Here is a 57,671-nt window from a genome sequence, read left to right as displayed (position 1 = left end):
GGTCATGGACGGCACCGTGGTCGTTTCCGACAACCTGGCCGCCACCATCGACGCCCGCGTCGCGGAACTGGACCGCATGATTTCGGCGCAGCTGTCGGCCGTGATGCACGCGCCGGAATTCCAGAAACTGGAAAGCAGCTGGACCGGCTTGAACTACCTGGTGCGCAACACCGCCACCGGCCAGAACCTGAAGATCAAGATGCTCAACGCGACCAAGAAGGAATTGGTCAAGGACTTCCAGTCCGCGCTGGAGTTCGACCAGAGCACCATGTTCAAGAAGGTCTACGAAGAAGAATTCGGCACCTTCGGCGGTGCGCCTTTCGGCGCGCTGCTGGGCGATTACGAGATCACCCGCCAGCCGGAAGACATGTACTTCATCGAGCAGATGTCGCACGTGGCCGCCGCCGCGCACGCGCCGTTCATTTCGGCCGCGTCGCCGGAACTGTTTGGCCTGGAGAGCTACAGCGACCTGGGTAAGCCGCGCGACCTGTCCAAGGTGTTCGACACCGTCGAATACGCGAAGTGGAAATCGTTCCGCGAATCGGAAGACTCGCGCTACGTCGGCCTGACGCTGCCGCGCTTCCTGGGCCGCCTGCCGTTCAACCCGGCCGATGGCGCCACCACCGAAGGCTTCAACTTCGTCGAAGATGTCGACGGCACCGATCACCAGAAATACCTGTGGTGTAATGCCGCCTACGCGTTCGGCACCAAGCTGACCGCGGCCTTTGAGGACTACGGCTGGTGCGCGGCGATCCGCGGCGTGGAAGGCGGCGGCCTGGTGGAAGACCTGCCGACCCACACCTTCAAGACCGACGAAGGCGAAGTGGCGCTCAAGTGCCCGACCGAAATCGCCATCACCGACCGCCGCGAAAAAGAACTGAGCGACCTCGGTTTCATCTCGCTGGTCCACTGCAAGAACACCGACTACGCCGCCTTCTTCGGCGCGCAATCGGCGCAGAAAGCCCGCAAATACAACAGCGAGGCCGCCAACGCCAACGCCGTGCTGTCGGCGCAGCTGCAATACATCTTCGCCGTCTCGCGCATCGCCCACTACATGAAGGCGATGATGCGCGACAAAATCGGCAGCTTCGCCGCCGCCTCGAACGTGGAAGACTTCCTGAACCGCTGGCTGACCCAGTACGTGCTGCTGGACGATAACGCCAGCCAGGAACAGAAAGCCCAGTTCCCGCTGCGCGAAGCGTCGGTACAAGTATCCGAAGTGCCAGGCCGTCCGGGCGTGTACCGCGCCGTGTCGTTCCTGCGTCCGCACTTCCAGCTCGACGAGCTGTCCGTTTCACTCCGTTTGGTCGCGGAGCTCCCTGCATCGACCAAGAACTAAGCAACCGTAGTACTTACTTTAACAACCGAAAGGAATAACAATGGCAATCGACGTCTATCTGCAAATCGATGGTATCAAAGGCGAATCCGCCGATGCTACCCACAAGGACTGGATCGAGGTATCGACCGTTCAATGGGAAGTGCTGCAGCCTAAGTCGGCTACCGCATCGACCGGCGGCGGCCACACCGCCGAACGCACCGAGCACAAAGACATCGTGGTCTCGAAGCTGGCCGACCTGGCTACTCCTCTGCTGCTGCAAACCTGCTCGTCGGGTAAAACCATTCCTAAAGCGAAGCTGGAATTCCTGCGCGCCGACGGCAATGGCGAGCGTATCAAGTACTTCGAAATCGAACTGGAAAATGTTCTGATCAGCAGCGTTGCACCAACCGTCAAGCAGGGCAACATCCTGACTGAAGACGTGGCGATCAAGTATTCGAAAGTGAAGTGGAAGTACACCCAACAGAAAGTTGGCGGCGGTTCGGGCGGTAACACCTCGGGTGGCTGGGATCTGTCGGCTAACAAGACCGCGTAATCGACTGACTGTTTGATGGGATACCGATGAAGGGTTTTACGCCGGGACTGTTTGACCGGCTGATGGATATGCCAGTCAACGGCGCCTCCAGCGGCACGGTATCGCGCTTGTCGATCGAGGACTTGAAGGACTCGGTCGCGCGCGATCTGGAAGCGCTCCTCAACACGCGCACCGTGATCCCGGAAGAGCTGCTGAAGCGGTATCCCGAATGCGGACGCTCGATCGTGACATACGGCTTGAACGACTTTGCCGGCCTGTCGCTGTCGAGCACCGATGATCGCGCTTTTATTTGCCGATGTCTTGAAAAAGCCATCGCGCGCCACGAGCCACGCCTGCGCAATGTGCAGGCTTCGCTAGAACTGCGCGCTGACTCGATCAACCGCCTCAACTTCGCCATCACGGCGTTGCTGGTGGTGAGTTCGGCCCATGAGCCGGTCAATTTTGATGCTGTGTTGCAGCCGTCCAGCCTGCACTACACCATAAGCAAGGCGCGCCGCGTGGCGCAATCGGGAGCCTGAGTTGGACCAATTATTACCATATTACGAAAGGGAGCTGGGATTCCTGCGCCGCTATTCGCGCGAATTCTCCGAACGCTACCCAAAAATCGCCGGCCGGCTGCTGATCGGCGGCGAGGTGTGCGAAGACCCGCACATCGAACGCATGATCGAATCGTTCGCGCTGCTCAATTCGCGCATCGCCAAACGGCTCGACGACGACTACCCGGAATTTACCGAAGCACTGTTCGAGGTGCTGTATCCGCACTACCTGCGGCCGTTCCCTTCGTGCTCGATCGCGCGCATGGACTTCAGCGGCGCCGCGGCGCAGCTGACCACCGCCAGCGAAATCCCGCGCGGCACCCAGCTGACCACGCGCCCGGTGCGCGGCGCCGTGTGCACCTTCCGCACCGCGTATCCGGTGACGGTCGCGCCGCTGGCGCTGACGCATGCGGCCTTCGCCGCCATCATCGATGCGCCGGAAGCGACGCGCACACCGCCCAACGCCACCTCCAGCATCAGCCTGACCATTTCCAGCACCTCGGCCCAGGTCGCGGTGCCGCAGCTCGGGCTGTCCAAGCTGCGCGTGTTCATCGACGGCGAGCCGTCCTTCTGCGCCGCGCTGCGCGATGCGCTGTTCATGCGCGGCGTATGCGCCTATGCGGAAGCGGACGGCAATGGCCGTTGGATACCGCTGCATAAGATCCCGGTGACCCCGGCCGGCTTCGACGAGGAAGAATCGCTGATCGATTTTTCGGCCCGTTCGCACGCCGCCTACCGCCTGCTGACCGAGTATTTCTGCTTCCCGGAGAAGTTCAACTTCTTCGACATCGACCTGCACGCGCTGGCCGGCGTACTGCCTGCCGGCTGTAAATCGGTGACGCTGCACCTGGCCTTGTCCGGCATGCGCACTGATTCGAACACCGCCCGCATGCTCGGCACGCTGAACATCAACAACGTGCTGCTGGGTTGCACGCCGGTGGTCAACCTGTTCCGCCAGCGTGGCGAGCCTATTCGACTGACGCACACCACCGCCAGCTATCCAGTGCTGGCCGATGCCCGACGCGCGTTCGCGTACGAGGTGCAATCCATTGATTCCGTGAAGCTGGTGCGCCAGACGCCGCAAGGCGAATCGGTGCTGGAGTTCCGCCCGTTCTACTCGCTGCGCCACGGCCAGACGCCGGAAAAAAATGGCCACTACTGGGTCATGCGGCGCGATGACATCATCGCCGAGAAGAGCCCCGGCTACGAGACGCAGATCTCCATCGTCGATATCGACTTCGATCCGGCCGAGGTGGAAACCGACACTCTGAGCCTGGAGCTGAGCTGCACCAACCGCGATTTGCCGGCCTCGCTGAGCTACGGCCAGCGCGGCGGCGACTTGTTCCTGGAAGGCGGTTCCAGCGTGCGCGCCATCAGCTTCCTGCGCAAGCCGACGTCCTCGCACCGCTTCGAACGTGGCCGCGGTGCGCACTGGCGCCTGATTTCACACCTGTCGCTGAACCATTTGTCGCTGGCCGACGGCGGCCTGGATGCCTTCCGCGAGATGCTGACGCTGTACGACCTGCCGCGTTCACCATCATCGCAGCGCCAGATCGGCGGCATCCTGGCGGTGGCGCACAAGGCGGCCAATACCTGGTTGCCGGGGAATCCGTTCGCCTGCCTGGTGCGCGGCATCGAGGTGCGCCTGACCATCGACGAGGAAGCCTTCGTCGGTAGCGGCATCCACGCTTTCGCCCACATCATCGAGCGCTTCCTCGGCCTGTACGTGCACGCCAACAGCTTCACCCAACTGGTGATCGTATCGAATAAAACTGGAGAGGAGCTGTTGCGATGTACGCCACGAAGCGGCGATTTGAGCCTGCTGTAATCGAGCGGCTGTTCGCGCAGCCGTACCGGTTCGAGTATTTCCAGGCAGTGCGCATGCTGGAGCTGTGGCTCAAGCGCCATGGCGCGCCGGGCGAGGGCGCGGTCGCCAATTACCTGCGCTTCCAGAATTCGACCTCGCTCAACTTCCCGGCCAGCCAGCTGGAAGCGATGCAGCCGGAACCGCGCGAAGTGCCGACCGACGCCCGCTCGCTGGCGGAGGCGCTGCAATCGACGCAGCTGAAGTACATCCGCATCACGCCAGCCTTCATGGGTTTCCTGGGCAGCAGCGGCACGCTGCCTGCGCACTACACGGAACGTATCGCCGCGCACGCGCTGTACGAAAAGGACGATGGCCCCCGCGCTTTCCTGGATACCTTCTCCAACCGCGCGCTGGCCCTGTTCTACGAGGCCTGGCGCAAGTACCGGCTGGAGCTGAAGTATCAGGTCGACGGCAAGGACACCTTCCTGCCGCTGCTGCTGTCCCTGGCCGGCATGGGCAACGAGTCGCTGCGCCGGCGCCTGTCGGACGACGGCAATGGCGTGCTCGATGAGTCGATAGGCTACTTCGCCACCGCCATGCGCCAGCGTCCTGCTTCGGCGGTGCAGATTGCGAAGGTGCTGTCGGAGTATTTCAACCAGAAGATCAAGGCCGAGCAGTTCATCGGCTGCTGGTACGACGTGCCGCAGGAGCAGCAGACAGCGCTCGGCCTGGGCAACGCCATGCTGGGCGCCGGCGCCATGGCCGGCTCGCGCGTGTGGCAGCGCGATTTGCGATTACGGTTGGTGATAGGCCCGCTGGACCTGGAAGGCTACGAATCCTTCCTGCCCGGCGGTAAAGCGGCGAAGGCGCTGGAAAGCATGTTGACCATGTTTACCGGCCTCTCGCTGGAGTACGAGGTGCAGCTGGTGCTGCGCGCGGCCGACGTGCAGGGTGCGCGGCTGGAAGATGATCGCGTCGGCGGACGACTGGGGTGGGACAGCTTCCTTGTCACGGACGTCCAGACCCAAGACCGCGCCGATGTGCGCTATGAGATTCATACAGTATAAAAAAATAAAGGAACCATCATGAGCATCAATCTGAAAACACTGATCGGAAAACTGAACGACACCAGCCGCACGGCGGCCACCCGCGCCGCCAGCCTGTGCGTCTCGCTGGGCCAGTATGAGGTCGACCTCGAACACCTGTTCCTGGCGCTGCTTGAACAGCCCAAGAGCGATTTCGTCGTCATCGCGCGGCAGAGCGGTATCAGCGTCAGCATGTTGGAAGCCGATTTGCAGGCGGAGATCGCGCGCCTGAAGACAGGCAATTCCCGCACGCCAGTGTTCTCGGAGCGTTTGCCCAAGCTGTTTGAGCATGCATGGCTGATCGCGTCACTGGACTTGCAAGCGGGCCAGCAGGCCAAGATCCGCAGCGGCCACTTGTTGCAAGCGCTGTTGACGGAGCCGGAGCTGGCGCAGCTGGCCTATCGCGGCTCCAAGCTGTTTGCAAAATTTGAAGTGGATCAGATCAAGCATAACCTGGACAAGCTGACCGCCGGCTCCGACGAAGCGGCGGCGGCCACGCAAGGCGGCGAGCATGAAGAACTGGATGGCGATCCGGTCGGCGATCTGTCGGCCAAGGCCGCGACCAAGACCCCGGCGCTGGACCAGTTCACCACCAACCTGACGCAGCGCGCGCGCGACGGCAAGGTCGATCCGGTGATTGGCCGTGACATGGAAATCCGCCAGGCCATCGACATCCTGATGCGCCGCCGCCAGAACAACCCGATCCTGACCGGCGAGGCCGGCGTCGGCAAGACCGCCGTGGTGGAAGGCCTGGCGCTGCGCATCGCGCTGAACGACGTGCCGGACGTGCTGAAGGGCGTGGAGATCCACACGCTGGATATGGGCCTGCTGCAAGCTGGCGCCAGCGTCAAGGGCGAGTTCGAGAACCGCTTGAAGAACGTCATCGACGAAGTGAAGAAAAGCCCGCACGCCATCATCCTGTTCATCGACGAAGCGCATACGATGATCGGCGCCGGCGGCCAGGCTGGCCAGAACGACGCGGCCAACCTGCTGAAGCCAGCGCTGGCGCGCGGCGAACTGCGCACCATCGCCGCCACCACCTGGGGCGAATACAAGAAGTATTTTGAGAAGGACGCCGCACTGGCGCGCCGCTTCCAGGTCGTCAAGGTCGAGGAGCCGAGCGAGGAACTGGCTTGCGCCATGTTGCGCGGCATGGCGCCGCTGATGGAAAAACACTTCGGTGTGCGCGTGTACGACGAGGCGATCACCGAGGCGGTGCGCCTGTCGCATCGCTACATCATGGGCCGCCAGCTGCCGGACAAGGCGATCAGCGTGCTCGATACCGCTTGCGCGAAAGTAGCGCTGGGCCAGAACGCCACGCCTGCGCTGATCGAAAACCTGGCGCGCAAGCTGGAACGCATCGCTGCGGAATCGGTATCGCTGCAACGCGAGCAAAACACCGGCGGCAGCGCGCATGTCGCCCGTCTGGCGGAGTTGGAAGCGGGCCGCGTGGCCGCCGCCGCGCAGCATGCCGAGTTGTCGGCGCGCTGGGAGAAAGAGAAGGCGCTGACGGAGCAGATCAAGGCCGGACGCGTGGTGCTGGAGGCCGGCGGTGAGGGCGGCGCGGGCCAGGGCAAGGATTTGCAGGCGCTGCAAACGGAGCTGAAGTCGCTGCAAGGCGAAACGCCGATGGTGCCGGTGCAGGTGGATGGTCATGTGGTGGCGGAGATTGTCGCCGGCTGGACCGGCATCCCGTTGGGAAAAATGGTCAAGGACGAGATCAAGACGGTGTTGAACCTGAAGCCGATGCTGGAACAGCGCGTGCTGGGACAGCCGCACGCTATCGAGGCGGTGGCGCAGCGCGTGCGCACGTCGCGCGCCAATCTGGACGATCCGAACAAGCCTAAGGGCGTGTTCCTGTTCGTCGGCCCGTCTGGCATCGGCAAGACCGAAACCGCGCTGGCGCTGGCCGATGTGCTGTACGGTGGCGAGCGCAAACTCATCACCATCAACATGAGCGAATACCAGGAAGCGCACAGCGTCTCCGGTCTGAAAGGTTCGCCACCGGGCTATGTGGGCTATGGCGAAGGCGGCGTCTTGACCGAGGCCGTGCGCCGCAATCCGTACAGTGTGGTGCTGCTGGATGAAGTGGAAAAAGCCCACCCGGACGTGATGGAGCTGTTCTTCCAGGTGTTCGACAAGGGCGTGATGGATGACGCGGAAGGTCGCGAGATCGACTTCAAGAACACCATCATCATCCTGACGTCCAACGTGGCGTCCGCCGCGATGATGCAGGCTTGCCTGAACAAGACCGGCGACGAGTTGCCCGATCCTGCGGCGCTGGAGGAACTGATTCGTCCGCACCTGATGAAGCAGTTCAAGCCGGCCTTCCTGGGCCGCCTGAAGGTAATTCCGTACTACCCGATTCCCGACGATGTGCTGGTGGAGATCATCAAGCTCAAACTGGGCAAGATCCAGCAGCGTATCAGCGTCAATCACAAAGCGGAGTTCAGCTACGACGAGGCATTGGTCGAAGCGGTGCTGGCGCGTTGCACGGAAGTCGATTCCGGCGCCCGCAATGTCGATAATATCCTCAACGGCACGCTGCTGCCGGAGGTGGCCGAATCCGTATTGACCAAGATGGCCGAAGGTGCCGCGATCAGCAAGATCAAGGTCAGCGCCAACAAGCAGGGCCAGTTCAAATACACCGTTAAATGAGGAGAATGATGACTATGAAACGCCAAGCCACAATTGCAATCTTGATGTCCACGTTGATCCTGACCGCTTGCCACAAGAAGGACAAGCAGGAAGAGGCGCCTGCCGCCGCTGCGCCAGCGCCGGCAGCTGCTCAAGCCGCGGCGGCGCCGGCAGCCGCGCAACCAACCGAGCAGCAGGAAGAGATGGCCAGGAAGCAGGCTTTGCTCGACTTCGGCACGATGGAAGACAAGTACCTGAATGATCCAAAGGGACAGTGGGCAGCGACCGCGAAGGCCAGTTCGACCTTCGGCGACGACAATGGCCGGGAACCGTCGGAGTCCAATTTGGCCAGGAACGCCGTCGGTCCGTCGGATGACCGCAGCTGGAGTAACAACAACCAGGACAAGGGATTCGACTGGCTGGAGGTGGGCTACGCCAAGCCGGTCAACGCGACCGAGCTGCGGGTGATCATGCCCGGCGGCGACGGTGTGGAGGCGGTGAACAAGGTGGAGTTGCAGGACACGGATGGCAAGTGGAACACCATCTGGTCCGGCATCAGCGAAGTAAAGCAGGACAGGCGCGGCAACCGCACCTGGTTCGTGCGCACCTTCGACAAGACTGCTTATAAAGTCAAAGGCGTCAAGATCACCATGGCCAACAATGTCCAACACGGCTACAAGCAGGTAGACGCCGTGCAGCTGGTTGGCGAATAAGGCTTAGTTGGGAGGTCGAACTCCCAACATCTCTTCGATGTGGGAGAGCGAACCTTCGTCCTTGATGACGGAGCGCAGCCAGGTGTGCAGGTCTTGTTCTCCAGCGGTGGCTGCTTTTTCGGCGAAGTAGGAGACCGGGCTATGCGGCTCGGTATCGCGGAAGAACTTCGCTACCGCCCGCAGTTGCGCGATCGCGTGGGTACGATTGCGGATCGGGCCAGAGGCGCCTTCGCGTTGTTGTGGCGCCGCTGCGCCGTTGTCGGCATGCGAAGGCTGCTCGTCGGCTTCGTCAACTTGCGCTTCGGCGCCATTGGATTTGGCCGCCGCCGGCATCACGTGCAGCATAGATTGCACGGCGTCACGCGCGGCCGAGAAGCCGGGGCTGTCCTGGCCCAGCTTTGCATCAGCCGCTTTCTCCAGTTGCAGCAAGGCGTCCATGCAGTACTGCGCATCCGCGACAAACTTGGCGCAGAACTGCGCGGAGTTGGAGCGTTTGGCCGCTTCCATGTCGGCCAGCTTCGGCGCGCCGGATTGATCGTCGCTGCCAGTGGCCCGCTTGCGGGCGTATTCGAAGTCGATGGTGGAGTAGGCCGTGTTGCGGCCTTCCGTCAGCGGCAGCTCGCGGATCAGCGATCGGGTACGTGCCAGTATCCAGCTTAAGTTGCCGATGCGCTGGTCGTTGTCGCCGCCGTCCGCTTCCGGGAATAAGCCCATGCCCCAATACTGCTCGCACAGGCCCGCCAACAGGCGATAACCTTCCGCCAGGCCGCGCAGGTGATGCTGCTTGGCGGCGGCTTCGGTCAGCCATACAGCCAGGCGCAGGTCCTTGCTCTTTTCCGTCAACAGCGCCGAGCAGCGCTTGACGACGAATTCCCAATCCGCTTCCTTCAACTCTGTCACCCACTCGCCTTGATCCAGTGATGGATCGTCGTACTTGCGCGCCTGGCCGATGGCGTCCAGGTCGGACGAGAAGGACAGGTCCTCGCCAGACGGGTGGCTGTCGCTGATGGGAATTAATAACTGCTCTGCTGAAAACATGATGTCCTCTGATTGATTATTGGGCCATGCGGAACTCGATGCGACGGTTGCGCGCGCGCCCGTCCGCACTGTCGTTGCTGGCGATAGGCCGGTCGGGACCCTGGCCGCTGGCGGTCAGCAGGTCGCCATTCAGGCCGTGGCCAGCGAAATAGGTCTTGACGGTCTCCGCGCGCGCCTGGCTCAGGCCCAGGTTGGTGGCGCGCAGGCCGGCGCTGTCGGTATGGCCGATGATCTCGACCTTGCGTCCTTTGAGCTTGAGCAGCGCCGCCAGCATCTCGTCGAGAATTGCTTTACCGGCGGGCGTCAACGTCGCCTTGCCGCTTTCGAATTCGACGGTGCGGTTGGCCAGCGTGGTGTCCAGGATGCTCTGGTCGGCCGCCGATACGCGCAGGCCGTTGTTGACGGTGTAGGTCGGATTGAGGCTGGTGGCGACCGTACTGGCGATGCGCTGGCGCACCGACTCGTTGGCCACTTCGCCGCGCAGGCTGACGTTGCTGCCATCGATTTTCAGCTGGCCGCGGCTGATCTGCTTGAGGTCTGGGGTGATCAGCTTTTGCACGTAGCCGTTCCAGTTGGCCGGCATGGCGACCGGGCCGATGGCGATCTGGTCGACCACCTTGTCGGCGCCGTAGACTTCGCGCAGCTTGGCCAGGACGGCGGCCTTGCTGCCTTCGTCCGGCACGGTGCCGCTGGCCAGCACCTGGCCCGGCTCAGGCGCGGCAGGCGCCAGGCCTGGATTCTGGGCGCTGGCGCCGGCGGCGCTGAGCGCGCACAGGGCGGCCAGCAGGGCGTTGGCGATGGTTTTGTTAGAGCGCATGGTCAGGTTCCGATAAACGCCGCGCCGACGGAATCCAGCGCGGACTTGAGTGACAGGTTGGCTTGCGCCAGGTAGGTGGACAGTTTCTTGACGCCGTAATCGGAGTCGATCTGCTCTTCCACCCAATCCAGTTGTTCGAAGTCGATGTGGTGCTCCAGCGCCGTTTGCGGATCCATGATCGCGCGCAGCGTTTGCGCCGAGGCGCCGCTGAAGCCCAGCACCAGCGATGGCCGCTGCTCGATGCGCGTGACAAACAGCGCCAGTTCGAAATCGGCGCGCGCCAGGAATGGCGTGATCAGGTGCATCCAGAAGGCGGCGACCAGGTTGCGGTACATCGGATCGGTCGGCAGCGGCAGCAGCAGGCTTTTTTCCAGCCGGCTGGAACTGCTGGCCATCACTGGTTGCAGCAGCATGCCCAGGGCCAGCAGGATCTGCCTCACCGTGCCTTTGAAGCCGGTCTGCGCCAGCATGGCGTCGAGCGCGCCCACGGTTTGCAGTTCAAGGAAGTCCTCGAAGGCGGCATCGTAGGCGGCCGAACGCAGATCAAGTTCGATCATGTGATTGGCGGCGCTTTGCAGTGGCAGCGTGGGGTCGCCGGCTTCCCGTACGCCGTTGGTCAGTGTTTCGAGGCGGTTCCACAGGCGCGTCAGCACCAGCGGGGAATTCTCCACGAAGGCGGTTGGTTCGGCCACTTCCATCGCGCCCATCATCAGGAAGGGGTAGCGGCGGCTGGACTGGTCGCTGCTGGCGACGATATGGCCGGCGATGGCGTGCCGGCGGCGCGGCCCGACAAAGGCGAAGTGCAGCGGCGCGACGGCGTCGTAGTTCAGCTTCCAGCGGGCGTCGGTGCTCATCAGGTCCATCGCCTGCGACAGCCAGTCGTCCAGTACCTTGATCAGTGCCGGGCTGTCGCTGCCTTTGACGAAATCGCCGCGGCTAGGAATCTTGCCGAAGTAGCCGACGCTGATTGGCGTGGCGCCGCGGCTCATTGAACGGCTCCCGAGTTGGCGGCTGCTGTGCGGGACGGCGCGGCCGGCGGCTTGGGCGCGGGCGTTGCAGCCGGTGTGGCCGGGGCGACCGGTGCAGCCGGTGCCGCTGGTGCGGGAGCTGGCGCCGGGAGCTGGCCGGCGGCGATGATCGACTCCGGCAGGCGCAGTCGCTTGAAGCCTTGCGCCGCTTGCACCGGCTGCGGCGCCGGAGCCTGCGTGGTGGTGACGATCTTCAGGTTGGCGGTGACGACCACGCCGGCGTTGTCCCAGCTCAGTTCAAACACGCCGTTGTCCTTGCGCTTGCGTTTGGCGGCGTCGATCATTTTCTTCAGACCGAAGTGGCCAGGCTCGCTCAACAGGCTGACGCTGCGGCCTTCCGGCGTGATCGCGGTAATCTTCGAACCGGGCACGCCCTGCGGATTCGGCCATGCCATGTGTACCCAAGGTTGCGGCTGGCCACGCCAGCGCAGCGACTGGCCGTCGATCTCGATGGTGAACTCGGTCGCGCCGACGGCGCTCAGCGCCTGCAAGTCGAACATGGTCTGCGCTTCGCCGCCGCTGGCTGCCGCGGTGTTGGCGACGCCGGCCGCCGACAGCGGAGCGATCCAGTTCGGGAAGGCCGCCACCACTGGCGGCGCCAGGTTGACGCCCATGTCGGCCCAGGTCTTGGCGCTCAGCGAATCGCCGCGGCGCACCACCAACGGTCCGATGGTGGTGTTGAAGAACTTGGCGATGGCGCCATCCGGTCCGAAGATTTCGCCGATTTCGGCGTTGGTGGCCTCCGCGCGCGATTCGGTCGCGAACGGATACTTCAATGCCAGGTTCTTGCTGAACGGTTGCAGCACCTGCGCGACCCACACCTTGTTGATTTCGGTCTCGGTCGGCTTGACGATGACGGCGAAGGTCTGCATCAGCGGACGCACGAGCAGTGGGCGGATCGCCAGTTTCTGCGCATCGGTCATCCCGGTCAGCATTTGTTCGTCGACGTATTTGAGCGCGTCGGCCAGTTCGGAGCCGGTGCCGTCCAACGTTTGCTGCATCAGCTGCTTGGCGCCAGGGCCTGGATCGCCCTGGTTCTTGATCTGGTTGAAGCGGGTGCGCAGCTTGGACATCTGCTCCATATAGCCGCGCATCAGCGATGCGTCCCTGTCCTTGGTAACCACCAGGCGGGCGACGCCGGAGAACTCGCGGCCGACAGGACCGAGCGGCAGCGCGGCGTTCTGCACGTTGCCGGAGCTGCTGACGTTGATGTTGAGCTGCGATGGTTTCTGGCGCAGGATGGTCTCGCGGAACCAGCCGGATACGCCGCGTTGTGCGCGTTGCAGGCCGGCGTCCAGCAGCGAAGGGTTATCCCACGAGGTTTGTTCGTAGACCGTGGTGACCAGCTTGTTGATCGGCGAGGTTTGCGGATCGCCCAGGCGGTTCATCGCGGATGCGGCGTTGTCGAAGCCTTCCAGGTCGCGGATGGTGACGCCTTGAATGAACTTCTCCCATTCCTTGGCGTAGTCGTTCTTGTACAGCTCCACCAACGATTTCTGGATTTGTTCCGGGCTGCCTTCCAGCGTCAGGTCGTCCTTGGAGGAGGTCTTGAGCACCCAGTCGGCGCTTTGCATTTCGCGGTTGGCCGCGTCGCGGAAGGCTTCCTGCACGAAGCCTTCCCACGCCTGGCGCGTGAAGCTGCCGGGAATGGCATAGCTGCCCAGTACCAGCTCCTTGTCCTGGTCGCCGACGATGCGGGCCACGGTCATCGATGGGAAGCGGGTTGCGGCGCGGGCCTTGACGTCGGCGTAGACGCGCTCGCGCGCCGGCATGCCGCGCACCACGCGACGCAGGTTGTCGCGGGTCTGGTCGACCAGCGCCAGTTTGCCGTCGATCTGCGGCCATGACGTGTCGTTGATCTGCGCCAGGTAGAAGGAGATCATGCGCTCGGCGCTGCGTATCATCTGCTCGCGCGGCATGGCGCCACGGTTCCCGTCCAGCCAGACGCGCCAGAAGCGGGTTAGCTGGTCGTTCAGGTGGCCGGCTTCGGCGCGCGACTTATCGCTCAGCATCAGGTAGGTTTTCAGCGCATTGTAGGCGTCTTCCGCGTTGGCGGGCGAGGCGTCCTTGAACTGAGTGGCGCCGTTGTTGACCGGGGCGGCGGATGCGTTGGTGTCGGCCGCTACGCCGCCGGCTGCGGCGGTGACCGCAGCCGTTACCGGCTTGGCCATCGGCTGCAGCTGCGCGGCGCCGCTGTTGACTTCCGCGAGGAAGGCTTCCAGCGACTGGCCTACTGGCTTGAGCATCACTTCACGCACGCCGGCGAAGTATTCTTCGCGCAGTTTGCGGTCCAGCAGGTCGCCCTGGTACAGGCCCAGGCCTAGTGACAGCGGCCGGTGGTCACGGTAGCTATCCAGCTGTTCGATACGGTCTTGCAGAATCTCCAGCGCCTGGAAGCGCGACTGCAGGTCCATGCGGTTTTGCTGCACCTTGATGGCCTGGTCCAGGTCCGCCTGGACGTTGGCCACCAGCTGGTGGTTGTTCATGTAGGACCAGCTCCAGCCGGCCAGCGCCAGGCCGACGAAGGCGGTGGCGGCGAAGAAGGCGGCGTAGCGCATGCGCGTCTTGGCCGGGCTGGCGTATTGCGCGACCAGGTCCTTGTCCGCGAAGATCACTTTGCGGAACAGGTTGAGCAGGAAGTAGCCTTGCTGCTGGTGGGCTTCTTCATGCTCTTGCGGTTGCAGCTTCAGGTCGAAGCGCTGCGCCACGCGGTGCGAGGAAGCGGAGACCGATTCGCCTTCCTGCAAGGCGCTGGTGAAGTAGAAGCCACGGAATACGGGCTTGAACTGGAATGGATTTTCTTCAAACAGCGTGGCGATGAAGGCGCGCAGCGACGGTTTGATCGAGCTGAATTCCAGCGGGAAGGTGAACACGCCGGACGGCATGCGCTCGCGCCACTGCAGCGCCATATTGGCCTGGCTCAGGTCTTTGAGGCCGTCGTACAGTTCATCGAAGCGGGCGTCGAACTGGTCGAGTATCTGTTCGCTGGTGGTGGACTGGCTGTAGGGCAGGGTGGCGCCCCAGATCTTATCGCGCTCGCCGCGCTCGGCGTCCTGGAAGAATTCGTTGAAGCCGGTGATCAGGTCGGCCTTGGTGAAGACCACATACACCGGCGCATACACTTCGAGGCGCTCGGTCAGTTCCTGCACGCGCTGGCGCAGGTTCTTGGCCAGGTTGATGGCGAATTCCGGACGGTTGCGCGTCAATTCGGCGATGCTGACGGCGATGATGACGCCGTTGATCGGCGCCTTCTTGCGGTATTTTTTCAGCAGGTCGAGGAAGCCGAACCATTCGCCGCGGTCTTCGTCGACGACCGAGTAGCGGCCGGCGGTGTCGAGCAGGATGCCGTCGGTGGTGAAGAACCAGTCGCAGTTACGGGTGCCGCCCACGCCTTGCACGATCTTGGTATCGGCGAACGGGAACTGCAGGCCGGAGCTGGCGATGGCCGTGCTCTTGCCCGCGGCCGGATTGCCGATCACCATATACCACGGCAGTTCGTACAGCGCGGCGTTGCCGGAGAACTGGCCGATCTTCGAGCCCTTGATGGTGGAGATGGCGTCCAGCAGGCGCTTGCGGATCACGTCCGTTTCCTGGCGCTGGGCCGGATCGGGCTTGGCGGACGACTTGTTGACCTGCTGTTCCAGCATATCGCCCAGTTGCGCGGCGGCGCGCTGGCGGCGTTGGCGGCGCCATAGCCACACGACGGCGCCGAACAGCAGCGCAATCGCCAGCACGGTCCAGGCGACGCTGGCCGGCCATTGGAAGATGGCGGCGGCGATCAGCAAACAGGCGGCGAAGGCCACCCAGCCGATCACGATCAGGCTGTTGCGGGTCGTCAGGAATTGCCAGGTTTTTTGCATCATGATTGGGGCTCTAGAAAAATTCGTCAAATTCAAACAGGTACGGCAACGGCGGGGCCGATCACGGCGACATAGCGCCGGAACGGGTCAAGATTACTGATGCACAGAATGGGGGCGTTGCGGTTTTCGGCTTCCTGCCGCGCCAGGACCAGCGCGGTCAACCAGGTGACGCCGCCGCAGCTGCCGCAGCTGGCGCCGACGCTGAGCACATCGACGCCAGGATCGAGTTGCGGCGTCGATGCCGACACCATGCCCATCAACTCCATGACGCGGCTGGTGCGGTGGTCGGTGTCGGCAGCGATCAGGGCGATGGAGGATGCTTCGCGGCCGGCGCCGAGTAGCGCCTTGGTGCTGAGCTCTTGCAGCAGCTCGGCGCTGGAACGCCTGGATGTATCGGCGGAATGTGGCAGTTGGCCGCTGCTCATGGCCAGCAACTGCGGCAGCTCGGCGCCGAACGCCAGCAGCTTGGCCTGGGCGGCGTCGGCCAGCAGCAGGCCGGCAGCGCCTTCGCCGGGGATGCGGCCTTGCGGGTGACTGGAGTTGAATAGCGCGGTGGCGTTGTCCATGCTTTCGACGCTGTCGGCGCCTATGTGGGAGCCGCAGGCCACCACCAACGCCAATGCCGGCGGCTCGTTCGACAGCAGCCTTGCCAGCACGGTGCCGGCTTCGGTGTCGGCCGCGCCGCGTTCCGGGGCGACGGTGATGCGGTCTTCCGGCCATCCGGCCTGGATCGCGAGGTGGCGGAACCACAGTACGGTGGCCTGGCGCTGCTCGGGTTTCCACTCGGGCGCCCATACAGGATGCAGTTGCAGCATCGGCAGCGGCGAAGGTTCGCGCTGCGCGATGTGGCCGGCGTGGGCTTCCAGCAAGGTGTGGCCGGCAAGGTGGCCGGACAACTCGTTCACCACTTCGCTGCCGGCGCTCAGGGCGCGCCACTGCTCGTCGCTGAAGCTTGGCGCGAGTGCGTTGGCGGTCAGCCAGTCCGACATTTCGGCGCGCAGCGCTTCGGCATCGAGGTCGGCGATGCGGGCGCTCATGATCGGGTAGCCATAGGCGTCGATCAGTTCCGGGTCCAGCTCGGGACGCGGGTTGTTGTCGGCCAGTGTGGCGCTCAGTTCAGCGGGCGACATGCCATGCGGTGCGCGCACGGCGGCGGCCACCAGCGACAGCGATGGTCCGCGCGCCGGTTCCGCTGGTGCTGCGCTTTGTGCGGCAGCGTCGCCGGTGGCCGCGGCAGCTGCGGGAGCGCTGATGGCGCGATAGATTTTTTGGCCCAGCCAGAACACCGCCAGCAGCGCCAGTGGCAGCACCAGCAGGTACAGCACCAGATCGTCGGTGGCCGGCACGCGGTTGTTCGCGCGCCAGTACCAGACGGCGCCCAGCCAACTGGCGCCGAACGCCAGGAGCGCCATCATCAAATTTTTAAGCCATGCCGCCATTTTTAGCTGTACCTTATCGTTTCATCACACCGGGCATACGCAGTTCCGTGTGCCCGAAGTCCATCATCTTCCAACGTCCGCCCCAGGTCAGGCCCAGCGACTCGGCCACTTCGCCGTAGAGCTGATAGCCGCGCATGGCCCACGGATCTTTTTCCGAGATCACCAGCTTGCCGTCGCGCAGAAACGCGCAGTCGGCGGCCAGGCCGTATTGGTGCCAGCTCTGGAAGGCCGCCGCGTTGGTGACGTTCGGTCCCATCGCTGCCAGTTTGTTCTGGCGTTCCGGGCTGCGGTAGCCTTCCAGGATCGCCATGTCGTAGCCGTGCTTCTCCTTCATGATCTTGAAGGCCATCAGCAGCCGCTGTGCGTAGGCGGCGTCCATCAAGGCCCAGTCGCGGCTTGCGGAAACCAGCATCGGCCGCTCCAGCGCCACTTCGGCCGAGGCAAACACCAGCGGCGGCAGTGCCTGCGGCGGCACCAGCTGCTCGCCTTGCAGCAGATCGGCGACCTGGGTGTTGATTTCCCGGGTCGAGGTGTCAAAGCCGCTCAGCGTGCTTTTGGAACTCATCAACAGTGCCAGCAGCGGCGGCACGCAGATCAGCGCCGCTCCGCCCAGGCACAACACATAGTGCTGGCGCAGGAAGGCGCCGACTTCGCCGGCCGAGGCGCGTCCGGTGCGGCCGAGCGCGCTGGCGTCCTGCTGGCGGCGCTGGGCGATCTGGCCCATGCGCTGTTGCAGCCGCTGGCCGGCGCCGGCCAGCGCGTTGAGCACGAATTCGCGTCCGGCCGGGAACAGGACCATCCAGCTGATCAAACAGGCAAGTACAAAATAGAGTGCGATTGCCAGTATCAGCACGACAGTTCCTCTCCAGCATAATGTTGCATCATTAGTGTCCTTAAAGCATTGCTTTCAGTATATCTTACAGTTATGACAATCCAGCGCACGATTGAAATCGCCCTATGACACGACGGAAATCCGGGGTGCGCACGGTTGACTTTGTAAGATGCGTCGCGTTTTCCTTGAATCGCGTAAAGTAATGCGAAATTAACAAGGAGTACATTTTGCAACGTCAAGACGATCGCCCTTCAAAGGGGGGCAGGCCCAGTCTGCTTTCCTCGGAACAGCAAGCGGAGGTGGACCGCCAGCGCATTCTGAGCACGTTGGACAACAAACCGCCTGCGCCCGTGGGCGCCGTGGCGCGCGGCCAAGGCAAGCGTCCTGGCGGTTTGATGGTTTGGGGCACGGTAGGCATCGGCGTGCTGGCGGCGCTGGGCGGCGCGCTGGCCTGGATGAGCAATACGCCTGACGAAGACAGTGTGCCGGTCGTTGTGGTCGCGGCGCCGGCCAAGCCGGTAACCGTTGCGGCTGCGCCGGCCGAGCCAGAAGTGTCGACCGCGGCGATCTTGGAGGAGGCGCCTGTCGTCGCCCCGGTGTCCGAGAAGTTGCCGTCGCTGAAGGAAATGCTGGCCGCGCCGGCCAAGCCCAAGGCCCCTCCCGACGAACTGATGCAGGCGTTGGAACGGCCGCAGCCGAAGGCGCCACAGTTGGCCAAGGTTGAGCGCAAGCCTGAACACAAGACTGAGCACAAGCCAGAACGCAAGGCCGAACACAAGCCAGAGCACAAATCCGACAACGTCAAACTGGCCCAGAAAACCGCGCCGGCCAAGGACAAGGACAAGCCGGCGCCCAAGCAACCGGACAACGACGTTACGCTGATCACCGCGCTGATGGCGCATTTGCAGACCCGTCCGCCGGTCAAGAAGACCAGCACGCCTGCCGAGCAGCTCAAGACCTGCAAGCAGTACAACGCCGCCGGCGAAGAGCAGTGCCGCGCGCGCCTGTGCGCAGCCGACGCGAAGAAAGAGCCGGAATGTAAGGCTGCTCCCGGCGCGAAAACCGCGTCGAACTCATGAGTGTCGCCCTACTAGAACAAATCACGACAGCCCTGGCGCAATTCTCCAGCGCCACGCGGCTGTACGCGCTGAAGCTGGGCGACGACGACGCCGACCTCGGTGCCGGCGGTCTGCTGGTGGAAGCTTTTTCCGCCGATGATATGGTGCAAGGCACGGGCGCGCGCGACATCATCGTGCTGTCGACCAACGCGCATGTCGAGCTGGCGCCGTTGCTGGGCAAGCCGGCCAGCCTCGAAGTGAGCCTGGTGGACGGCAGCCGCACCACCTTCAGCGGCGACATCACGCAGGCGGCCATGCTGGGCAGCGAAGGCGGCCTGGCGCGCTTCCGCTTGCGGTTGACGCCGTGGCTGTGGCGCCTGAGCCAGGTGCGCAACAGCCGCGTTTGGCAGGACAAGTCGGTGATCGAGATCGTTGAATCGGTCTTTGAAACCTATCAGCCGCTGGCGCAATGGCGCTGGAGCGAGGAGGTCGACGGCTTCCTGGCCGATGTGCCGGCGCGCAGTTATTGTTGTCAGTACCGCGAGTCGGACTACGATTTCGTGCTGCGCCTGTTGACCGAGGAAGGGCTGGCATGGCGCTTCGAGGAGACCGAGGACGGCCTGTGCCTGGTGCTATTCGCCGACAGCAGCCAGCTCAGCGCGGTGCCCGAGGACGCCAGTAGCGAGGCCGGTGGCGGTATCCGCTTCCACGGCGTGCGCGCTGGCGAGCAGCAAGACACCATTCAGGCTTTGCAGGCTCGGCGCAGCGTGTCGGCTACGCTGACCAGCTTGCTCAGCTACGATTACAGGTCCAAGAAGGCCGTCGGCGCCAGTGCGCCGGCCTTGCAGCAGTACGAGAAATTGCCGTCGCTGGAGAGCTTCGACGTTCCCGGCCAATACGCCTATGCAGACGGCGGGCTGGCGCAGCATTACGCCGAGTTGCAAATGCAGGGACGGGAAGCGCGCAGCCAGATGTGGCGGGGCCGGTCGACGGTGCGCACCCTGGCTGCAGGCCGGCGCGTGAATGTCACGCAAGGGCCGCTAGCGTCAGCCGAGGGCGCTGCTGTGCCGGCCTACACCGTGTTGCGTGTGACCAGTGTCGGCGTCAACAACCTGCCGTCGCCGGCGCAGCAGGGTTTGGCTGAGTTGTTTGGCCCCATTCCGGAATTGCTGGAAGAATTGTCGTCGCAACGCGATGCCGACTTTGCGCTGGTGATCGAACAGGCGCGCAGTACAGGTTACGCCAACAGTTTTGAAGCGGTTGCCGCCGATGTGATCTGGCGTCCGCAACTGCCGGACAGCGATGGCCGCAACCATCCAAAGCCAACCGCATCGGGCGCGCAAAGCGCGATCGTCATCGGGGCCGATGGCCTGGACCAGCCTGCCGGCGCCGACGAGCTCCATTGCGACGCGCTGGGCCGCGTGCGCATCCGCTATCACTGGCAGGACAGCGGGGACGCCACCTGCTGGGTGCGCGTCGCACAGCGTTCGGCTGGCGGCGGCATGGGCAGCCAGTTCCTGCCGCGCGTGGGGCAGGAAGTGTTGGTGCAGTTCATCGAGAATGATATCGACCGGCCCGTCATCCTCGGCGCCTTGTACAACGGGCGGGGCGAGGGCGGTGTAGCGCCAACCCCGGCGGGGCAGGCGGCGGGCGACAGCCAGGCAGCGGTGTTCAATCCGGCCAGCGATCATGCGCCTTCCGCGCAGGGCAATCTGGCGGCGGGCAATAGTCCCTTGTGGCACGGCGCTTCCGCCGATACTGCCGGCCACGGCAACGCGGCGGCGCAGTGGGGCGTGCGCAGCAAGGAGTTTGGCGCGTCCGGCTACAACCAGCTGCTGTTCGACGATACCGACGCGCAGGGGCGCGTGCAGCTGCGCTCGACGCATGCGGCCACTGAACTGACGTTGGGCCATCTGATCCACAGCGCCGACAACTATCGCGGCAGTCTGCGCGGACAGGGCGCCGAGCTGCGCACCGATGCGTATGGCGCGGTGCGCGCGGCAGGTGGCTTGCTGGTGTCGAGCTATGCGATCAGCCACAGTGCCAGAGAGCGAGAGCCCATGGGCGATAACACGGCAGGCATCGCGCTGTTGAAGCAGGCGGTGCAGTTGGGGCAAACGTTCAGCGATGCGGCCAAGACGCATGAGACGGTTGCGTTGGCCTCGCACATCGGCGCCACGAAGGCAGATCAGAGCGCGTTGGATGATAATTCGGCGCCGTTGAAGGCGATGCTGGCTGCAGTGTCGGGTATGGTGGGCAATGCCAGTCTGGACGCGGCCAAGGCTGATGCTGGCGAAAAGAAAACCGCACCCGGTGACGATCAACTGCCGCATGCTAGTTCGCCGATTATCGCCGTCAGTGGCAAGGGTGGCCTGAGCGTGACGGCCGGTCAGGCGATGCAACTGTCCAATGGCGAAACGATCGCTTTGATGAGCGGCGCCGATACACAGTTCGTCAGCGGCGGCCAATTGCGGGTGCAAACCCGCCAGGCGATTGGTGTGCTGGGTGGGGCGGTCAAAGCGGGCGAAGGCAATATCGGCGTGCAGTTGATCGCGGCCAAGGATGCCATCGACATTCAGGCGCAGGCCGACGAATTGAAGGTGCAGGCACGCGCCGAAATCGGCTTCATCAGCGCCAATGCCGGGTTGGACTGGGCTGCAGCCAAGAGTATCAGCTTGTCGACGGCGGGCGGGGCGAACATCACCATTGAAGGAGGAAATGTTACGGTGCAGTGCCCGGGAAAGCTTACCATCTACGCCGGCGCGAAGAGTTTCGCCGGTCCGCAACGCTTGGCCTATCCGATGCCGTCGCTACCGCGTGCGGAGTTCGTACCCAACAAAAAATTCCCTTTCTCGTCCTGATGTCCCATAAAGAAACCATTTAACGCATGATTATCAGCCCACCATTTTTGCCGACACGAGCCACGGGCGCGAGCGACGCGGACTACATCGCTGCGGCGATGCCTGCGGCGACCGTCAATTGTCCCGGCACCAGCGTGCCGGAGGGCAGCTTTCCGGTTAGCCTGAAACTTGGTTGGCATGGCGGTAGTCACGTACATGCGCCCAGTGTGGGATCGGGTGTTTTACCTGTTCGTGCCATCGCGGATGGAGAGATCGTTTATGCTCGCCGGCCCACTGCGCAGGTCAACGACCCTGCGCATCCCCTGAATTACAATCCTTACGGCAGCTCGCCATCGTGGACTGACGATGGCATGGTCGTCATCCGTCACCGCACGGATACGGGATCGGGGCCAAACGCGGAAGCGGTGGAGTTCTATTCCGTCTTCGTACACCTGTCTTCCTTGCGGGGCAATGCGCTGAAAGTGGCGCAGGGTACGGCTTCAGCTGCAGAGCACCGGCTGTATCGTAAGGATGAACTGGGCGCCGCAGGCCGCATCTATAGTGCCGCCGACCACCTTCATGTCGAAATTGTGTGTGACGATGACAACCTGAATAAGTTAGTCGGGCGCAGGAGCGGTGCGCTGGCGTTAAACGTAGACGGTCGGCACGATGTCGTGTTCGGTGAAGTCTATTTTCATGTTCCAGCCGGAGCTCGCCTGTACGCGGACAAGCCGGCAGGCAATGTCACTGTGCCGGCGTCAGTGGCGACCGAAACTACATCGGCCGATCTTATCATTGGCATACGCTACGCCAGCGGCGATGGTGCTGCCGCGCAACGAGGTAGCGCATGGCTGACAAGCTATAATCCGGACGGTACCGTCGTCGGCACACCTATCGAGGATAGGAACGCCGACTATGACCTGTATGTTCGAGCGAGCGACATCAGTCACGCCTATCCGGAGAGCGTTCGTCCGGCACCTAGCGCCGTGTATGAATTACTGCGTTTTGGCCGTGTTCTGAACGCCCCCAATGAGGTGCTGGCGCCCGCTGATTGCCCTCATTGGCGCAGAGTTCAAGGCAACACCCAGACTGGCTGGGTAAATCTCAACGCCGCTGGCGTGCATAAATTCAGCGATGCGGATTTTCCGGGCTGGAAGGGCTGGAAGTTAGTCGACGATGACACCGACGACGACAGCAGGGCGGAGTCGGCACTGTTGCAAGCCGTGATTGAAGACGTCAGCAATGCCGATGGCCGCCTGACTCGCGAGGAATTGGAGCAGCGTATGGGGTTGCCCGAAGTACGTACAGCGCTGTCGCGATGCATCTGCAAATTTCCAAGCGAGTGGAACCGCGATAGCATCGATGCGCGCTGGGCATGGTTGCAATCCGATCCGGATTATGGTGTCACCGGTGAGGACTGGGCCAAGTTGCGTGCCCATATTGCGGCGCTGACCGTGCCTGTGGCATCACTGCCCGCTGCGCTGGCCGGAGCACATTGGCACTTTCAGCCGCAGGCCTTTCTCAGCCACTTCCGAAAATGCCAGTGGCTGAGCGCCGATGAATTCAAACAACTTGTGCCGCGACACGCGATGCGCCGCCATGCAGGAACATATTTGTGGGAAGCGGTGCAAACCAATCTGGCCTCGCCGACGTCCGTAGCCGCTAGCCAACGGGTCGGTTTGAACCGGATGACGCGTAAATATGGCATCAATTCGCCATTGCGGCTTGCTTCCTTTTATGGTAATGCGATTCAGGAAACACAATGGTTGGGTGTGCTGTCGGAAGGCAGCGGTTCTACGCTGTGGTATGCCCCATGGTATGGGCGAGGCTTTTTGCAACTGACGAATCCGGAAAACTTCATTAACTATTGGCGTTTTAGAGGCAGGCAGGTTCCGGACACCTTGAAGAATGCTTTGTCGCAGGCCTACAGCGCCATTGCCGGCCAGCCGGTGGCACAACGTAGCAATGCGACGTTAAGCGACGCGCATTATCCACAATTGACGGCTCAAATGCGCGGGTGGCGGGACGAAGTCAAAGGCGTCGCCATGGCAAACTCCACGGATTCTGGCTATGCACCTTCTGATAGCGCCGGTTTTTATTGGGCAAAGTTGCGTATGGCGTCTTATGCCGATGTCGACCATGCACTGTCCCGGATGGCGGTAACAACGAACCAAGGGGCCAAGGTATATTATCGCAGCCCGAGTTTCTGGCGTGCTTCGGCTGCGGTCAACCTTCCAGGCGCCATCAATAATCAATATTCCACAGCCTTGAATGGCTTTGATGCGCGGTGCGTGGCCTATGCCTATTCGCTCGCAGTGTTGTCCGAGACGCTGTTTCCGGACCCTGCGGGTAATCTTACATTGATGTTCCCTGAGGGCTATTTGCCGAGAAGAGGTTAGCTATGAAAAGAAGTTATCTGCTGTCGTTGATCGTCGTGTGTGCCGGCGCGATAGGGTGCCCGCAAATTGGGGTGACCGCGCCGCAGGAATTTACGATACCCAATTTTGATGCGGATAGCCCTGCCTGCGTCGTGAAGGTACCTGATACGTCGACGCAATGCACGGCGGAGAGCTGCAGGCTGCCGCTGCCCAAAGGTTCGACGCTCGAATCGTTGCAGCTTAACTTCAGTTGCCTTCCCAAGTCGGCTCCTACCGGATTTGAGAATCCGGCGCCAGAGGCCAAGATACAGTCTATTCGTGCCAAAAATTCCAAGGGTCATGTATCCCTGATCGATGATGTGCAGTCCGCACCTGCAGAACGATTACGTGAGCTGAATTTTTGCTTGTATGGGAAATTGAACAATTTCTGTGGAAACGCGAAAGTGCTCCGATTGAAAGACGGCGCCAAGGCTGATGGTACCAGCACGGTTAGAGCGTTTATTCAAGGCATGGAACTGCAGAACGAGATATCACAGTAAGGTGACGTTGACGCATCGTAACGGCGACTACCTTTTTGTTAGTTTAGCTTTTGGAATTTTCCGATATTTTGAAGCTGAGACTGCGGCTTCCTATCCTCATCGGTGCAAATGTAGCCCTACAAAAGCAAACCTATATCCGGGCTATCGCTTCCCTCGTCCTGCTAATTAATTTGATCAGACGCCGTGCCGTTGCGGTGGCTGCAATGAACGAGCCATGCATGGCACAGACCATGCGATTTCTCAGGCCCGCTCGCATCAACAGCACATGCCCGCGTTGTACGGTGACGTTGCTGGATTGGTAGCTGTGGCCGGGCGTGCCGTAACCGAGATCGATGCAGACGAAGCGATGGCCGCACAAATCTTCGATAGCCATGTGCAGTATCGTAGTTCCCACCGACAGATGATCGAGCGCATTGTCGTGAAAGATGTTGAACAGGTGCAGCGTGTCGCTTGATCGCAAGCCGAGTATCAACGCGCAGGGTTGGCCGCCGCAATCGATTTGGTAGCACAGCAGCATTCCGTGTTGCGCCAGGCTCTGCATTTCCTCTGCGGTCCATAGCTGCGCACGATGCGCTGGCGTGATCAGCCTGGCCAACGCCTCCAGCATGGACGCCAGTTGCTCCGGCCGTTCAATCCGATGCAAATCCAGTTGCCCGCCACCGTGGTCGCGCAACTGCCGTTGCTGCCGCTTGAGGTTGTAGCGCCGTTTGGAACCGAACTGCGCCATGAAAGCTTCAAAGCTGGCTGGCAAGGGAATCTGATGGCAATCGCGCCAGTTGTTTAGCAGGTGCTTGCGATAGCCGCGTGGGTTGCCGATGTCGTCACTTATGCTGCGCCACAGTTTGCTGTCCGACGGCAGCGACGTCAGCGAGATCGCGTGACATTTTGGGAACTGCTCCAGCAGGAACTCAAACAGCAAATCCAGCAACCCCGGCCGCGCGGACATCAACGGCGCGCTGCCCAGCAGGGCCACGCTGAACGCCGGCAGCGAACCGAAGCGCCAGCGGCCGGCGCTAAATTCAAAACTATGTTGCCGCAGCACCAGCGGCACCACGCCGACCACGGTGCGGCTGGCGCGCTCCAACACCGTGAACAGCCGCGGCGGCGCGTGCCGTGTTGCCGTGCCGCGCAGATAGTCGAAGAACTCCGGGCTCTGATACACGCGATCGTGACTCTCGCTCTCGGCCAGCAGTTCGCGCCAGCGCTGCAGCAGGGCGCTGTCGCCGATGTGATCGGTGGCGTCTTCAATCAGGTAGATATCGTTGGACATGGTCGCAAGACGATCCCACATCCCGCGCCGCCGCTTCTTGATGCACATCGAAGCGACGCGATCAGCGACGCCGGCGCCACACTGTGTCCATCAAAGGCTTGACACTGAAGCCGTGCACCAGTATCGACAGCATGATGACAAACAGCGCAATGCGCGTCAGCTGCGCCGCCAGTTTCGGCGCCAGCCCCGCTTCGATGGCAAACATCAGGTAATAGATCGAGCCGATGCCGCGCACGCCGAACCAGCCCGTCATGGCGCGCATGCGCAGGCTGGTGTCACTGCCGATGAGGCCGGCGAAAACGCTCAGCGGACGGGCGATCATGAACAGGAACAAGGCCATCCACAAGGCATCCCACTGCATGCTCTTCAGCGACAACATACCGCCCAGCAGCAACACCAACGTCAGCTCGGACAGCCGCTCCAGATGCTCCTTGAACACCAACGATCCAGCGCTGACGATGAGTGGCGCTTCGTGGGTTTCGCTGGTCTTGGCGGCTTCGGACTTGGCCGGGTCCGGTTCCATCAGACCGTGGCGGTCCTTGGGCGCGCCGGCCAGCACCAGTTCCGTCTGCCGCAAGGCGAGCGCCGCGAAGAACACCGCCAGGAAGCCCGATGCCTTGCACAGACTCGCTACGGCATACACGACTGCGATCATGCCCAGCCCCACCAGGTCATCCATGATTTCATGCTTGGGATCGCAACCGCGCAGGCGCCAGCTCAGCCGCGCCACCAGTGCGCCGGCCGCCACGCCGATCAGTACCGCGCCCGCCGTGGCCCACAACACGTCGACCAGCAGCCAGCGCAAGTGGTGCTCGCCGGTATCGACCACGCCCAGCATGCCGAGGCCGAGGATAACGAAAGGGAAGGCGCTGCCATCGTTCATGCCGGCCTCGCAGGTGAGGGTGAAGCGCAGCTGGTCCTTGTCACCGGCATGGCGCACCTGGACATCGGTGGCCAGCACCGGGTCGGTTGGCGCCAGGATGCCGCCCAGCAGGACGGCGGCCCCGGCCGGCAGGTGCAGCACGTAGTAGCCGAACAGCGCCACCAGCCCCACCGTCAGCGACATCGACAGCCAGGCCAGCCGCAGCGGCGCGTCCCAACGCTGCCGCTTGAACGGCACCGGCATCTTGATCCCGGCGGAGAACAGCGAGATCAGCAGCGCGATCTCGGTCAGCACTTCCAGCAGGGCCGATTGCAGCTTGGGATCGAAGCCGAAGATGTTGAGAAAGGTCGGCCCCAGCAAGATGCCGGCGCCCAGGTAGACGATGGCGGAGGTAAACGGCGACTTCGAGATCGTGGAGGCCGCCAGTCCGCGCGCCAGCATCAGGCAGCCGACGAGCAAGAACCATAGGGTGGTGTTCACACGCTCTCCTTCGCAGTGACGAGTCAGATGCTAGGCGGGTTTCGTGTTGTGGTCTGTGGGGTAAAGCACCCTGCGCGGAGCGGCAGGATAGGGATGGGCGCCGGCGAGGCAACTGGCCTCGCCGGGCTAACAGCAGGATTAGTTCAGCAGCGAACGCTTGCGGGCATAGCCGAAGTAGATGGCCAGGCCGATCGCCAGCCAGATCACGAAGGCGACCCAGGTGAACCAGCTCAGGTAGGTCATCAGCATGACGCAGAAGATCACGGCCAGGCCAGGAATCACCGGCACGCCAGGGCAGCGGAAGGCGCGCTTGAGGTCGGGACGCGTCTTGCGCAGGATGACCACGGCGATCGATACCAGGCTGAAGGCGGCAAGCGTGCCGATGTTGATCAGCTCGGTCAGCACGTTCAACGGCACCACGGCGGCGATCAGGCCGAACACGATGCCGACCAGCCAGGTGGCGAGGAACGGCGTGTGGAAGCGCGGATGCACGGTCGACAGGCGCTTAGGCAGCAGGCCGTCGCGCGACATGGCGAAGATGATGCGGGTCTGGCCGTAGGCCATCACCAGGATCACGGTGGTCATGCCGAGGATGGCGCCAAGGTTGACGAAGCCGGCGAACCATTTTTCACCGGCCACTTCCAACGCCAGCGAGACCGGATGGTCGATGCCCAGGAATTGCTTGTATGGCACGATGCCGGTCATGATGGCCGAAACGATCACATACAGCACGGTGCAGACGGCCAGCGAGCCGATGATGCCGATCGGCAGATCGCGCGACGGACGCTTGACTTCCTCGGCAGCCGAGGTCACCGCATCGAAGCCGATGAAGGCGAAGAACACCAGCGCGGCGGCGCTCAGCATGCCGTTGTAGCCAAACGGCAAAAACGGTTTCCAGTTGGCGGGCTCGACGTGACGCGCGCCGACCACGATGAACAGCAGGACCACGCCGATCTTGATGGCGACCATGATGTTGTTCAGGCGGGCCGACTCGCGCACGCCCCAGCTCAGCATGGCGGTCAGGATCAGCATGATGCAGAAAGCAGGCAGGTTGATCAGCGTATGCACGCCGGGAAGCGCGCCGGGCGCGGCCGTGAGCTCGACCGGCAGGTTGATGCCGAAGCCGGCGATCAACGACTGGAAGTAGCCGGACCAGCCGACCGACACGGCCGAAGTGGCCAGGCCGTATTCCAGCAGCAAGTCCCAGCCTATCATCCAGGCGGCCAGTTCGCCCAGGGTGGCGTAGGTGTAGGTGTAGATGGAGCCGGCCACCGGCACGGTGGAGGCGAATTCGGCGTAGCAGAGGGCGGCGAAGCCGCAGGCGATCGCGGCGATCACGAAGGACAGGGTCAGCGCCGGGCCGGCCGTCACCGCGCCGGTGCCCGTCAGTACGAAAATACCGGTGCCGACAATGGCGCCGATGCCCATGAGAATGAGGTCGAAGGGACCGAGTACTTTCGCCAGGCCGCCGGGTTTGCGGCTGTTGGCGATCATATCGTCCAGGTTCTTAGTGCGAAAAAGGCTCAAAATGGCTCCAGTTTTATTTTGGTTATCTCCGTACCCGAGTGTGTGCCTTGTGGGCGCTCGGGCGACGGCAAATAATACAGTAAGTTTCTGGCTATGCCGAGAGCGTTATGTTGTTAATAACGATGAGATATATAGCAGGAAACGATCCTCCAGCTTGCCCAGGTCCAGGCCGGTGATCTCGCCGATGCGGCGCAGCCGGTAATCCAGCGTATTGCGGTGGACGTGCAGGGCCTCGGCGGTGGCGGCCGGGTGACCGTCGTGTTCAAACCACACATTGAGCGTGCGTTGCAGTAACTCCTTGTTTTTATCCTGCGCCTTCAAGCGGGCGATGGGCAGGCGCAGCTGGTCCGCCTCCCAGCCCGAACCCAGTCCCGACAGCAGCACCGGCAGGGCCTGTTCGTAGTAGCTGAAGTGGGAGCGGCGCGGATGGCGGGCGCGGCCGATGCGGGCCGCCGTCTGGGCGCTCTGGTAGGAGATCGCCACGCCCGCCATGCCGGACTGGGCGATGCCCATGGTCAGCGTGTGCGGCTGTTCGCATTCCTCGTGCAGGATGGCGGCCAGCGCTTTCAGCTGGCGCTGCGGCCACTGGGCGTCGTGTGCGGCTGGGGCGTCGTAGAAGTCCAGCAGCACCAGCTGGTGGGCGCCGGCGGAGGCCGTCAGCGCCGACGGCTGCCGGGCCAGCATGCGCAGTTGCAGGCGCTGCAGCTCGCTGAGCGCCTGGTCGGTGCCCATCGCCTTGTCGTCCAGCTCCAGCAGGAACACCAAGTGGCTGCGTTCGAAATTGACGCCCAGCCGCCGCGCCCAGGCCGCGAGGTCGGCTTCGTGCGCCGCTTCGTAGCGGATCAGGTTGAGCACGAAGGCTTCGCGGTAGCGCGAGTCGCGCTGCAACTCGCCGGCCAGGTGGGCCTGTTCCAGGATCATCTCCGCCGTCAGCCGCACCAGCTCGCCGAACTGGCGCACCTGGTCCGGCACGCCGCTCAGGCCGACCGCGCCGCAGACCTGGCCGTTGACCGTCAGCGGCAGGTTGATGCCGGGCTGGGCGCCGTGCATATTGCGGGCGCTGGCACTGTCGATCTCCACCGTCAGCCGCTTGGCCAGGGCCAGCATGGCGCCGGCGTGCAGCTCACCGATGCGGGCCGGATTGCCGCTGGCCAGGATGGTGCCGTTGGCGTCCATCACGTTGACGTTGTAGGGGATGATCTTCATGGTCCGGCTGACGATGTCCTGGGCCAGCTCGGTGCTGAGTATGTACATGGCGTTTCTCCTCGTCCTACATTGTGCCAAAGAACAAGGAATCCACATAAATTCCGCGCCGGTTAAAGCATTTATTGTGCAGATGCCCAACAAATGCCCGAACTGCGGCGCAATTATGGTGCATTTGGCCGATGTTTTTTCGGAGTCGATTCCAGATAATCGACTGCACAGACTACCTATAAAAACCAAGGAGACAAGCATGAACACCACCACCACCGCCACGCCGTGGCCGGCGGCGTCCGTCCTGGACGGCGCGTACAAGAAGGCCAGCTGGCACCTGATACCGTTTATCTTCATCTGCTACTTCTTCAACTACCTGGACCGCGTCAACGTCGGCTTCGCCAAGCTGGAGATGCTGGATGCCCTCCATTTGAGCAACACCGTCTATGGACTGGGCGCCGGCATCTTCTTCATCGGCTACGTGCTGAGCGGCGTGCCGAGCAACCTGATCCTCCACAAGATCGGCGCCCGCCGCTGGATCGCGACGATGATGGTGGCCTGGGGCGCCTTGTCGGCCTGCATGCTGTTCGTGCACAACCCGACCTCTTTCTACGTGCTGCGCTTCTTCACCGGCGTGGCCGAGGCTGGCTTCTTCCCCGGCATGGTGCTGTACTTCACCCACTGGTTCCCGGCGCAGAAGCGCGGCCAGGTGATGGCGCTGTTCATGTCGGCGATACCGATTTCCGGCCTGGTCGGCGGTCCGCTGTCGGGCTGGATGTTGCAGCACTTTTCGGCCGGGCAGGGCGGCATGGCCGGCTGGCAGTGGCTGTTCCTGCTGCAAGGCTTGCCGACCGTGATCCTCGGCGTGGCAGTGTACTTCTACCTGAACGATGGCATCGCCCAGGCCAAGTGGCTGAGCGTCGAAGAAAAAGGCGCGATGCAAGCCGCGCTGGCCGGCGACGAGCAACAGCGCCAGGCCAGCAGCGATGTCGGCCAGACCTTCTCGGCCGTGCTGCGCAATGGCAGCGTGTGGATGCTGGGCGTGATCTATTTCTGCATCCAGATGGGTGTGTATGCGATCAACTTCTGGCTGCCATCCATCATCAAGTCGCTGGGTTACCAAAACTCCGGCACGGTCGGCTGGCTCAGTGCGATTCCCTATCTGTGCGCCGCCCTGTTCATGGTGTGGGCCGGTCGTTCGGCCGACCAACGCCGCGAGCGCCGCCTGCACGTAGCGCTGCCGATGGTCATGGGCCTCACCGGCCTGATGCTGGCGGCTAACTTCTCCAGCAATGCGCTGGTGGTGATGGTGGGCCTGAGCATGGCGACCATGGGTGCGCTGGCGGCGCTGGCGATGTTCTGGTCGCTGCCGTCCGCCTTCCTCGGCAGCGCGGCGGCGGCCGGCGGCCTGGCGCTGATCAACTCGCTGGGCCAGATCGCCGGCTTCGTCAGCCCCTTCCTGGTCGGCTGGATCAAGGACGCCACCCAGAGCACCGATACGGCGCTGTATATTTTGTCCAGCGTGCTGCTGCTTGGTGCGATACTGGTGCTGCGCGTACCCGCCAAACTGGTCAACCGTTGATAGAGTTTTTCAATGAAAATAGTCATTGCGCCCGATTCGTTTAAAGAGAGCCTGACCGCGCTGGCGGTCGCCAACGAAATCGAGGCCGGCTTCCGCGAGTTCTTCCCCGACGCGGAATACGTGAAGCTGCCGGTGGCCGACGGTGGCGAAGGCACGGTGCAGGCGATGATCGACGCCAGCGGCGGCCGCCGCGTCGAGCTGCAGGTGTCCGGCCCGCTGGGCGAACCGGTGGCCGCGTTCTACGGCCTGATGGGCGACGGCGCGACGGCGGTGATCGAGATGGCCGCCGCCAGCGGCCTGGAGCTGGTAGCCCCCGCGCAGCGCGATCCGCTGCGCACCAGCAGCTACGGCACCGGCCAACTGATCCGCGACGCGCTCGACGCCGGCGCCCGCCGCTTCGTGCTGGGCGTGGGCGGCAGCGCCACCAACGACGGCGGCGCCGGCATGGTGCAGGCGCTGGGCGGACGCTTGCTGGACGCAGCCGGCCGCGACTTGCCACCCGGCGGCGGCGCGCTGGATGGCTTGCAGCACATCGACCTGTCCGGCCTGGACGCCCGCATCAGGGACTGCGTGTTCGATATCGCCTGCGACGTCAGCAATCCGCTGGTGGGGCCGCAGGGCGCCTCCCATATCTTCGGCCCGCAAAAGGGCGCCACCGCGGCGATGGTCGAGCAGCTCGACGCCAACCTGCGCCACTATGCCGACGTCATCGCCCGTGAGTTGGGCCAGCAAGTGGCCGACGTGCCGGGCGCCGGCGCGGGCGGCGGCATCGGCGCGGCGATGCTGGTCTTCCTGGGCGGTAGCTTGCGTCCCGGTAGCGAGATCGTCACGGCGGCGGTGGGTCTGGACGCGGCCGTGGCCGACGCCGACCTGGTCATCACCGGCGAAGGCCGCATCGACAGCCAGTCCATTCACGGCAAGACGCCGATCGGCGTGGCGCGCGTGGCCCAGCGCCACGGCAAACCGGTGATCGCGATCGCCGGCTGCCTGGCGCCGGGCGCGGCGGTGGTGCACCAGCATGGCATCCACGCGGTGTTTGGCGCGGTCAGCCGGCCGTGCACGGTCGAGCAGGCGCTGGCCGAGGCGGCGCAGAACGTGCGTAGCGCCGCCCGCAATATCGCGGCCGTGCTCAGTTTGGGCGCCGGGCTGTAGCACAGGCGGCGCTAAGGGCCGCCCAACTGTGCTAGAGTCGTCATCGTCCCAGCTACCGACGTCGAGAATGAAGCCAGTCGTCCATCGCCCGCTGCCATCGATACGAGCGCAAATCTACACGCTGGTGTGGGCTTGCGCTTTGCCGGCCGTGGTCGGAGTCGGCTTGTTGGCGAATCATTTCTATCAGCGGGAACGGGCCCAGATCCAGCAAGGGGCGTTGGTCACGGCGCGCGCCTTGATCCAGGCGGTCGACCGCGACCTCAATACCGGCATCACCATGGCGAAGGCACTGGCCAATGCGCCCAGCCTTGACAGCGGCGACCTAGTGGGGTTCTACACCTTGGCCAGCAAGGCCCTGCGCCCGGAATTCCCCGGCTTTAATTTCGTACTGAGCGACCGTGAGGCGGTCCAGTTGCTGAACACCGTGCGTCCCTTCGGTCCAACGCTAGCCGATCCCGCCAGCCGTGAGCGGATGCGCAAGGTGTTCGACACCGGCCAGACCGTGATCTCCGACGTCTTCATCGGCGGCGCCTTGAAGCGGCCGCTGGTCGCGGTGCACGTGCCGGTGATCAGGGGCGGCAAAGTGATTTACTGCCTGTCGGTGGCGTTCGTGCCGGAGCGCCTGGGCATGGTGCTGCGTGAGCAGAACCTGCCTGGCGACCGCGTGGCCGGCATCTTCGATACGCGCGGCGTGATCGTGGCCCGTTCGAAGGATGCCGAACGCTATGTGGGCAAGCCGGCGTCACCAACGCTGAGGGCCAGGATGGCCGGTGGTGGCGAGGCCGCGTTTGAATCGGTCACGCTGGACGGCACGCCGGTGTACTCGATGTACAGCCAGTCGAAGATGTCCGGCTGGACGGTGGCGATCGGCGTGCCGCGCAGTACGATGCTGTCGGAAATGCTGGCCTCGATCCGCTGGATCATCATCGTCGTGGCGGGCCTGCTCGGCGTAGGGTTGGGCGCCGCCTGGTATTTTGCCCGCCGTATCAATCATTCGGTTGGCGCGCTGTCGCGCGCCGCCAGCGCCTTGGGCAAAGATGGGCACATGCGGCCGGAGGGCGAGAAGCCGGTGTTCCGCGAAGTCGATGACGCCATCCGCACCATGCATGCGGTGGAGTCGGAACTCCAGCAGTATCGCAACCGTCTGGAAAGCGCGATTGAAGAGCGCACCTTGCAGCTGCGATCGGCGCAGCGCGAAGCGATCAACAAGGAGCTGCGCACCCGCACCGTGATGGACAACGTCGGCGATGGCATCATCACCATCAACGCCGACGGCGTCATTGAAGCCTTCAACCACGCCGCCTGCGGCATTTTCGGCTACGCGCCGGACGAAGCAATAGGCAGCAACATCATGCGCTTGATGCCGGCCGGCATGCGCGGTGCCCACCATGCCGGCATGGCGCGCTACCTGGCGGGCGGCATCCCAGCCGTGGTGGGCAGGAACAACGTAGAACTGCTGGGGCTGCGCAAGGATGGCGCCACGTTTGTACTGGAGCTGTCGATACGCGCGCTGCTGATCGATGGCCAGCATCTGTTCGTCGGCATCGTGCGCGACGTCACGGAGCGCAAGCGCGCCGAGAGAGAGCTGCGGCTGGCGATGGAGCAGGTGCAGATCGCCAGCGCCGCCAAGGATGTCTTCGTGGCGAACATGAGCCACGAACTGCGCACGCCGATGAACGCGGTACTGGGCATGGCGCACCTGCTCAATACCACCGGGCTGTCGCCGGAACAGGGCCGCTATCTGGAAATGATACGGGCTTCGGGGCAATCCCTGCTCGGCATACTGAACGACATCCTCGATTTCTCCAAGATGGAAGCCGGGAAGATCGAAGTGCATCCGGTGCGTTTCCTGCTGGAGGACGTGCTGCATTCGCTGGCCAGCATCATGAGCGTCACCGTCGGCGAGAAAAACCTGGAACTGTGCCTGGGCGTGGAGCCGGACGTGCCGCGCACGCTGGTTGGCGATGCGCTGCGCCTGCAGCAGATCCTGGTCAACCTGGCCGGCAACGCCATCAAGTTCACCGAGCAGGGCGAAGTCTCGGTGCTGGTGGAGCGCGCGGGCGGCGAGGGCGCGGCGCTGCTGCTGCGCTTCACCGTGCGCGACACCGGCATCGGCATGAATGACGAACAACTGGCGCGGCTGTTCTCGCCGTTCACGCAGGCCGACCTGTCCACCACGCGCCGCTACGGCGGCACCGGACTGGGGCTGACGATTTCCAAGGGGCTGATCGAACTGCTGGGCGGCGCGATTGAAGTGCGCAGCGCGGTCGGCGCGGGCAGCGCCTTTTCCTTTACGCTGCCGATGAAACAGGCCGACGAGGCCGAGACGTCGAGGACTGGCCGGGGCCGGCACCTGCTGGTGGTGGACGATAACTCGACCAGTCGCGACTTTCTCGGCAAGACCATCCACGCCTGGAACTGGAGCTGCGACGTGGTCGCCTCGGGGCCGGAAGCGCTGGCGCTGATACGCTCCGGCTGCGTCTACGATGCGGCGCTGGTGGGCTGGCAGATGCCGGGCATGGACGGCCCGGCCAGCATGCGCGCGCTGCAGGAGGAATCCGGCATGCCGGTGATCTGCATGGTCAACGCCTACGGCCGCAGCAAGCTGGTACAGGACATGGCCGGCGTCAGCGCGCCGGTGTTCCTGACCAAGCCGGTGACTGCGTCCAGCCTGTATGACGCGGTGCAGACCGCGCTGGCGCATCGCCAGGACGATGTCGCCGATGTTCCGGCGGTGGCGGACGCCAAGGCGCTGGCCGGCGTGTGCGTGCTGCTGGTGGAGGACAACCCGATCAACCAGCAGGTGGCGAAAGGCATATTGGAGCTGGCCGGCGCCACGGTCGCGCTGGCGGAACACGGCGAGAAGGCGCTACAACTGCTGCGTGGCGACCTGCACTGCGACCTGGTGCTGATGGACGTGCAGATGCCGGTGATGGACGGCTTTACCGCCACCCAGGCCATACGCGATGAACTGGGTTTGACGCTGCCGGTGATCGCGATGACCGCCGGCGTGATGGAGTCCGAGCGCGAGCAATGCATCGCCGCCGGCATGGATGATTTCATCGGCAAGCCGGTGGACGTGGAGCAGATGTTCGCCACCATCGCCAAGCACCTCTTAAAACGCGCCTAGGCGCGCGATATACCATTCGGGAAAACCGTAGTCGCGGGCCGCGGCAATCAAATGGCCTACATATTCGGTATCCGCAGGCTGATCGCCGCGCGCTGGCGGGATATAGCACAGGGCTGGCAGCAGGCCGCCGAGCCGCGATTCCACCAAGACTGCCTCCGGCAGGAAGACGCCCACGCCGCTCATCGAGTACAGGCGGTCGAGTTCCTGATGTGTCGCATGCACCAGAATGCCGTAGATTGAGTGCTGCTCGGAGCGACAGATATAGGCGTGCGGGCAGAATGCGATGTCGAATCCGGAAAGCCGTACCACTTCGGTGGTATCCGGTTGAAAACCACCGCGCGCCAACACTTCCTTGCGGATGAAACTACCGTAGAAAAATACCGGCACTCGTTTGGCGGCGGTTACTGGTGTGTGGTTAGGCATGTTGTATATCCCGTTCAAAGTTCGATGTCGAGATGGTATATTGACCACATGACATCGATCCGCCAAACCATATCGCCCAAACGCCAAAATGATGATGCGCAGTGGCGCGTGCTGGCGAAGCGGCATGAGCCGGGCTCAGTCCTGCCGGAGCATCAACATCAAACCGGGCAATTGGTGTTTGCGCTGTGCGGCGTGATGCTGGTGCGAACCGGATCGATGCTCTGGTCGGTGCCGCCGCAACGCGCGCTGTGGGTTCCGGCGGGGCATCTGCACACGATCGAGATGCTGTCGCCGGTCGAGATGCGCACTGTCTATTTTCAGCCTGGCTTGATTGCCGAGTGCGAGGGTTTCGAACGCAAATCGGAAGTGCACGCCGTGGTGGCATCGCCCTTGCTCAAGGAGTTGATCGTGGGACTGTTCGATCTGCGCAATGCGCCCGATGCGCTGGGCCTGATGGCGCAGCTGTTGTTGCGCACCTTGCGCCAGACATCGTTGCTGCCAAGCTATCTGCCCATGCCCAAGAACCAGCGCTTGCACGGCGCATTGACCAAGCTGCTGGCAGACAACGACTGGCATTGGACTGCGCAAGAAATAGCGATCCATGCCGCCATGTCCGAACGGACGTTCAGCCGGCATTTTAACGCCGAGGTCGGCCTGAGCTTTCGGGTCTGGCGACAACGCGCCCGCATCATCGCATCCTTCGATCTGCTGGCAGCGAACAGTTCCGTAAAATCCATCGCCAATGCCATGCAGTTCGCCACACCGGCTGCCTATGTCGCTGCCTTTCGAAAGCTGATCGGCTGCGCGCCGAACGAATTCCGGCGCGAGGACCACGATGGCATGCCGGCTGGCCGCCCGACCGATCAGAAGAAGGTATTGACCGCGCCGCGCACCTTGTAGTCGTCGTCCACGGTCAGCAGCAGCGGCCATTTGTCGAACGTGGTGCAGGGGTGGGAGATGCCGCAGCCTATCAGGTCGCCGACCGCGAGCTCGTCGCAGATGGCATGCTCCGCCGGCAGGCGCAGGTAGGCGTGCTGGTCGTTCATCTTCTCGATGCGGCATCCTTCCGGCAGCGCCGCAGGCGCGTTGGCGCCGGGGCGGTGCGATACCAGCGCGCGCGGCAGCTCCATGTCGTATGAAGCGTCGCGCTTGCCCATGCCGAGTATGGCCAGCGTGGGTTCTGGCCGCGACAACACCATGCTCCATACCTCCAGTGCCGGCCGCAGGCCCTGGCCAGGCGCCAGGCCTTCGCGCGCGTTCAACTGCTCGATCAGGTCGTGATAGAAGCCGTGGTCATTGGTCAGGTAGCAGCCGCTGCGCAGCACCGGCAGCACAGGGCGGGACAAATTCTTCACCTGCGCGAAACCGCTGGCGACAAAATCGAAGTAGGCAGAACCGCCGGCCGACAGCAGGATCTCGCCGCGTTTGAACAGCTGCTCGGCGTCGGCCTGGCGCAGCAGGTCGGACAACTGGGTGACGAAGTGGCGGACCTCCTCGTGGTCCTGGTCGCGGTCCGGGCCGACCAGCAGGCCTTCGTAGCCTTCGATGCCGGCCAGTTCCAGTCCCGGCGCGGCGGCCACTTCGCGCGCCAGCGCCAGTGCTTCGTCCATGCTGCGGCAGCCGGCCCGTTTGCCGGCCAGGCCCAACTCCACTAGCAGCGGCAGCCGCCTATCCATGCGTTGCTGTTGCGCCGCCTGCGACAGGCGCGCCACGCCGGCGCTGGAATCGACCAGCGCGTAGAATTCGAAGGAAGGATCGCGGTGCATCAGCGTCAGCACGGCCTTGATGTCGGCCGGCGCCACCAGCTGGTTCGCCAGCAGCACGCGGCGCACGCCGTAGCGGTAGGCGATCTGCACCTGCGTCGCCGTCGCCAGCGTCATGCCCCAGGCGCCGTTGGCCAGCTGGGCGTCGAACAATTGGGGACTCATGGTGGTCTTGCCGTGCGGCGCCAGCTGCACGCCGTACTGCTCGCAGAAGCCGCGCATCCATTGCAGGTTGTGCTCCAGCGCGGACGCCTTCAACAGCGCGACCGGAAAACTGGTGTCGGCGCGCAGCACGTTCCACTGGCGGGCGCCGATGTCGCCCTGGCGCAGCGGCTGGGTGATCGGCAGGCCTTTGACGCCGGGGTGCAGTAGTTGATCTTCCAATTTCATCATGGCGGCGGTGCGATTCAAGTCTGGCTCCTGCGGTCGAAAGTGTGCAACGTGGCGCCCAGCGCCTGAAGGCGGTCCTGGCGCAACATGCCGTAATTGTAGAATCCGAAATGCCGGATGCCGAGTTCCCACAAGCCTTGCAGCGCTTGCGGCAGTTGCGCGCCATCGGCCAGGTCCGGTGGACCGGGACGCAGGATGGCGCGGATGCGGTCCGGCGCGCCGATGCGGCGGATGCAATCCCACGCATCGCTGCTCACGGTGGCGGCATCGGCTTCGTAGAACGGTATCTCCAGCCAGTCCGCAACGTCGGACAGTGCACGCAGGTCGGTACCTTCCAGCCAGCTCTGGGCGGTAGGGCGCTGCACCGTCGCCACCACGGACAACTGTACCTGTGGCGGCATGGCCGCGCGGATTGCGCCGACCAGTTGCGTTACGCGGCGCTGCCGCAAGCGGTTCAGGGCGGCCAGGTCGCCGTCTTCCAGCAGGTCGGCGGCCAGCCATGCCGCGGCCTGGCTGGGCGTGGCATCGACCGGAGCGTCGAGATAGTTGTCGATGTCACGGCGGATGCGCCGGCGCAGGCCGACCATGTCGATGTCGGCCGCGTTGCCGGCGGCCATGCAGGCGTCGCAGAAGCACAGGCCGAGCATGGAGTCGAGCCAGAGGTTGCTGCGGACCTGGGCGAATTCGTGATGGTAGCCGTGGGCGTAGGGCAGCCAACCCGGCGTTTCGATCACCACGCTGGCGACGCCGCGCGTGGCCACGTCGGCGCTCAGCGCCACCGCGTAGTCGAACACCGGCTGCTGCATCGGGCAAAGGCTGTACAGGTAGCCGTCGCCGTAGGCGTTGCGTGCGGTGTAGTGGGGGTGTGCGGCGCCAAGACGGCTGTTGTGCAGCAGTACTGTCCAGGCGTGTACCGCGATGCCGCCGTTGGCGACCAACTGAGGCAGCACCGCGCGCAGCGCCGGGTCGGAATGTGCCTGCGGTTTGAGTTCGCCGTAGCGCGCCAGCTCCGGCTCAAAATAGACCACGCCATCCTCGGGAAAGATGACGCGCGGTCCGCTGGCCGCGTGCGGACGCAGGAATTTTCCAGCGTGGTAGCTGACGGCCAGCGTTGCGCCATTCATGCCCAGGCCGCGCGCCTGATCTACAAAGCGGTCCACATCCGGGAGATCCCACGGATAGCAATACAGCGAGGTATGGTTGGGGTAATTCATGGGCGACATTCTAGCCTATGCTTCGCCGCTCGGTGCTATATTGGGCGCACCAATTCGCCGACAGGAGTATGCATGCTCACACGCCGCAGTTTTTTTCATGTTGCAGCCGGATTCGCCGGCGGATCGCTCATCTCGCCGGCCGCGATGGCCGAGCTGCCGCCCCTCGTCGAGGCGCTGCCGCAGAATGAAGCCTACTGGGCCAAAGTCGCCGCGCAGTACGATCCGGCGCCGGACTTCATCAATCTGGAGCAGGGCTACTTTGGCATGATGGCGCGACCGGTGGCGGAGGACTACAAGCGCAATATCGATTACCTGAACGCGCACAGCTCGCGCTTCCTGCGCCAGCAATTCGACGGCGCGGGCATCGAAGCGATACGGGCGCAGATCGCGGCAGCGGTCGGCGCCGATGTGTCGGAGATCGCCATCACGCGCGGCGCCACGGAATCGCTGCAAAACCTGATCGTCAACTACAAGCAGGTCAAGGCCGGCGACACCATCATGTATGCCGACCTGGATTACGACGCAACCCAATACGCGATGAACGAACTGGCCTTGCGGCGCGGCGCCGACGTGGCCGTGGTGCGGATTCCCGAGCCGCCCAGTCGCCAGGCCATCCTGGACGCCTACGCCCAGGAGATGCAGCGCCATCCGCGCACGCGCTTGCTGCTGCTGACCCACATCAGCCACCGCACCGGCCTGACTTTGCCGGTGGCGGAACTGGTGCAGATGGCGCGCCAGCGCGGCATCGACGTCATCGCCGACGCCGCCCAGTCATGGGGCCAGACCGACTTCATGGTGGCCGACCTGAAGGCGGACTTCATCGGCTTCAATCTGCACAAGTGGCTGGGAGCGCCGCTGGGTGTGGGCTTTATGTACATCCGCAAGACGCGGCTGGCGGATATCGGCGTGCATATGTCGGACCAGGATTATGCGGCCACGGACATCCGCTCGCGCGTGCATTCGGGCACCGTCAACACGGCCAATATCATGACGGTGCCGGCGGCATTCCGCTTCCATGAACAGATCGGCGTGGCCAACAAGTCCGCCCGGCTCAAGTTCCTGCGCAATTACTGGGTGGAGCGCGTGCGCCACGTCAAGGGCTTGCAGATACTGACGCCGGACGACCCGGCCATGTACGGCGCCAGCACCTCGTTCCGCTTGGCCGGCAAGACCAGCAAGGAAGACAACCAGCGCCTGGCCAAACGGCTGATGGATGAACATGGCATTTTCACGGTGTCGCGCAACGGTCCGTTGGGTGGCAGTTGCGTGCGTGTGACGCCAGCGCTGTTCACCCAGCCGCGCCAGCTGGACCGGCTGGCGCAAGCCATCGCAACGCTCGCGCAGGCCTAGGCCCGTGCGAGCATCGCGGGACCGGCCACGTCAGACGGTGACAGCCTTCTTCTGGCGCACCAGGTAGCCCGTGCCCAGGGCCGCCAGCCACACCGGAATCAGGTAGACCGACAATTGCAGGTCCGGCGTCATGTACATCACCACCAGGATCCCTGCCAGGAAAGCCAGGCACAGATAATTGGTCAGCGGGTAGGCCAGGCTGCGGAACGCCGTGGTCTTGCCTTCGGCCTTCTTCTGTGCGCGGAAGCGCAGGTGGATCCAGCTGATCATGGCCCAGTTGATAATCAGTGCCGAGACGACAAGGCCCATCAGGAAGCCGAAGGCTTTGCCAGGCATGAAGTAGTTGACGACCACGCAGGCGCCGGTCGCCAGCGCCGAGACGCCCAGCGCAGCCAATGGCACGCCGCGCTGGCTCACCTTCAGCAGCAGCTGCGGCGCGTTGCCTTGCTTGGCCAGGCCGTACAGCATGCGGGTGTTGGAATAGACGCCGCTGTTATACACCGACAGCGCCGCCGTCAGCACCACGGCGTTTAGCGCATGCGCCACCAGGTTGCTGTTCAACGCATGGAAGATCAGCACGAACGGGCTGCCGCCGGTGACCACTTTCTGCCAAGGATAGAGCGACAGCAGGATGCCCAACGCGCCGATGTAGAAAATCAGGATGCGATAGATGGCCTGGTTGGTGGCCTTGGGGATGGTGCGCGACGGATCGTCCGCTTCTGCGGCGGTGATGCCGATCAGTTCCAGGCCGCCGAAGGAGAACATGATGACGGCCATCGCCATCACCAATCCGCCCAAGCCGTTGGGGAAGAAGCCGCCGTGCTGCCACAGGTTGGCCACGGTGGCTTCCGGGCCGGCGTCGCCGGAGATCAGCAGCCAGGCGCCGAACACGATCATGCCGACAATGGCGACCACCTTGATGATGGCGAACCAGAATTCCATCTCGCCGAAGGCTTTGACGTTGGACAGGCTGATGGCGTTGATGATGACGAAGAAGGCCAACGCGGACATCCAGGTCGGTATCGCCGGCCACCAGTACTGCACGTAGATGCCGACCGCCGACAGCTCGGCCATGCTGACCAATACATACAGCACCCAGTAGTTCCAGCCCGACATGAAGCCGGCCAGGTGGCCGCAGTATTTGTCGGCGAAGTAGCTGAACGAGCCGGCGACCGGTTCGTCGACCACCATTTCGCCCAGCTGGCGCATGATGAAGAAGGCGATCAGCCCGGCCACGCCGTAGCCGAGCAGCACGGAAGGCCCGGCCATCTGGATGGTCTGCGCGATGCCGAGGAACAGGCCGGTGCCGATGGCGCCACCGAGCGCAATCAGCTGGATGTGCCGGCTCTTCAGGCCGCGTTTGAGTTCATTCTTCCCATCTGCCATCTGGTCCCCTGAGTGGTAAGCAAAGACGACGATTCTAAAGCAAAAGCGGCGCCGTGGAACAGAAAATCGCACTCACCGGCGCGGTGCGTACGCCGTGCATTCCACCTCCACTTCGCCGCCCAGCGTCAGGCCGTTGGCGCCGAATGCGCTGCGGGCCGGCAGCCGTTCGGGCTTGAAGTAGCTGACATAGACCTTGTTGAAATCCTCCCACTTGGCCATGTCGGCGATCATGATGGTGCACTTGACCACGTCGTTCATGCCAAGGTTGTAGCCTTTGAGGATGGTCGCGATATTGTCCATGGCCTGGCGCGCCTGCAAGTCGAAGCCTTTGACCAGGCCAGTGGGGCCGGTGCCCAGCTGGCCGGAGACGAACACATAGTCGCCGGCGCGCACCGCCAGCGAGAACGGGCGCCCCGGCTCGTTGCCCTTGTTGTAGTAGTCGATGGCGGAGGCGGCGCCGGAAGCGGTGAAGACCAGTGTCAAGGCCAGTTTTTTCAGATGCATACGTGTCATAAGCAAAAATTTCCGGGAAGGTGGCTCAATTTTCAGTGGGGCAGGCGGCGGTGTTCTGCATGACGTGCTGCGACACTTGTTGCAACAAGTCTTTCAATTGCGCCACGATGGCGAGGGCGGCCGCCATCTCGATGGCCGCCTCTGCCTGCGCGAGCTGTTCCAGATCCTCGCACAGATCGGCCATGCGGAAAGCGCCGACACTGCGCGCCGCCGATTTGATGCGGTGGCCCAGTTCGCGCACCCGCTGCACCTCGCCGCGCGCCAGCGCAGCCTCTATTTCGCGCATGCCCTCCTGCGAACTGAGCAGGAATTTAAAGGCGAATTTACGTACCTTCAGCGGGTCGTAGCCGAGCAGCGTGGCCAGCACCGACAAGTCGATCACGGCCGAATCATCGCCGACCGGGGCCATGATGGCTGGTTCCGGCAGCTGCGGCCGCCGCGGCTCGGCCGACGGCACGCGCGGCGGCAGCCAATTGGCGACGGTCTGGTACATCAGCGCCGGCTGGACCGGCTTCGAAATGAAATCGTTCATGCCCGCATCGATGCAGCGCATCCGTGCTTCGGTGGTGGCGGTGGCCGTCATCGCCAGCACCGGGAGATGGGTCAGCCGCGGGTCGGTGCGGATGTGGCGGGTCGCTTCCAGCCCATCCATGAGCGGCATTTGCAAGTCCATCAAAACGCAGTCGAAATCGGACATGCGCAGCAGTTCCAGCGCGTCCGCGCCATTGTTGGCGAGGCAGACTGTGACGCCGGCGTCTTCCAGCATCTCCTGCGCAATTTGTTGGTTGAAGATATTGTCTTCGACCAGCAGAATGCGGGCCGCCCTCAGTGCCGCCATCATGGCCGAGGTGTGGGCGCCGGCGAGCAGCTCGCCGGCGGCGTCGCCGATCTGGTTGATCAGCGCGGGCATGGTCTTGTACGATACGCCGAGCTGGGCCGTGAACCAGAATGTGCTGCCTATGCCGGACTGGCTGCGGACGCCGACATCGCCGCCCATCAGCTGGGCCAGTTCCTTGCAGATTGCCAGGCCGAGGCCGGTGCCGCCGAATTCTCGCGTGGTCGATGTGTCGGCCTGCTGGAACGAAACAAATAATTTGGCCATTTCCGCGCTGGACAGGCCGATGCCTTGGTCGCTCACTTCGAAACGCACCAGGCAGTCGTTGGCGTCGCCGACCATCTTGCGCACGCGGATCTCTATCCTGCCTTGTTCGCTGAACTTGATGGCGTTGTTGGCGTAGTTAATCAGCACCTGTCCCAGCCGCAGCGGATCGCCCACCAGCACCGGCGGCAAGGTGGGGTCGAGGTCGAACACCAGTTCCAGGTTGCGGGTGGCGGCTTTCGGCGCCACCACCGTGGTCACCGTCTGCACCACCTGGTCGAGTGAAAAGTCGATGTGCTGGATATCCATCTTGCCGGCCTCGATCTTGGAAATGTCGAGGATGTCGTCGATGATGCCCAGCAGGTGCTCGCCGGCGAAGCGGATTTTTTCCAGGTAGTCGCGCTGGCGCGGGTCCAGCTCGGTCTTCAAGGCCAAATGGGCCATGCCGATGACGCAGTTCAGCGGCGTGCGAATTTCGTGACTCATATTGGACAGGAACTGCCCCTTGGCCATGCTGGCCGCCTCGGCCAGTTGCTTGGCCTGCTGCAGTTCCTTGTTCTTGGCCTCGAGCTGTTCCTCGTAGTGCTTTTCAGAAGTCACATCGTGATAGATCGTGACGAAGCCGCTGATCTCCCCGTCGATGCCATAGATGGGGCGGCCAATGATATTCAGTACGACGCCATCCACCCTGGCCCGCGTGAAATTGTGGGGCTGGAACTTCAAGCAGAGTTCGATCCGGGCGGCCACCAGCGCGTCGATATCGTCCGGCCCATAGTCGCCGCGCAAGGCGATGTAACGGAACACTTCGGCCATGGTGACGCCGGGATGCATCACCTCGACCGGAAATCCCTGCAATTGACAAAAGGCGGGGTTCCAGAACCTGATGGTCAAGTCGCGATCAACGATGGTGACGCCAACCGGCATGTATTCCAGCGCTGCCGCCAGTCTGGGGAAATTCAGCCTGATGAACTCTTCACTTTGAACTGTCGATTCCATAGGCCGATCATCCATGAGGGGGATCAAGAGAAAACTCTAACCCATCTGACAACGGTTGTCAGGTCAATTCTAAGGATGGTGACCCTTAGAGTTAATTTTTTACTATGTTAGTCGATTTTCCTTGTAACTTCCAGTCGGCTGAAAATAGGATTCCATAATCGCTGCAAATGTAAGTATGCTTACGGTCTTTCGGATGTGGGAGAGCTGGATGACAAGCAGTAGATCAGGGAGCAAGGCACGTTCGTCATCGGCGGACGTGGCGTTTGCACAGTCGCCGGTGGGCCAGGTGCTGTCCGGCGTCCTGGCCGAAGGATCGGCGTCGAACCGCAGCATCGCCGATTTCGTCCTGCGCAACCCGATGCGGGTGACGGCCCTGAAGATAGACGAGATGGCCGAAGGCTGTCAGGTCTCCACCGCGACGATCAGCCGCTTTGCCCGCGATATCGGCTTCTCCAACTACGGCGCGATGCGCAGCGCAGTCGCCGAGACGCTGCATTCCGAGATGCAGCCGGTGGACAAGCTGCGCCACACTATCGAGAACCGCGAAGGCTCCGTGTGGCCGGGAGACCAGAGCATGGAGTACGCACTGGCCAATATCAGCGCGACCCGCAACGCTCAATCCCAAGCGGAGATGGAGCAGGTGGTGGCCAAGTTGAGCAAAGCGCGCACCGTCTATGTGCTGGGTTTCGGGCTGTCGTCCTACCTGGCGGGTTTGCTGTCGCTGCATTTGCAGCCGTTTTGCCCGCACGTGGTGGAAGTGGCGGGGCAGGGCGGCACCGAAGTGGCGGCAGGCCATCTGGCGACGGTCGGTCCGAACGATTTGCTGGTGGTGATATCTTTCCCGCGCTATGCTCTGGATGTGATACGGCTGGCGAAATTTGCGCGCGACCACGGCGCCTGCGTGATCTCGATCACCGACGCTCCGGCTTCGCCGCTGGTCGAAGTATCCGAGCATGTGCTGTACGCGAATAGCGGCCACGCCGTACTACCGAGCAGCGCGACGGCGGCGGTGGCGGTGATCGAGGCCCTGGCGGTGTCGCTGATGGTATCGAACAAGGACAATGTGGCAAAAGCCGCGCGGCTGACAGAGGCTATTTCCGCCTATCTGTACGCCCCGGTAACGAAGAAGCGCAAAGCTGCGAAGGGAAGCAAGGTATGAAGCGTTTGGTCGGGTTGTTGTTGGCTGGTCTGATCTGGTGCGCGCAGGCTTGCGCTGCGGACGTTGCGCCGCAAGGCTCGCTGGTCATCGTCGGTGGCGCGCTGCGGGCGGATAACGCCGTGGTCTGGCAGCGCGTGGTGCAGTTGGCGGGCGGCGCGGGTGCGCGTATCGCGGTGCTGCCTTGCGCCGCGGCCAATCCCGGGCGATCCGGCGCCAACCTGGCCGGCTACCTGAATCGTTATGGCGCGTCCGCATTTGTGGTGCCGGTCTCGGTCAATTTGAAGGATCGCGACTATCGGCGCGATGCCGAGGATGCCGCGTTGGCCGGGGCGATCCGCAGCGCCGGCGGCGTCTACTTCACCGGTGGCGATCAGTCGCTGATCACGCAGGCGCTGGTACGTCCGGACGGCAGCCGCAGCGCGGTGCTGGAAGCGATCTGGGATGTCTACCGGCGCGGCGGCGTCATCGCCGGCAGCAGCGCCGGCGCGGCGATCATGAGCAGCACCATGTACTACGATGCCAAAACCGTGTTCGGCACGCTCGCGCAGGGCGTCAACGACGGCCGCGAACTGGCGCCGGGACTGGGCTTCATCGGCAGCGATGTCTTCGTCGACCAGCACCTGCTGGCGCGCGGTCGCTTCGCCCGCATGCTGCCGGCCATGCTGAAGAAGGGCTACAAACAGGGCCTGGGCATCGACGAGAATACCGCGATGGTGATCAATCCGGCGCGGGAGGTGGAGGTGCTGGGCTATCAGGGCGCACTGCTGCTCGACCTGTCGCAGGCGACCAGCGATGGCGGCAAGGACTTCAATATCTCGAATGTGCGCATCAGCTATCTGGATCGCGGCGACCGCTACAACCTGCGGACGCGCCAGTTCACGCCGTCGGCCGACAAGGTGGACGGCAAGGTCGATCCGCAAAAGCCGGCCATGGCGGAGCCGGTCTACTCCGCCGACATCCTCGGTCACAACGCCGTGCTGGTGATGATGGAAAAGCTGATCGACAATGCGCAGGCCGAGGCGATCGGCATCGCCACCGCCGCGCCGGGCCAGCCGCGCCAGGATCTGGGCTTCGAGTTCAAGTTCAGCCGCCTGGTGGACAGTGTCGGCTACGCGTCCGCAAGCTCGGAGGGCTATTCGATCCTGAACCTGCGGCTGGATGTGCGGCCGCTGCAAATAACGCGGCCCTGGTACAAATAGGGCGTTTGTTTAGCGGATACGCTAAACAAGTGGCTTGCATGAAGCCATGCGGTTGACCGGTGCGGCGTCCGGGGCTATAAAGTTGGATCGCCCCTACTTTCGGAAGTCGTATGCACGCCATTAAACTGATACCTGCCGGCGCACTCGCGCTGGCGCTGGCCCTTCCTGCCATCGCTGCGGAGCCGACCAGTCCTGCCGCTGCCGTCGACGTGTTTATCGGCACCGGCGGCGACGGCCATACCTTCCCCGGCGCGGCGCGGCCGTTCGGCATGATCCAGCTGAGTCCCGATACGCAGGTGCGGCCGTTCCGACTAAGCTATCCCTGGGCCGCCGGTTACCGCTACGAGGATGACAGCATCCTGGGCTTCTCGCATACCCACTTCTCCGGCACCGGCCACTCCGACCTGGGCGACCTGCTGCTGATGCCATACAGCGGCGAGACCAAGCTGGAACCGGGCTATCCCGAGCGTCCCTTCAGCGGCTACCGCTCGCGCTTCAAGCACCAGGATGAACACGCGGAGCCGGGCTACTACGCCGTCAAGCTGATGGACAACGAGGTCGATGTCGAGCTGACCGCCAGCGAGCGCGTGGGCCTGCACCGCTACCGCTACACCAAGGGTGCGGAAGCCAAGGTGATACTGGACCTGCGCAGCAGCATCTACGACTACAAGGCCAAGAACCTGTGGTCACGCCTGCGCGTGCGCGACAACACGCTGATCACCGGCATGCGCGAAACGCGCGGCTGGGCGGCGGGCCGCCAGCTGTACTTCGCCATCGCGTTCTCGCATCCGCTGACGTCGCGCGCCTTGCGCAATATGGAGGCGGACGTCGAGTACAAGGGCTTCGCCGGTCCGGGCAGCGGGCCCGGTGACAAGGCCATGGTCGAGGGCAAGGCGCTGGTCGGGGCGCTGGACTTCGGCGTGCCGGCCGACGGCCAGCTGGAAGTGAAGGTGGCGATTTCCGCCGTCAGCGAGGAGGGCGCGATCGCCAACCTGGGCGAGATGCCGGGCTGGGATTTCGACGCCGAGCGGGCCAAGGCTTCCGCCGCGTGGAACGAGGCTCTCGGAGCGGTGGCCATCGAAGCCGCGCCCGACATGCGCAAGATGGTCTACACGGCGCTGTATCACAGCATGCTGGCTCCGAGCCTGTTCATGGACCGCGATGGCCGCTACCGTGGGCCGGACAACGAGGTGCACCAGGCGCAGGGCTTCCGCTTCCATTCCACCTTCTCGCTGTGGGACACTTATCGCGCGCTGCATCCCTTGCTGACGCTGATCCAGCCGGAGCAGCGCAATGTGGACTTCGTGCGCTCGCTGATCGAATCGCAGAAGGCCAGCCCCTACGGCATCCTGCCGGTGTGGCAGTTCCACGGCCTTGAGACCTGGTGCATGATCGGCTATCACGCGGTGCCGGTGATCGCCGACGCCTATATGAAGGGCCTGAAGGGTTTCGATGCCGAGGAAGCCTTGAAGGCGATGACCAGCAGCGCGGAATATGGCCCGTACGGCGGCCTCCAGCACTACATGAAGCTGGGTTATGTGCCGATCGACCTGGAGCCGGAAGCGGCGTCGAAGACGGTGGAATATGCCTTCGACGACTGGACCATCGCCCGCATGGCGGAGAAGATGGGCAAGAAGGATATCGCGGCGCGCTACTACAAGCGGGCGCAGAACTACCGCAATTCCTTCGACACCAAGACCGGCTTCCTGCGCGCGAAGAAGTCCGACGGCACCTTCCGCGAGCCGTTCGATCCGGTGCTGTCGAACTTCGGCAGCGATTACACCGAAGGCAGCGCGTGGCAGTATTCCTGGTATATGCCGCACGATAACGCGGGCCTGATCAAGATGCTGGGCGGCGACGCCGGCCTGCAGAACAAGATAGACATGATGTTCGACGCCAAAGTGGACGAGAAGGTGTATGCGCACATGGAGGACATCTCCGGCCTGATCGGCCACTACGCGCATGGCAACGAGCCGTCGCACCACGTGGCCTACCTGTACAACTACGCCGGCGCGCCGTGGAAGACGCAGAAGCGTTTGACGCAGGTGGTGGCGTCACAGTACAACACGACGCCGGCCGGCCTGTCGGGCAATGACGATCTGGGACAGATGTCGGCGTGGCTGGCCTTTACGGCACTGGGCTTCTATCCGGTGGCGCCGGGCTCCAACGAGTACGTGATCGGCCGTCCGTTCCTGGACAAGGCGGTGATGAACCTGCCGAACGGGAAGGTCTTCACTATCCGCAGCGTCGGCCTGAGCGCGCAGAACGTGTACGTCGCCGGCGTTACGCTGAACGGCAAGCCGCTGGCGCAAAGTTTCCTGCGCCATGAGCAGATCACGGCGGGCGGCGAGCTGGTATTCACCATGTCGGCCAAGCCCAATACCGAATGGGGCAAGGGCGGCGCGGCGCGTCCCTACACGCAAACGCCGTACTAAGTCCGGTTGGCGGCGCCTCGAGCGCCGCTAAAAAACACTGGATTGATAGCGCTAACATAGCGCACCAGGATTTTCAACTGCGCTGGCTGGAAAAATACCAGCTAGCCCGCCAACGTCCAAGCGGCGCCACACTTGCTGCGCTGCAGCATGGAATCTCCTTTACATCGACTCATGAATCGCTACACTACACGACATGTTAGCGCTAACAATAAAGAGGCGAGTATGAACAGTAGTGCGGTAAGCCGGTGGGTTGTCATGGGTGTCAGCGGTTGCGGGAAGAGCGAGATCGGTTCGCGCCTGGCCGCTGAACTTGGCCTGCCATTCCTTGAAGGCGATAGCTTCCATCCAGCGGAAAATGTCGCCAAGATGTCGGCCGGCATACCGCTCAATGACGACGACCGCGCTGGCTGGCTGTTGACGCTGCAAGGAAAAATTCGTGAAGCGGCGCAACGGGGCGAGGGTCTGGTGTTGTCGTGTTCGTCGCTCAAGCGCCGCTACCGCGACTTGCTGCGCCAAGGCGATCCGGACCTGCGCTTCGCCCACCTGAGAGGCGAACGCGCCGTCATCGAAGGCCGGATGCAAGCGCGTGCCGGCCATTACATGCCACCCAGTCTGCTCGACAGCCAGTTGCGCGACCTTGAACCATTGCAGCCCGATGAAGCCGGCCTGCGTCTGGACCTGACCTTGCCGCCACAGCAGCTGGTCAGTCTTATTTTGCAATACCCATAGCCGCAGCAATAGCGGGCAATCCAACACTTATCTGGAGATACCATGAAAACAACAATGACCACAAAGATTCCAAAACGGCGCTGGGGCATAGGCGCGCTGCTTGGCGTCGGCGTATTGATCAACTACATCGACCGCATCGGTCTGTCCGTGGCCGCGCCGCAGATCAAGGAGCTGTTCAACCTCACGCCTGTCGAGCTGGGCCTGCTGTTCAGCGCCTTCGCCTGGTCCTATTCGCTGCTGCAGATTCCGGTCGGCATGGTGATGGACCGCTTCGGTCCTACCCGCGTTGGCCGCTGGGGCGCTTTCCTGTGGGGCCTGGCCGCCACCATCACCGCGTTTTCCAGCGGCTTTGCCGGCATCTTCGCGGCCCGCATCCTGCTGGGCATCGCCGAGGCACCAGCGTTCCCGGTCAGCGCCAAGGCCACCGGCTACTGGTTCCCGCGCCATGAACGCGGCATGGCCACGGCGATCTTCGACGCCGCCGCCAAGTTCTCCAATGTGATCGGCGTGCCGCTGCTGGCGCTGACCATTGTTACCTTCGGCTGGCGTTGGGGCTTCGGCTTGACCGCGGTGCTCAGCTTCAGCTACTTCATCGCGTTCTATGTGCTGTACCGCGATCCTAGCGCCGATCCCAAGTTGAGCAAGGAAGAGCTGCGCTACATCCAGGAAGGCGGCGCTGCGCCGGAAGGCCCCTCCGAAACCGGCGCGCTGAACATGCTGGGTTATCTGCTGACCAAATCCAAGATCTGGGGCCTGACCATCGGCTTCGCAGCGTATGGCTACTCGTTCTACCTGTTCCTGACCTGGCTGCCTGGCTACCTGGTGCAGACCATGCACATGAGTATTTTGAAGTCGGCTGGTTTCGCCGCGATCCCTTGGCTGGTGGCGACGGTTGCCGATCTGTTTGTCGGCGGCTGGCTGATCGATCACCTGATCTCGCGGGGCAAGGACGAATCCCTGGTGCGCAAAGGCGTGCTGGTGTGCGGCATGGTGCTGGGCCTGGCGGTGTTTGGCGCCACGCAGACCACCGATCCGGTGTGGGCAATCTTCTGGATTTCGATCGCGTTGGGCGGCCTGGCCTCCGCGGCGCCGGTGGGCTGGTCCTTGCCGTCGTTGATCGCACCGAAGGGCGGCGCCGGCACCATCGGCGGCATCATGAACTTCGCTAACAACCTGATGGGCGCGGCAGCACCGATCGTGACTGGCATGATCGTCGGCGCCACCAACTCCTTCACCAACGCCTTCATGGTCGCCGGCGTTATTTTGGTGGTTGGCATCATCTCGTTTGTATTCGTGCTCGGCAAGATCGAAGCGATTCCCGACCCGCTACCACGCACTGCCGCATAAGCTGTACGACCTTTTATCCCTGGAGACAAAAATGAAAAAAAGCATATATGCGCTGGGTGCGCTCGTCCTTACCACTTGCAACGGCGCCGCTTTCGCGCAGAGTAACGTGACTTTCTACGGTGTGATGGACATGGGGATTTCCCAGGACCGCGGCGGCATCGCCGGCACCTCGACCCGCGCCACCAGCGGCATGGCGACCCAAAGCCGCTGGGGCTTCCGTGGCAACGAGGACCTGGGCGGCGGCATGTCGGCCTTCTTCGTGATCGAAGGCGGCATCCACGCCGACAACGGCAGCTCCACCCAGAACAACACGCTGTTCGGACGCACCAGCATCGTCGGCCTGGGCAGCAAGTACGGCGCCGTTTCCATCGGCTTGCAGGATACGCCGCTGTTCACGACCCTCAATACGATCGTCGATCCGCTGCGTAACGGCGTCGCGCGCTCCAATAATTTGATGGCGTCGACTGGTTTCCGCGCCGGTAACTCGGTGTTGTACCGCACGCCGACCATCAACGGCTTCAGTGCCGACGCCATGTATGTGGCCGGCGAAGTGGCGGGCGACCAGAGCGCCAGCCGAGCGCTGGGCGGCTCATTCGGCTACAGCAATGGACCGCTGAATGTGCGGCTGGCCTATCACAACAAGAACAACGACACGGCGACGCTGAAAAACACCGGCTCGGCTCGCAATACGCTGCTGGGGGCAAATTACGATTTCGGTCCGGCCAAGGCCTTTTTCGGTTACGGAATCGACCAGGGCCTGAACAGCGCGCCGCTGAATAGTTCGATCGTCAATTTCGCCGGTCCGGCGCCGGTCGCTTCCACCGACAGTACCGATATGCTGCTCGGCGTATCGGCGCCGTTCGGCGTCAGCACCTTCGTGGCGACGTACATCCGCAAGAACGACCGCTCGGTACGCAACCAGGATGCGCAGCAATACGCGCTGGCCTATATGTACGCCTTCTCCCGCCGCACCGACCTCTACACCTCGTATGCGTTGATCCGCAACCATAACGGCGGCGGCTACACGGAAGGCAACAGCGAAGAGCCGGGCATCGGCAATCGCCAATTCGCCGTCGGCTTGCGCCACCGCTTCTAAGCGTTACAGCAGGTCGATGCCGAATCGATGCGGCAGCGCGGCGATCAAGCCGCCGATCCGGTCGCTGCGCTTGGCGAACTCGGAGACGCCCACCACCACGACGGACGTCAACAGATACTTTATGATGAGCCAGGCCATCTGCCTTGCCGTCCTTTAGTTGTTATTAAAATCGATAGCAATGGGCTTGCTGGCTGTCGCTACGCAACGATGGCATGACCAGTAAGGTGGATGTCTCCTGCTGGCATTCTATCAAAGCTCTCCTGGATGCCTCGATGCCCGCTTCGATGAAGTCCTTCTTTGCCGCGCCCGCAATCGCAACGGCGAGTCGCGAGCTGCGGGAGCTTGGGCCGGTATTGTCTCGTATCGCTTCGAAGCCGAATTCTCGCAGGTTCTTGCCCAAGGTGAGCCGGGCCAGTTGGCCGCCTGAGGAACTCAGCACGGTCTCGTTCCGTGGCTTTCCTTCCGCATCGGCGGCATGTGCCGTGACAGATGCCAGGTACCCGATCAAAAGCGCCAGCTTACGCATCGCCGGCTGTGGAGACGAAGGTCAGCCGGTTGCCGGATGGGTCGCTGATCGACATTTCGCGGCTGCCCCAAGGCTTGTCTTCGACGCCAGGGCGGGCGAATTTGAACTGCTTGGCGATCAACTCGGCATGGAACTCGTCCAGCCGGTTGGTGGCGATGCGGATCGCGCCGCCGGGATTGCAGTCGCCGAAATGTTCGGTCAGGTGCAGCGTGCAGTCGCCCTTGGAGACCTGCATGTAAAGCGGGAGGCCAGGCTCGAAGCGGTGTTCCCAGTCGACTTTGAAGCCGAGGAAGTCGACATAGAATTCGCGCGTTTGCGCTTCGTTGCAGCTGCGCAGGACAGGCGTGACGTGGCCGAGGGTCATATCGAAAGTTCCTTCATGCCTTGCGGCGTGTTGATGTGGGCGACCAGGCGCGGCCGGTCGCCATGCCGGCATTCAACCACATCTGACAGCGCGAGGGAAGACAGCAAGGCGGAGACCCGCTGCGGATCCGGATGGAAAATCTCCAGCCTGGACAGTGACAGCCCGTGATCCGTCAAGCCGGCGGCGGGGTGCGGATGGTCGTCCCACTCGATCAATGCGGGCGCTATCCCGTCCAGCGCGATGGAACCGTCGGCCGGTATGGTGATCAGCCAGTTGCGCTGTCCGCGCGACATCGGCTCCACCAGGCCCAGATCTTCGGTGCTGGCAGCCGCCGCTGCGCGGATGTTGCCTGTGCTGGCTACCCAGGTGCGTAGCGCCGGCTGGGCATCGGTTGCCAGGTCGTCGAGCGCGAACCAGCGCGGTCGTCCGGGCGATGGCGCCTCGGGATTCGGTGCGATGATTTCCAGGAACAGCGCGTCGCCCAGCCGCAGCAGCAGGTTGTGCGTGCCCATGCGGGGATGTTCGCCGCCGGGCTGCGGCGCTACGCCGAGTGTCTTGAAGACGAAAGCCGCGCCGACGGCTCGCGTGGGCGCGGTGACGGTGAGGTGATCGATGCTGCTCACGCCGATGCTACAGGTGCTGGTCGATCAGGACCGGATTGCCGTCCGGGTCGGTGAGGATGATGCTGGCCGGGCCGGTGGTGCTTTCGTCCGCCTCGCTGTCCAGGCCAAGGCCCTGCGCCTTCAGCTGGCGCTGGATCTCGCGGACGTCGGTGAAGCCGTCCAGTGCCTTGGCGTTCTGGTCCCAGCCGGGATTGAAGGTCAGCATATTCTTCTCGAACATGCCCTGGAACAGGCCGATGATATGGTCGCCGTTCTTCAGGATCAGCCAGTTCTGTGCGGCGTTGCCGCCGAACTCCGTGAAGCCCAGTTTTTCATAGAACGCCCGCGAGGCGGCCAAGTCCTTGACCGCCAGGCTGACGGAAAATGCGCCGAGTTGCATGTCGATCTCCTTACATGGTCGATCGGACAACTCTAGCACACAGGAGGATCTCAGTACACTTCCGGCACGATGATTTCGAGCGGCACCGGGCGGCGCACATAGTCGTCGTGGTATTCGCGTTCCGGCAGCTGGATCGCCGGATGCTCGACTTCCACATACGGCATCTGCTGCAGCAGGTGATGGATGCAGTTCAGGCGCGCCTTCTTCTTGTCCACGCCTTGCACCACCCACCACGGCGCCTCCGGGATGTGGGTGCGCTCCAGCATGATCTCCTTGGCCTTGGTGTACTCTTCCCAGCGGCGGCGCGATTCCAGGTCCATCGGGCTCAGTTTCCACTGCTTGAGCGGATCGTGGATGCGGCCCAGGAAGCGCGCGTTCTGCTCCTCATCCGAAATCGAGAACCAGTACTTGATCAGCTGGATGCCTGAACGCGCCAGCATGCGCTCGAACTCCGGCACGGTCTGGAAGAATTCCTCGTACTGGTCGTCGGTGCAGAAGCCCATCACGCGTTCGACGCCGGCGCGGTTGTACCAGCTGCGATCGAACAGCACAATCTCGCCGGCGGCCGGCAGGTGCGAGGCGTAGCGTTGGAAGTACCACTGCGTGCGTTCGCGGTTGTTCGGCGCCGGCAGCGCGGCCACGCGGCACACGCGCGGATTCAGGCGCTGCACGATGCGTTTGATCACGCCGCCTTTGCCGGCGGCGTCGCGGCCCTCGAACAGGATCACGACCTTGTGGCCGGTGTGGACCACCCAGTCCTGCAGCTTGACCAGCTCCGCTTGCAGGCGGAACAGCTCCCGGAAGTACTGGCGGCGGGCTTCCCTGGCTGCTTCGCTGCGTTCGCTCACCAGCACTTCACGGGTGACCGGATCGATCTCGCGGTCTTCCAGTTCCATCTCCAGCTCTTCGTCATAGCTGTCGGTCAGTTCGCGCTGGACGCGCTCCATCAAATCGGTTTCATTCAGTCGCATGGTGCATCCTTGGTTCAGAAAATGTGGGAGAACAGCCAGAACAGCGAACCCGATAACAGGATCGCGACCGGCAGCGTCAGCACCCAGGCCATGGCCAGGTTGCGGACGGTGGACCATTGCAGGCCGGAGCGGTTGGCCGCCATCGTGCCGGCCACGCCGGACGACAGCACGTGCGTGGTCGATACCGGCATGCCGTACATGTCGGCCGCGCCGATGGTCAGCATCGCTACCAGTTCGGCCGATGCGCCCTGCGCGTAGGTCAGGTGGGATTTGCCGATCTTCTCGCCGACGGTGACGACGATGCGCTTCCAGCCGACCATCGTGCCCAGGCCCAGCGCGATCGCCACCGCCACCTTGACCCACAGCGGAATGAACTTGGTGGCGTCGTCGAGCTGCTTCTTGAAGGCTTTCAGGTTGGCGGCGGTGTCGGGATCGAAGGGGAGGGCCGTGGTCTTGTCCATCACACGCATGGTTTCGGCCGCCAGGTACATGTCATTGCGGACGTTACCCACGGTTTCCGCCGGCACCTTGGCCAGCGAACCATGCTGCTTGACCGCCTGGCCGACGTCGCCGATCAGCGTGGCCAGGGCCGGCACCACCGCCGGCGTCAACTCCTTGGTGCGGATGTAGGCCGACAGCACTGGACGCGGTTCGGCGACTGCCGGTGCGGTGGGCGGAATGTATTTTTGCAGCGATTGCTGCGTGACCTGGGCGACGGCGACGAACTGCGTCACCTGGTCGAGCGGCAGCGCGCGGTTCAGTGCATAGGCCATCGGCACGGTGCCGACCAGGATCAGCATGATCAGTCCCATGCCTTTCTGGCCGTCGTTGGAGCCGTGGGCGAAGGAGACGCCGGTGCAGGTAAGGATCAGCAGGCCGCGGATGTACCAGGGGGGCGGTGTATTGCCGACCGGCGCTTCATACAGTTCGCGGCTCTTGACGAAAGCGCGTAGCGCCAGCAGCAGCAAGGCGGCGCAGCCGAAACCGACCATCGGCGACAGCAGCAGCGAGTAGCCGACCTTGGACGCTTGCGCCCAATCGACGCCGCTGGTGCCGTCGCGGCCATGCATCATCGCATTGGCGATGCCGACGCCGAGGATGGAGCCGATCATCGTATGCGACGACGATGCCGGCAGGCCCAGCGCCCAGGTGCCGAGGTTCCAGATGATGGCGGCGATCAGCAGCGCGAACACCATGGCGAAGCCGGAGCTGGAGCCCACTTGCAGTATCAGTTCGACCGGCAGCAGCGAGATGATGCCGAAAGCGACCGCGCCGCTTGAGGTCAGCACGCCGAGGAAGTTGAAGCAGCCGGACCACACCACGGCGGCGTTGGCCGGCATGGAGTTGGTGTAGATGACGGTGGCGACGGCGTTGGCGGTGTCGTGGAAGCCGTTGACGAACTCGAAGCCGAGCGCGATCAGCAGAGCCAGGCCGAGCAGCATGTAGGGCAGCCAATTGGTGGCGACCGGGCCGGCTTCGGTGACGTCGGCGCGCAGGCTGTAGGCGCTGAACAGCAGGCCTGCAACCAGCAGCACGACGAAGATCAGGGCGGTGATGGGGGTGTTTTTACTATCGGCGGGACTGATGCGCGCAGGTTGGGCGACCGTATTCATGCCATTCAGATCCAGTGTGAAAGTGGTAACTGAATGTACTTGTCGAATATGACAGAGGTATGACGACGTTCGTCAACAACTAGGCGCGGTAACCCGTGTTGAAAGCGTACATTTCCGAAAAGAACGCGCCGACTGCAAGCACCATCGGCATGACGGACCAAAACCATGCGGCGCGGCTCAGCGGGATCATTCGTGCCCGCTTTGCCTTATGGGCTATGTACCCAAAGACAAAAGCAAGCGGCGGAAGGACGATCATGGGAATGACAAGCCAAAAAGTGAGCAGGGATATAGCGGTAGTAATAAGGGACAGGGGGGTGTACTGAATTCTGTGTAAACGGGTTTTCGTTTAAGCCTGCGGCACCCGGTCTTCAAACTGGATGGCGAAGCGGTTCAGTGCAGC

Annotated in this window: 45 protein-coding genes (1 of these 45 running past the window's edge); 22 read left to right on the top strand and 23 right to left on the bottom strand. The window is 63.2% G+C overall.

The window, feature by feature from the left end; all coding sequences use genetic code 11:
* The 7 genes in view from tssC to AC07OK_RS27900 are tightly spaced (at most 44 nt apart) and all read left to right on the top strand, a layout consistent with a single transcriptional unit that may run on beyond the window.
* Positions 1–1,339: the 3' portion of a type VI secretion system contractile sheath large subunit gene (tssC, locus tag AC07OK_RS27930; RefSeq protein WP_494693329.1), read on the top strand. The gene continues 146 nt to the left of window position 1, outside the view; 1,339 of the gene's 1,485 nt are visible here — the last part of the coding sequence; its start codon lies beyond the left edge, outside the window; it ends in the stop codon at positions 1,337–1,339.
* A gap of 40 nt (positions 1,340–1,379) precedes the next feature.
* Entirely contained in the window at positions 1,380–1,871 is a 492-nt protein-coding gene (locus AC07OK_RS27925) for an Hcp family type VI secretion system effector (RefSeq protein ID WP_008449053.1), read from the top strand.
* 26 nt (positions 1,872–1,897) lie between these two features.
* Positions 1,898–2,389 (top strand): type VI secretion system baseplate subunit TssE, encoded by a 492-nt coding sequence (tssE, locus tag AC07OK_RS27920; RefSeq protein ID WP_020702961.1) that lies wholly within the window; start codon positions 1,898–1,900, stop codon positions 2,387–2,389.
* 1 nt (position 2,390) lies between these two features.
* Positions 2,391–4,235 carry a type VI secretion system baseplate subunit TssF gene (tssF, locus tag AC07OK_RS27915; RefSeq protein WP_494693328.1) on the top strand — a complete coding sequence of 615 codons (1,845 nt, stop codon included), beginning with the start codon at positions 2,391–2,393 and terminating at the stop codon, positions 4,233–4,235.
* Positions 4,199–5,281: a type VI secretion system baseplate subunit TssG gene (gene tssG / locus AC07OK_RS27910; RefSeq protein ID WP_494693327.1), complete on the top strand. Its 1,083-nt coding sequence runs from the start codon at positions 4,199–4,201 to the stop codon at positions 5,279–5,281. Before tssF ends, tssG begins: the two co-directional genes overlap by 37 nt.
* Before the next feature lie 18 nt (positions 5,282–5,299).
* Positions 5,300–7,957 (top strand): type VI secretion system ATPase TssH, encoded by a 2,658-nt coding sequence (gene tssH, locus AC07OK_RS27905; protein ID WP_494693326.1) that lies wholly within the window; start codon positions 5,300–5,302, stop codon positions 7,955–7,957.
* A 44-nt stretch (positions 7,958–8,001) separates the two neighbouring features.
* Positions 8,002–8,649 (top strand): hypothetical protein, encoded by a 648-nt coding sequence (locus AC07OK_RS27900; RefSeq protein WP_494693325.1) that lies wholly within the window; start codon positions 8,002–8,004, stop codon positions 8,647–8,649.
* A gap of 3 nt (positions 8,650–8,652) precedes the next feature.
* Here the strand turns inward: AC07OK_RS27900 and tssA are convergent, their stop codons facing one another.
* The 6 genes from tssA to AC07OK_RS27870 are packed head-to-tail and all read right to left on the bottom strand — an operon-like array spanning position 8,653 to position 17,684.
* Positions 8,653–9,687: a type VI secretion system protein TssA gene (tssA, locus tag AC07OK_RS27895; RefSeq protein ID WP_494693324.1), complete on the bottom strand. Its 1,035-nt coding sequence runs from the start codon at positions 9,685–9,687 to the stop codon at positions 8,653–8,655.
* A gap of 16 nt (positions 9,688–9,703) precedes the next feature.
* The gene (locus AC07OK_RS27890) at positions 9,704–10,504 is read right to left on the bottom strand and encodes an OmpA family protein (RefSeq protein WP_494693323.1); all 801 of its coding nucleotides are present in this window, start codon (positions 10,502–10,504) and stop codon (positions 9,704–9,706) included.
* A gap of 2 nt (positions 10,505–10,506) precedes the next feature.
* Complete coding sequence (gene tagF / locus AC07OK_RS27885) at positions 10,507–11,493, bottom strand: type VI secretion system-associated protein TagF (protein ID WP_494693322.1); 987 nt, start codon at positions 11,491–11,493, stop codon at positions 10,507–10,509.
* Positions 11,490–15,392, bottom strand: coding sequence for a type VI secretion system membrane subunit TssM (gene tssM / locus AC07OK_RS27880; RefSeq protein WP_494693345.1), 3,903 nt, complete (start codon positions 15,390–15,392; stop codon positions 11,490–11,492). Before tssM ends, tagF begins: the two co-directional genes overlap by 4 nt.
* A gap of 32 nt (positions 15,393–15,424) precedes the next feature.
* Positions 15,425–16,807, bottom strand: coding sequence for a hypothetical protein (locus tag AC07OK_RS27875; RefSeq protein WP_494693321.1), 1,383 nt, complete (start codon positions 16,805–16,807; stop codon positions 15,425–15,427).
* 37 nt (positions 16,808–16,844) lie between these two features.
* Entirely contained in the window at positions 16,845–17,684 is an 840-nt protein-coding gene (locus AC07OK_RS27870; RefSeq protein ID WP_494693320.1) for a M15 family metallopeptidase, read from the bottom strand.
* Positions 17,685–17,989: 305 nt separating this feature from the next.
* Here AC07OK_RS27870 and AC07OK_RS27865 point away from each other — a divergent pair, with 305 nt between their 5' ends.
* From AC07OK_RS27865 to AC07OK_RS27850, 4 genes are read left to right on the top strand one after another with little or no spacing between them, the layout of a single operon-like run.
* Positions 17,990–18,742: a hypothetical protein gene (locus AC07OK_RS27865; RefSeq protein ID WP_494693319.1), complete on the top strand. Its 753-nt coding sequence runs from the start codon at positions 17,990–17,992 to the stop codon at positions 18,740–18,742.
* Positions 18,739–21,582, top strand: coding sequence for a type VI secretion system Vgr family protein (locus AC07OK_RS27860; protein ID WP_494693318.1), 2,844 nt, complete (start codon positions 18,739–18,741; stop codon positions 21,580–21,582). Before AC07OK_RS27865 ends, AC07OK_RS27860 begins: the two co-directional genes overlap by 4 nt.
* 26 nt (positions 21,583–21,608) lie before the next feature.
* Positions 21,609–23,960 (top strand): M23 family metallopeptidase, encoded by a 2,352-nt coding sequence (locus tag AC07OK_RS27855; protein ID WP_494693317.1) that lies wholly within the window; start codon positions 21,609–21,611, stop codon positions 23,958–23,960.
* A 2-nt stretch (positions 23,961–23,962) separates the two neighbouring features.
* Positions 23,963–24,478 carry a hypothetical protein gene (locus AC07OK_RS27850; RefSeq protein WP_494693316.1) on the top strand — a complete coding sequence of 172 codons (516 nt, stop codon included), beginning with the start codon at positions 23,963–23,965 and terminating at the stop codon, positions 24,476–24,478.
* 130 nt (positions 24,479–24,608) lie between these two features.
* Here the strand turns inward: AC07OK_RS27850 and AC07OK_RS27845 are convergent, their stop codons facing one another.
* The 4 genes from AC07OK_RS27845 to AC07OK_RS27830 form a co-directional block, all read right to left on the bottom strand.
* Positions 24,609–25,748, bottom strand: a complete 1,140-nt coding sequence (locus AC07OK_RS27845) for a GNAT family N-acetyltransferase (RefSeq protein WP_494693315.1) — start codon at positions 25,746–25,748, stop codon at positions 24,609–24,611.
* Between the two features lie 61 nt (positions 25,749–25,809).
* Positions 25,810–27,111, bottom strand: a complete 1,302-nt coding sequence (locus tag AC07OK_RS27840) for a cation:proton antiporter (RefSeq protein ID WP_494693314.1) — start codon at positions 27,109–27,111, stop codon at positions 25,810–25,812.
* 138 nt (positions 27,112–27,249) lie between these two features.
* Complete coding sequence (gene bcaP, locus AC07OK_RS27835; RefSeq protein ID WP_494693313.1) at positions 27,250–28,638, bottom strand: branched-chain amino acid transporter BcaP; 1,389 nt, start codon at positions 28,636–28,638, stop codon at positions 27,250–27,252.
* Positions 28,639–28,743: 105 nt separating this feature from the next.
* Complete coding sequence (locus AC07OK_RS27830) at positions 28,744–29,892, bottom strand: sugar diacid recognition domain-containing protein (protein WP_494693312.1); 1,149 nt, start codon at positions 29,890–29,892, stop codon at positions 28,744–28,746.
* Between the two features lie 199 nt (positions 29,893–30,091).
* Between AC07OK_RS27830 and AC07OK_RS27825 the strand changes: the two genes are divergently transcribed.
* The 3 genes from AC07OK_RS27825 (at position 30,092) to AC07OK_RS27815 (ending at position 35,696) form a co-directional block, all read left to right on the top strand.
* Entirely contained in the window at positions 30,092–31,414 is a 1,323-nt protein-coding gene (locus tag AC07OK_RS27825) for an MFS transporter (protein ID WP_494693311.1), read from the top strand.
* Between the two features lie 12 nt (positions 31,415–31,426).
* On the top strand, positions 31,427–32,566 hold the full coding sequence (locus AC07OK_RS27820) for a glycerate kinase (RefSeq protein ID WP_494693310.1): 1,140 nt from the start codon (positions 31,427–31,429) through the stop codon (positions 32,564–32,566).
* A 67-nt stretch (positions 32,567–32,633) separates the two neighbouring features.
* On the top strand, positions 32,634–35,696 hold the full coding sequence (locus tag AC07OK_RS27815; RefSeq protein WP_494693309.1) for a response regulator: 3,063 nt from the start codon (positions 32,634–32,636) through the stop codon (positions 35,694–35,696).
* Here the strand turns inward: AC07OK_RS27815 and AC07OK_RS27810 are convergent.
* Positions 35,682–36,119 carry a gamma-glutamylcyclotransferase family protein gene (locus AC07OK_RS27810; protein ID WP_494693308.1) on the bottom strand — a complete coding sequence of 146 codons (438 nt, stop codon included), beginning with the start codon at positions 36,117–36,119 and terminating at the stop codon, positions 35,682–35,684. The two genes, AC07OK_RS27815 and AC07OK_RS27810, sit on opposite strands and share 15 nt — an antisense overlap.
* A gap of 48 nt (positions 36,120–36,167) precedes the next feature.
* On the opposite strand from AC07OK_RS27810, the gene AC07OK_RS27805 reads away from it, so the two are divergent.
* On the top strand, positions 36,168–37,019 hold the full coding sequence (locus tag AC07OK_RS27805) for an AraC family transcriptional regulator (protein ID WP_494693307.1): 852 nt from the start codon (positions 36,168–36,170) through the stop codon (positions 37,017–37,019).
* On the opposite strand, the gene AC07OK_RS27800 is transcribed toward AC07OK_RS27805, so the two are convergent.
* Both AC07OK_RS27800 and AC07OK_RS27795 read right to left on the bottom strand, forming a co-directional pair.
* The gene (locus AC07OK_RS27800) at positions 36,983–38,293 is read right to left on the bottom strand and encodes an amino acid deaminase (RefSeq protein ID WP_494693306.1); all 1,311 of its coding nucleotides are present in this window, start codon (positions 38,291–38,293) and stop codon (positions 36,983–36,985) included. The genes AC07OK_RS27805 and AC07OK_RS27800 overlap by 37 nt on opposite strands.
* The gene (locus tag AC07OK_RS27795) at positions 38,290–39,486 is read right to left on the bottom strand and encodes a hypothetical protein (RefSeq protein WP_494693305.1); all 1,197 of its coding nucleotides are present in this window, start codon (positions 39,484–39,486) and stop codon (positions 38,290–38,292) included. The genes AC07OK_RS27800 and AC07OK_RS27795 overlap by 4 nt, the downstream gene beginning before the upstream one ends.
* Positions 39,487–39,558: 72 nt before the next feature.
* Here AC07OK_RS27795 and AC07OK_RS27790 point away from each other — a divergent pair, with 72 nt between their 5' ends.
* Entirely contained in the window at positions 39,559–40,836 is a 1,278-nt protein-coding gene (locus tag AC07OK_RS27790) for an aminotransferase class V-fold PLP-dependent enzyme (protein ID WP_494693304.1), read from the top strand.
* A 30-nt stretch (positions 40,837–40,866) separates the two neighbouring features.
* Here AC07OK_RS27790 and AC07OK_RS27785 read toward each other — a convergent pair whose 3' ends face one another.
* The 3 genes from AC07OK_RS27785 to AC07OK_RS27775 form a co-directional block, all read right to left on the bottom strand.
* Complete coding sequence (locus tag AC07OK_RS27785) at positions 40,867–42,222, bottom strand: amino acid permease (RefSeq protein ID WP_494693303.1); 1,356 nt, start codon at positions 42,220–42,222, stop codon at positions 40,867–40,869.
* Between the two features lie 72 nt (positions 42,223–42,294).
* Positions 42,295–42,735 carry a RidA family protein gene (locus tag AC07OK_RS27780; RefSeq protein ID WP_494693302.1) on the bottom strand — a complete coding sequence of 147 codons (441 nt, stop codon included), beginning with the start codon at positions 42,733–42,735 and terminating at the stop codon, positions 42,295–42,297.
* A gap of 25 nt (positions 42,736–42,760) precedes the next feature.
* The gene (locus AC07OK_RS27775; RefSeq protein WP_494693301.1) at positions 42,761–44,830 is read right to left on the bottom strand and encodes a response regulator; all 2,070 of its coding nucleotides are present in this window, start codon (positions 44,828–44,830) and stop codon (positions 42,761–42,763) included.
* A 208-nt stretch (positions 44,831–45,038) separates the two neighbouring features.
* Between AC07OK_RS27775 and AC07OK_RS27770 the strand changes: the two genes are divergently transcribed.
* From AC07OK_RS27770 to AC07OK_RS27745, 6 genes are all read left to right on the top strand, one after another.
* Positions 45,039–45,989, top strand: coding sequence for a MurR/RpiR family transcriptional regulator (locus AC07OK_RS27770; protein ID WP_494693300.1), 951 nt, complete (start codon positions 45,039–45,041; stop codon positions 45,987–45,989).
* Positions 45,986–47,188, top strand: coding sequence for a cyanophycinase (locus AC07OK_RS27765; RefSeq protein ID WP_494693299.1), 1,203 nt, complete (start codon positions 45,986–45,988; stop codon positions 47,186–47,188). The genes AC07OK_RS27770 and AC07OK_RS27765 overlap by 4 nt, the downstream gene beginning before the upstream one ends.
* A gap of 110 nt (positions 47,189–47,298) precedes the next feature.
* On the top strand, positions 47,299–49,623 hold the full coding sequence (locus AC07OK_RS27760; protein ID WP_494693298.1) for a GH92 family glycosyl hydrolase: 2,325 nt from the start codon (positions 47,299–47,301) through the stop codon (positions 49,621–49,623).
* 255 nt (positions 49,624–49,878) lie between these two features.
* On the top strand, positions 49,879–50,352 hold the full coding sequence (locus AC07OK_RS27755; RefSeq protein WP_494693297.1) for a gluconokinase: 474 nt from the start codon (positions 49,879–49,881) through the stop codon (positions 50,350–50,352).
* 42 nt (positions 50,353–50,394) lie between these two features.
* Positions 50,395–51,699, top strand: coding sequence for an MFS transporter (locus tag AC07OK_RS27750; RefSeq protein WP_494693296.1), 1,305 nt, complete (start codon positions 50,395–50,397; stop codon positions 51,697–51,699).
* A 31-nt stretch (positions 51,700–51,730) separates the two neighbouring features.
* Positions 51,731–52,795, top strand: coding sequence for a porin (locus tag AC07OK_RS27745; RefSeq protein ID WP_494693295.1), 1,065 nt, complete (start codon positions 51,731–51,733; stop codon positions 52,793–52,795).
* 3 nt (positions 52,796–52,798) lie between these two features.
* Here the strand turns inward: AC07OK_RS27745 and AC07OK_RS27740 are convergent, their stop codons facing one another.
* Genes AC07OK_RS27740 through AC07OK_RS27710 form a run of 7 tightly spaced genes read right to left on the bottom strand, consistent with a single transcriptional unit; the run spans position 52,799 to position 57,271 of the window.
* Positions 52,799–52,933, bottom strand: coding sequence for a hypothetical protein (locus tag AC07OK_RS27740; protein WP_494693294.1), 135 nt, complete (start codon positions 52,931–52,933; stop codon positions 52,799–52,801).
* 25 nt (positions 52,934–52,958) lie between these two features.
* Positions 52,959–53,321 carry a hypothetical protein gene (locus AC07OK_RS27735; protein ID WP_494693293.1) on the bottom strand — a complete coding sequence of 121 codons (363 nt, stop codon included), beginning with the start codon at positions 53,319–53,321 and terminating at the stop codon, positions 52,959–52,961.
* Entirely contained in the window at positions 53,314–53,685 is a 372-nt protein-coding gene (locus tag AC07OK_RS27730; protein ID WP_494693292.1) for a glyoxalase superfamily protein, read from the bottom strand. The genes AC07OK_RS27735 and AC07OK_RS27730 overlap by 8 nt, the downstream gene beginning before the upstream one ends.
* Positions 53,682–54,308, bottom strand: a complete 627-nt coding sequence (locus tag AC07OK_RS27725; protein WP_494693291.1) for a VOC family protein — start codon at positions 54,306–54,308, stop codon at positions 53,682–53,684. The genes AC07OK_RS27730 and AC07OK_RS27725 overlap by 4 nt, the downstream gene beginning before the upstream one ends.
* A gap of 7 nt (positions 54,309–54,315) precedes the next feature.
* Positions 54,316–54,687 carry a VOC family protein gene (locus AC07OK_RS27720; protein WP_494693290.1) on the bottom strand — a complete coding sequence of 124 codons (372 nt, stop codon included), beginning with the start codon at positions 54,685–54,687 and terminating at the stop codon, positions 54,316–54,318.
* 50 nt (positions 54,688–54,737) lie between these two features.
* Positions 54,738–55,658, bottom strand: coding sequence for a polyphosphate kinase 2 (ppk2, locus tag AC07OK_RS27715; protein ID WP_494693289.1), 921 nt, complete (start codon positions 55,656–55,658; stop codon positions 54,738–54,740).
* A 14-nt stretch (positions 55,659–55,672) separates the two neighbouring features.
* On the bottom strand, positions 55,673–57,271 hold the full coding sequence (locus tag AC07OK_RS27710) for an inorganic phosphate transporter (protein ID WP_494693288.1): 1,599 nt from the start codon (positions 57,269–57,271) through the stop codon (positions 55,673–55,675).
* Positions 57,272–57,671: the final 400 nt, after the last annotated feature.

Source organism: Duganella sp. GW821-FHT07G03 (assembly GCF_059418605.1).
Note: the sequence above shows the minus strand (reverse complement) of the source record. Positions and strands in the feature narration are given on the sequence as shown.

Coding starts and splice junctions, on each gene's coding strand:
- tssG (WP_494693327.1), top strand. CDS start 4,199: ATGTACGCCACGAAGCGGCGATTTGAGCCTGCTGTAATCGAGCGGCTG.
- AC07OK_RS27735 (WP_494693293.1), bottom strand. CDS start 53,321: ATGCGTAAGCTGGCGCTTTTGATCGGGTACCTGGCATCTGTCACGGCA.
- tssE (WP_020702961.1), top strand. CDS start 1,898: ATGAAGGGTTTTACGCCGGGACTGTTTGACCGGCTGATGGATATGCCA.
- AC07OK_RS27845 (WP_494693315.1), bottom strand. CDS start 25,748: ATGTCCAACGATATCTACCTGATTGAAGACGCCACCGATCACATCGGC.
- AC07OK_RS27890 (WP_494693323.1), bottom strand. CDS start 10,504: ATGCGCTCTAACAAAACCATCGCCAACGCCCTGCTGGCCGCCCTGTGC.
- AC07OK_RS27770 (WP_494693300.1), top strand. CDS start 45,039: ATGACAAGCAGTAGATCAGGGAGCAAGGCACGTTCGTCATCGGCGGAC.
- AC07OK_RS27760 (WP_494693298.1), top strand. CDS start 47,299: ATGCACGCCATTAAACTGATACCTGCCGGCGCACTCGCGCTGGCGCTG.
- AC07OK_RS27785 (WP_494693303.1), bottom strand. CDS start 42,222: ATGGCAGATGGGAAGAATGAACTCAAACGCGGCCTGAAGAGCCGGCAC.
- AC07OK_RS27780 (WP_494693302.1), bottom strand. CDS start 42,735: ATGACACGTATGCATCTGAAAAAACTGGCCTTGACACTGGTCTTCACC.
- ppk2 (WP_494693289.1), bottom strand. CDS start 55,658: ATGCGACTGAATGAAACCGATTTGATGGAGCGCGTCCAGCGCGAACTG.
- AC07OK_RS27795 (WP_494693305.1), bottom strand. CDS start 39,486: ATGAATTACCCCAACCATACCTCGCTGTATTGCTATCCGTGGGATCTC.
- AC07OK_RS27830 (WP_494693312.1), bottom strand. CDS start 29,892: ATGTACATACTCAGCACCGAGCTGGCCCAGGACATCGTCAGCCGGACC.
- AC07OK_RS27740 (WP_494693294.1), bottom strand. CDS start 52,933: ATGGCCTGGCTCATCATAAAGTATCTGTTGACGTCCGTCGTGGTGGTG.
- AC07OK_RS27765 (WP_494693299.1), top strand. CDS start 45,986: ATGAAGCGTTTGGTCGGGTTGTTGTTGGCTGGTCTGATCTGGTGCGCG.
- AC07OK_RS27750 (WP_494693296.1), top strand. CDS start 50,395: ATGAAAACAACAATGACCACAAAGATTCCAAAACGGCGCTGGGGCATA.
- AC07OK_RS27825 (WP_494693311.1), top strand. CDS start 30,092: ATGAACACCACCACCACCGCCACGCCGTGGCCGGCGGCGTCCGTCCTG.
- AC07OK_RS27855 (WP_494693317.1), top strand. CDS start 21,609: ATGATTATCAGCCCACCATTTTTGCCGACACGAGCCACGGGCGCGAGC.
- tssH (WP_494693326.1), top strand. CDS start 5,300: ATGAGCATCAATCTGAAAACACTGATCGGAAAACTGAACGACACCAGC.
- AC07OK_RS27790 (WP_494693304.1), top strand. CDS start 39,559: ATGCTCACACGCCGCAGTTTTTTTCATGTTGCAGCCGGATTCGCCGGC.
- AC07OK_RS27775 (WP_494693301.1), bottom strand. CDS start 44,830: ATGGAATCGACAGTTCAAAGTGAAGAGTTCATCAGGCTGAATTTCCCC.
- AC07OK_RS27875 (WP_494693321.1), bottom strand. CDS start 16,807: ATGATGGCGCTCCTGGCGTTCGGCGCCAGTTGGCTGGGCGCCGTCTGG.
- tssA (WP_494693324.1), bottom strand. CDS start 9,687: ATGTTTTCAGCAGAGCAGTTATTAATTCCCATCAGCGACAGCCACCCG.
- AC07OK_RS27900 (WP_494693325.1), top strand. CDS start 8,002: ATGTCCACGTTGATCCTGACCGCTTGCCACAAGAAGGACAAGCAGGAA.
- AC07OK_RS27730 (WP_494693292.1), bottom strand. CDS start 53,685: ATGACCCTCGGCCACGTCACGCCTGTCCTGCGCAGCTGCAACGAAGCG.
- AC07OK_RS27810 (WP_494693308.1), bottom strand. CDS start 36,119: ATGCCTAACCACACACCAGTAACCGCCGCCAAACGAGTGCCGGTATTT.
- AC07OK_RS27755 (WP_494693297.1), top strand. CDS start 49,879: ATGGGTGTCAGCGGTTGCGGGAAGAGCGAGATCGGTTCGCGCCTGGCC.
- AC07OK_RS27805 (WP_494693307.1), top strand. CDS start 36,168: ATGACATCGATCCGCCAAACCATATCGCCCAAACGCCAAAATGATGAT.
- tagF (WP_494693322.1), bottom strand. CDS start 11,493: ATGAGCCGCGGCGCCACGCCAATCAGCGTCGGCTACTTCGGCAAGATT.
- AC07OK_RS27860 (WP_494693318.1), top strand. CDS start 18,739: ATGAGTGTCGCCCTACTAGAACAAATCACGACAGCCCTGGCGCAATTC.
- tssM (WP_494693345.1), bottom strand. CDS start 15,392: ATGCAAAAAACCTGGCAATTCCTGACGACCCGCAACAGCCTGATCGTG.
- AC07OK_RS27710 (WP_494693288.1), bottom strand. CDS start 57,271: ATGAATACGGTCGCCCAACCTGCGCGCATCAGTCCCGCCGATAGTAAA.
- AC07OK_RS27720 (WP_494693290.1), bottom strand. CDS start 54,687: ATGCAACTCGGCGCATTTTCCGTCAGCCTGGCGGTCAAGGACTTGGCC.
- AC07OK_RS27745 (WP_494693295.1), top strand. CDS start 51,731: ATGAAAAAAAGCATATATGCGCTGGGTGCGCTCGTCCTTACCACTTGC.
- AC07OK_RS27925 (WP_008449053.1), top strand. CDS start 1,380: ATGGCAATCGACGTCTATCTGCAAATCGATGGTATCAAAGGCGAATCC.
- AC07OK_RS27850 (WP_494693316.1), top strand. CDS start 23,963: ATGAAAAGAAGTTATCTGCTGTCGTTGATCGTCGTGTGTGCCGGCGCG.
- AC07OK_RS27820 (WP_494693310.1), top strand. CDS start 31,427: ATGAAAATAGTCATTGCGCCCGATTCGTTTAAAGAGAGCCTGACCGCG.
- AC07OK_RS27815 (WP_494693309.1), top strand. CDS start 32,634: ATGAAGCCAGTCGTCCATCGCCCGCTGCCATCGATACGAGCGCAAATC.